This is a genomic window from Rhodococcus zopfii NBRC 100606 = JCM 9919 (genome assembly GCF_001895025.1).
GTDB lineage: Bacteria > Actinomycetota > Actinomycetes > Mycobacteriales > Mycobacteriaceae > Rhodococcus > Rhodococcus zopfii.
In genome coordinates this window covers 113,481-169,940 of record NZ_BCXI01000014.1, presented here as the reverse complement: position 1 = coordinate 169,940, position 56,460 = coordinate 113,481, and the positions used below count along the sequence as shown (strand labels likewise).

The window sequence follows — 56,460 nt, the reverse complement described above, 5'->3', positions numbered from 1 at the left end:
GTCGCGGTTCGCGCGGTGGCTCGAACTGTGGACCGAGGCGGTCGACGACTTGTTCACAGGAGTGAACGCCGACCGAGCCAAGAGCAGAGCCGGAGCGATGGCCCGGTCGCTGGAGCGAGGGGTCCGGCGACCCTTCGCGACCGGGTGAAGGCTCCCGCCACCCGGTCAGACCGAATGCTGGGTCCCATCACCCGAGGGTGGGGTAGCCCAGAGGTCGGCGACCGAGACGCCGACCTCGCAGAGGAGGCGCCGAACGAGCGGCAGGCCGATGCCGATGACCGACGACGGGTCGCCCTCGAGACGTTCGACGAACCAGCCGCCGAGGCTGTCGAGGGTGAACGCACCCGCCACCTGGAGGGGTTCGCCGCTCGCGAGGTAGGCCTCGAGTTCGGCGTCGGTCGGGGTGCCGAAATGGACCGTCGTCCCGCTGTGCGCGGACGCCTCCGCGACCACCTCGCCGTCGCGGATCCGCAGCAGGCTGTGCCCGGTGAGCAGGTCGGCGCTGCGGCCGGCCATCGACTGCCAGCGGGCACGCGCGACCTCGGCGGTGCCCGGCTTGCCCTGCAACCGGCCGTCGATGTGCAGCATCGAATCGCACCCGACCACGACCGCGTCGTGCACGCCGTCGTCGCGTAGCCGCGGCAATACGTCGGCGGCCTTGGCTCGGGCCAGTTCGGTGACCACGACCCCGGGCGGGGTGCCGGGGCCGAGCGACGCGACGATCGCATCCTCGTCGACCCCCGAGACCCGCACGATCGGTTCCACGCCGGCGGCGCGCAGCACGGACAGCCGTGCCGGCGACGCCGACGCGAGCACCAATCGGGTCACGTCAGCCGAGGTTCGGGTACGAGTACGGCGAGAACGGCGCCCACTGGCGATGCATCCGGGTGGGGGCGCCCCACGTCTCCGCAGGACGGCCGTCGCCTTCGGGTGCCGCTCCGGACGAGGCCGCGGCGAGCACCGACACGAGCGCGGCGATGTCCTCGTCGCTCGGGTTACCCTTCACGATGTGCAGTGCAGCCGCGGTCTCCACGACCGCCTCTGCGGTCACGGAGTCCGACACCGCGTCGTCACCGGCCGCTTCGACCACGGCGCCCTCGACAGTGGCGTCGGCTGCTTCGGTCGAATCGATATCGGTGATGATCTTTTCCTCGGTCGTGGCGGTCACAGCGGAATGTTCCCATGCTTCTTCGGAGGAAGCGAAACCATCTTGCGCTCGAGCAGTCGCAGTGCGGACACGATCTGGCCGCGAGTGTGCGACGGCGGGATGACGGCGTCGACGTACCCGCGCTCGGCGGCGACGTACGGATTCACCAGCGTGTCCTCGTACTCGTTCTGCAACTCGAGGCGCAGCGCATCGACGTCCTCACCGTTCTTGGCGGCATCGAGCAGCCGCTTGCGGTAGACGAAACCGACGGCGCCGGAGGCGCCCATGACGGCGATCTGCGCGGTCGGCCACGCCAGGTTCACGTCCGCACCCATGTGCTTGGAACCCATGACGTCGTACGCACCGCCGTACGCCTTGCGAGTGATGACCGTGATCTTGCCGACGGTGGCCTCACCGTAGGCGTACAGCAGCTTGGCGCCACGACGGATGATGCCGTTGTATTCCTGCTCGGTGCCGGGCAGGAAGCCGGGGACGTCGACCAGCGTGATGATCGGAACGTTGAACGCGTCGCAGGTCCGCACGAACCGGGCGGCCTTCTCGGAGGCGTCGATGTCGAGGCAGCCCGCGAACTGGGTGGGCTGGTTTGCGACGATGCCGACGCTGCGGCCGTCGATGCGGCCGAAACCGACGATGACATTGGCGGCGCGCTCGGCCTGCACCTCGAGGAACTCGTCGTCGTCGAGCAGGCGACGGATGACCTCGTGCATGTCGTACGGCTGGTTCGCCGAATCCGGGATGATCGTGTCGAGCTCGAGATCCTCGTCGGTGAGCGAGTCCTCGATGGCTCCGGCGATCGGATCGGTCGGCGCCAGGCGCGGCGCAGCGGCCTGGTTGTTCGACGGAAGGTAGGACAGCAGGTCCTTCACGTAGTCGAGGGCGTCCTGCTCGCCGTCTGCCACGTAATGGGCGACACCCGACTTGACCATGTGGGTGTGCGCGCCGCCCAGGTCCTCCATGGTGACGTCCTCGCCGGTGACCGTCTTGATGACGTCGGGGCCGGTGACGAACATCTGGCTGGTCTGGTCGACCATCACCACGAAATCGGTCAGGGCGGGGGAGTACACGTGACCGCCGGCAGCGGGACCCATGATCAGTGAGATCTGCGGGATCACGCCGGAGGCCTGCACATTGCGGTGGAAGATCTCGCCGTACAGGCCGAGCGAGACGACGCCTTCCTGGATGCGCGCGCCGGCGCCCTCGTTGATGCCGACCAGCGGACGGCCGGTACGCAGGGCCAGGTCCATGACCTTGACGATCTTCTCGCCGTAGACCTCGCCGAGGCTGCCGCCGAAGACCGTCGCGTCCTGGGAGAACACACACACGTCGCGACCGTCGACGGTGCCGTAGCCGGTGACGACACCGTCCCCGACGGGACGATTGTCGGCCAGACCGAAGTTGGTGCTGCGGTGCCGCGCGAGGGCGTCGAGCTCGACGAACGAGCCCTCGTCGAGCAGAGCGTGGATACGCTCGCGGGCGGTCAGCTTGCCCTTGGCGTGGACCTTCTCGATGGCAGCTTCACCGCTGGGCGTGTGAGCCTGGGCCTGACGATTGCGCAGGTCTGCCAGCTTGCCGGCGGTGGTGTGGATATCGGGCGTACTCGCCGCCTCGGGCGCGGACGGCTCCTGGACAGTGGTCATGGCCAGTCAGCTTAGCGAGCGTCATACTGGGAGGGCGCATCGAGTCCCCGTTGTGTTGAATTATTGAACTCGAGCTACCGGCGAGTACGTATTCGCCGCATCGGTGCCGCACGCCCGGCCCCTAGGCTGTGACCATGGCCCCGGATCCGCATTCCCTTCGCTCCGACCCGACCGACCTCGCCGCGCTGCGCGGCCCGCTCGACGCCGAGCACCTGCGCGACGCCCTGGTCGCGGCCACCGGACCAGCCGCGTTCTACCAGCGGATCGACGTCGTCGAGGAAACCGGATCGACCAACGCCGACCTGCTCGCCGTTGCAGGCGAAGGCGACGCGCCGCGCGCACTGCTCGCCGAGTTCCAGACCGGCGGCCGGGGACGCCACTCACGCCGATTCGAGGGCATTCCCAATGCGCAGGTGATCACGTCCGTACTCCTCACCCTGCCCGGCGTGGACCTCGCCGACCTCGGCTGGCTCCCGCTACTGGCCGGAATTGCAACCGTCGACACCGTCCGATCGGTCACGAATGTGCCCGCCGAACTGAAATGGCCCAACGACGTGCTTGTCGACGGCCGCAAGGTCGCCGGGATCCTCGTCGAGATCGCGGCGACCACACCCGTCCCGGCTGTCGTCGTCGGCATCGGCCTCAACGTCACCCTGGCCGAGGACGAACTGCCGGTGCCGAACGCGACGTCGCTGCTGCTGGCCGGAGCCACCGAACTCGACCGCACCCGCCTCGCACAGGTGCTGCTGACGAACCTGGCCGAACGGATGCGCCGGTGGCGCGACCACGGCTGGGACCCCGCGGCACTCGCCGATGCCTACCGCGAGCGGTGCAGCACCGTCGGGCAGCGGGTGCGTGCGGTGCTCCCCGGCGATACCGAACTGCACGGCGTCGCCGTCGACGTCGACGAACAGGGCCGTATCGTCATCCGCCCCGACTCCGCCTCCGAACCGGTGGCGATCGCGGCGGGGGACATCACACACCTGCGGCCCGTGGGCTGACCGGGGAAGCGCCGATGTGTGCGATCCTCGGCGAATGGGTTACCCCGAGGACGCACTCGCCGCCGACGAAGAGCTGCTGCTGCACCGGCATCCGCACTGGAAGATGCTCATCGTCCCCGTGGTGATCTTCCTGCTGACCACCGCGGCCGCGGGTTTCCTGCTCGGTGTCGCCGGGACACGACTCGAAGGCGCCGCGGCCGGTGTCCTGACCGTCGCGGTCCTCGTGTTGTGGGTCGGCCTCGTCGGCTGGCGTTGTGTCGCGCCCCTCGTGCGCTGGCTCACGACGCATTTCATCGTCACCGACCGGCGGGTCCTGGTCCGTCAGGGTGTGATCACCCACACCGGGATCGACATCCCGATGGGCCGCATCAGCAATGTGCAGTTCCGGCACGGCATCGTCGATCGCATGCTGCACACCGGCACGCTCGTCATCGTCTCCGCCGCCGACGACCCACTCGAGTTCGACGACATTCCGGACGTACAGACCGTGCACACGCTGCTCTACCAGCAGGCGTTCGACGGCAGAAGCCACCGGGGCGGCTACGCGACCGGCGACAAGGGCGGCTACCCCACGGGTGAGTACCCCGGCGATCGGGGCGACTCCAGCGGCCGCAAAGCGTGGTAAGCCGGCCGGTGCCCGGAACCGATCCGTACGCTGGATCCGTGACCGCTGTCCTGCTCGCCGAAGACGACGAAGCCATCGCCGCGCCCCTGTCGCGGGCTCTCGGTCGCGAGGGATACGAGGTGACGGTTGCCCAGGAGGGGCCCTCTGCGCTGGAGCAGGCACTGTCCGGCCGGTACGAGCTGCTGATCCTCGATCTGGGGCTGCCCGGCATGGACGGCCTCGAAGTGTGCCGCCAGATCCGGTCCAACCGCTCAGACCTGGCCGTACTCATGCTCACCGCCCGCACCGATGAGGTCGATTTCGTCGTCGGTCTCGACGCGGGCGCGGACGACTACGTCGGTAAACCGTTCCGTCTTGCCGAACTGATGGCCCGCGTTCGGGCATTGCTGCGCCGACGGGGAAGCGGGGAGACCGACGAGGTCATCGAGGTCGCCGGCATCCGACTCGAACGCGCCGCGCGTCGCGTCCTCGTCGACGGTTCCGAGGTCACCCTCGCGAACAAGGAGTTCGAGCTGCTGCGGGTGCTGCTCGAACACGCAGGGCAGGTGGTCTCCAGGGACGCGATCCTGCAGGAGGTGTGGGGAGACGTCGACCTGCGCGGTTCCAAGACCCTCGACATGCACATGTCCTGGCTGCGCCGGAAGATCGGCGACGAGGGCCCCGCTGGGGAACGCCGCATCGCGACCGTCCGTGGTGTCGGTTTCCGCGTGAACACCGACTAGTCGGGACCGCGCGTGCGTCGCCGCATCCTCAACGCGGTTCTCGCCGTCGTCCTGCTCGTCGTGCTGCTGCTCGGGATTCCACTCGCTTACACCGCCTATCTGTTCGTCGAGGACACCGCGCGCCGGGACCTGCAGTCACGACTGGAGCTGATGGCCTCGGAGATCATTGCGCAGGAAGGGGCTGCGGGGGTGATCGTCGGCGGCCTCGACACGAGTTCGATGCGGTTGCTGGTGCCCGACGGCGGCCGTCTGGTGATCGTCTATCCGACGCCTGAGGACGCCGCGGCCCGCGTCGACATCGGCGCCACGGCCGTGTCGGCGCCGATCCTGGAATCACTGTCGCTGGGCACGTCCGGGTCGCTGCGGTTGGAGGTGCCGTCGGCGGGCATGCGCACCCTGCAGCGCCAGGTGCTGGCGGGCGTGACCACGATCGTCGTGCTGACCGTCGTGGCGGGCGCGATCGTCGCCGTCGTGACCGCTCGGCGCCTGTCCGATCCGCTGCGCGACGTCGCGAGCCGCGCGGCGCGGCTCGCCGAGGGCGATTTCCGTCCCGATCCGCGCCGGCATCGCATCCCGGAACTCGATCGGGTTTCCGACGTGCTCGACGCCGCGACGGTGGAGATCGCGGGGCGGCTGCAACGCGAGCACGCGCTGGTCGGTGATGTGTCGCATCAGCTGCGGTCGCGGTTGACTGCGGTGCGGTTGCGGCTCGACGAACTGTCGACGCATCAGGATCCGGCGGTCGTGGAGGAAGCCGAGGCGGCGATGGCGCAGGTGGATCGGCTCACCGACGCGATCGACGATCTGGTGCGGCAGTCCCGCGACAGCGGCTCCGAACTGCGCACCGAGGTGTCGGTGGTGGGGGAGATGTCGGGGATCATCGCCGATTGGCGTGGGCCGTTCCGTGAGGCCGGCCGCGATCTGGTGTTGCGGGGGAACCCGGCGTTGCGCTCGACCGTGACCGGGCCGCGCCTGCGGGAGGCCGTGGCGGTGCTGGTCGACAACGCACTGGTCCACGGTGGCGGAACCTGCACGGTCTCGGTGCGTCGGGCGGGCGACGACACGGTGTGTGTGGAGGTGACCGACGAGGGGGAAGGCGTGAGCGACGAGCTGGCCCCGCACATCTTCGATCGCGGTTTCTCCGGGAGCGGATCGACCGGGGTGGGCTTGGCGCTCGCCCGCGCGCTGGTCGCCGCCGACGGTGGCCGCCTCGAACTGCAACGTCGCCGGCCGGCGTTGTTCGCGCTGTTCCTCGGCACACCGCGTGACCGGTCGTCGGCGCAGTCGGACGTGAGCCGTGAGCCCCGCTGAACCGGTACGGGCGGAGTCTTCTCAGCGTCCGAGTTGTTCCTCGGCGAGATCGTCGAGTTCGGTGTCCGGGCCGGTTTCCTCGGGGAAGACGAACCGCTTGAAGCAGTAGAAGCGGAACGCCATCTGCAGCAGATTGCCGATGATGTAGGCGCTGATGAAGTCGGCGATGTTCTCGACCGTCAGGCTCACGTCGGGCACCCGTAGCCCGAACACGTAGCTCGAGATCCACAGCGGGATGAAGCTGAGCACGACGCCGATACCGCTGACGAAGAAGAACAGGAACGCCTCGTGGGCGCGTTCACGGCCACCGCGGTTCTTGAACGACCATTCGCGGTTGAGTATGTACGAGCAGATCACCGCGACGATGCCACCGATGATCTTGGCCGTCACCGGCTTCTCCTCGAGCACCGTGAGCTTGAGGGTGTAGAAGATGCCCGAATCGATGATGAAGGTCGTGCCGCCGACGATGGCGAACTTGACGAGCTCGCTGTGCCGCAGCAGCAGCGCTCGGAAAGGCTGTGGGACCCGGTTCATGGCCACGTCGACGAAAGACATTCGGGCAAGTCTACGAAACCGGATCGCATTCCTGTGCATCCGCACGCAATTTTTCGGTTTCAACACGGGATTGTGTCCGCTTCCTCACAGACCAGGAGGCCGGGAAGGTGCGGGACGCCGGCTCGCTGCGGGCCTGTGACACCATGGACAGTCGTGACCGGTAGACCTGATTCGCCTCCCAGATCCGACACTCCCCGCGCGCTGACCGGCGGAATGCCCGTCGTGACGATGATCGGCGGTGGGCAGCTCGCTCGGATGACCCATCAGGCCGCGATTGCGCTCGGCCAGACCCTGCGGGTGCTGGCGGGCAGCGCGGACGAACCGGCTGCGCGCGTCAGCCCCGATGTGGTGCTCGGCAGCCACGACGATCTCGACGCACTGCGCAGCGCGGCGATCGGCGCACACGCCCTGACCTTCGACCACGAAGGTGTCCCCACCGAGCACCTCGAGGTGCTGCAGAGCGAGGGCGTCAATGTGCTCCCGCCGCCCCAGGCCCTGATCTATGCGCAGGACAAGATCGCCATGCGCGAGCGGCTCGGGGAGCTGGGCGCCCCGATACCGAAGTTCGCGGTCATCAGGTCCGTCGCCGACGCGCAGTCCGCGCGCGAGAGGCTGGGCTGGCCGTACGTGCTCAAGGCCGCCCGCGGTGGGTACGACGGACGTGGCGTGTGGATCCTCGACGACCCGAAGGAACTCGAGGAGGTCGTCGCGGACCAGCTCGCCGCCGGGGTACCGCTGCTGGCCGAGGAGAAGGTGTCGTGGCGGCGCGAGCTGTCCGCCATGGTCGCCCGGTCCCCGTTCGGGCAGGGCGCGTCGTGGCCGGTCGTCGAGACGGTGCAGCGCGACGGGCAGTGCTCCGTCGTGATCGCGCCCGCCCCCGACCTGTCGGACGAGGTCGAGACCGCAGCCGAGCAGCTTGCGCTGCGCATCGCCGGGGAACTCGGCGTCGTCGGGGTGATGGCCGTCGAGTTGTTCGAGACGCAGGACCGGAAGCTGATCGTCAACGAACTGGCGATGCGTCCGCACAACTCCGGTCACTGGGGTATGGACGGTGCCCGCACCGGGCAGTTCGAACAGCATCTGCGCGCAGTCCTGGATTACCCGCTCGGCGACACCACGCCGCTCGCCCCGGTCACGGTGATGGCGAACGTCCTCGGCGCGCCCGAGGCACCGGCGATGAGCATGGACGAACGGTTGCATCACCTGTTCGCGCGCATGCCCGAGGTGCGCGTGCACCTGTACGGCAAGGGCGAACGCAAGGACCGCAAGATCGGGCACGTCAACGTGCTCGGCGACCCGGCCGGATCCGTCACCGATCCCCAGTACGTGGCGGCGGTCCGCGAACGTGCCGAGCGGGCGGCGCACTGGCTCTCGCACGGCGTATGGACCGACGGTTGGAACGAACACACGGGAGAGCACGGTGAGTGACGTGGCGCAGGGCGCACAGGTCGGCCTGATCATGGGCAGCGACTCGGATTGGCCGACGATGGAGGCCGCAGCGGAGGCGCTGGCCGAATTCGGCATCCGGTTCGAGGTCGGTGTCGTCTCGGCGCACCGCACCCCGCAGCGCATGCTCGACTATGCGAAGTCCGCGGCCGGCCGCGGCATCAAGGTGATCATCGCGGGTGCCGGTGGCGCCGCGCACCTGCCGGGCATGGTGGCCTCGGCGACGGCCCTGCCCGTGATCGGCGTGCCCGTGCCGCTCAAATACCTCGACGGCATGGACTCATTGCTGTCGATCGTGCAGATGCCGGCGGGAGTTCCCGTCGCGACCGTGTCGATCGGCGGGGCTCGCAACGCCGGTCTGCTCGCGGCCCGCATCCTCGGCGCGTCCGATCCGGCGCTGCGTGAGCAGATGGAACGCTTCCAGGCCGGCCTCGAGCAGATGGTGCTGGAGAAGGACGAGGCGCTGCGGCAGAAGCTGCTCGGCTGACGGCCTGCGTTTCGGGCAGACGGCCCCGTCGATCGCTGCGATCGGCGGGGCCGTCGCCGTCGTGCCGGACCCGTGCGGAATCGCCGCGGCGGCACTCGGCGCTTGACCCTCACACGATGTCAGGGAGTCCACTGGTCGCCGAAGGAGGTGGTTGTCGTGAACACAACCCGCAACGGTCGGCCCGATTCCGCTCAGGTGGGGGCCGCTCAGACGGGGGCAGCGCAGGTGGGGGCGGCTCTGGTGGGGGCACTGTCCGCCGCGAACGCATCGGCGCGGCTGAAGGCGGCGCTGCGTGCCGGGACCGATCCGGATCCGCAGCTCGTCGAGATTCTGGTCGGCCGGTGTGCCGTGGAAGGGGACTTCTTCGTCCGCGACATGCTGACCTGGGCGCTGTGCCGGATGCCCGTCGACATCACTGTGCCGCGGCTGCTCGGTGAGCTCCGCTCCGGGGGCGCGCAGGCCCGCAGCCAGGCGTTGCACACCCTGTCGAAAATCGGGGATCTCCGGGCCTGGCCCGACGTCGTGACGCAGCTGCACGACCGGGACGACGACGTGGCGCGCAGCGCGTGGCGTGCGGCCGTCGCGCTCGTACCGCCAGGCGCCGAAGGGGACCTGGCTGCCGACCTCGCGACCGCTCTCGGCCGCGGCGACCGGGAGCTGCAGCGGAGCCTGTCCCGCGCGCTGATCGGGCTGGGTGAGTCGGTGCTGCCGGTACTGGATGCGGCGAAGGCGAGTTCGGATGCGAAGATCCGCGCTCATGCCGAGGCCACCGAAGCGCTCTATCGTGACCCCGACAGCGCCTTCGCATTGTCCGTGGAGACGGCGAAGCGGGTGGCGGTGACCGGACCGGAAGGATCCTGATGGGTGAGGTCGCAACAGGGAAATCGCGCGATGCTGATCGGTGAAGTCTCACGACGTTCCGGGGTCAGTATCCGCATGCTGCGCCACTACGACGCACTCGGACTGGTCGTACCCACCGGTCGCACCACCGGTGGGTACCGTGAATACTCCGCCGCCGACATCCGGCGGCTCTTCCACGTCGAATGCCTGCGCACCCTCGGGTTGTCGCTGACCGACGCCAAGCGGGCGCTCGACGAGCCGGGCTTCACCCCCGCGACGCTGGTCGCGGAACTCATCGGACACACCCGTGCGCGGATCCGCGCCGAGGAGGAACTGCTGACCCGGCTACTGCAGGTCGACGCCTCCGCCCCTGCGGACTGGAGCGATGTGCTGCAGGTCGTCTCCCTGCTGCACGCGCTCGAGTCGGACTCCGGCGGTCATCGGCAGCGGGCGGTCCTGACGCAGGACGAGTCGGCGCCGCTGCCGGTCGGCGCGCTGGTCGAGGCCCTGTTGGCCGAGGACGATCCGAACGTCGCCGGGGCGCTGCAGTGGGCGCTCGTCCGCACGGACGGGCACGGCCTACCCGGATTGGAGAGCGGGCTGGCGTCACCGGACGTCGAGGTGCGGCGCCGCGCGGTCACCGCGATCGCGGCGGTGCCCGGGGCCGACGCGTCGCGGCTGCTGCGCCGGGCACTCGACGATCCGGATACGACGATCCGCGGTCGGGCCGCCCTCGCCCTGGGGTCCCGGGGGAACGCCGATGCGCTCCCGGTGCTCGTCGATCTCGTCGCCGAGGGCAGGCGCGACGTCGAAGCGGCCGAGACGCTCGGGACGCTGGCAGGCGGTCCGGCAGCGGCCGGGGAGATCGTGGCCGCGCTCGAACACCGATTGAGCGACGCCGACAGCGCCGCGCGGTTGCGTCTGGCGCAGGCGCTCGCCGAGATCCCGGGCCGCGCAGCGCTCGATCTCCTCACCCGGCTCGCGCAGGACGGGGACCGGACCGTCGCGCTGACCGCGGCGGCGATCCTGCACGCGCGAGACGACGAGCACTGAACGGATACGCTCCCGGACGTGGGACGAACGGGCAGGATGACGCGGGCGTCGCGGGGCGTGCCGTCCGCGCGGGTCGTGACGGTTCTGGCACTGTGCTGGGCGCGGCTGTGCGGCGGCACGATCGGATTCGACGACCGGTCCGGCCTGTACGTGTGCACCGGCCTGCGGTGGGGCTACGCCCGCGGCGGGACGACGATCGGCGGAGTGTTCCTCACGAACGCGCGGCCGTCGGCCGGGTTGCTGCGCCACGAGGCGGTCCACGCCGATCAGTGGGCACGATTCGGCCTGGGATTCGCCGTGCGTTACCTCCTCGAGGAGATGCGGAACCCGGGTTCGCGCAACCGCTTCGAGATCGAAGCCGGCCTCGCCGACGGCGGATACGGAAGGTCGGGGTGAGGTCGGCGCGATTCTCGCTGCCGGCCTTTTCCGAGCGAACGGTACACCCAGTCGGGTGAAGGAGACGAGCGGTACATTCGCTCGGGAAAATGGGGCAGGGGCAGGGGCAGGGGCAGGGGGTGCCGAGGGTCACTCGAGTCGGACGGTGACCTTCTCGCTCGCGACCCGCCGTTCGGTGGCGTCGTCGTCGGGGTTGGTCACCTGCACCAGCGACGCGCCTGCCGCGAGGACCGCGAGCAGCCCCGCGATCAGGTCGTCGGCGGTGTTCCACTCGCGGCTCGACAGCACCCGGTCGCCGCCGCCGATCCCTGTCGACAAGGCGGATTCGCGTGCAGCGGAAAGGATCTCGGACGACGACCGTCCGTCGAGTGCGGCGCCTCCGTCGCCGGACGACCGGAACTGGTCGCCGTGCATCCGAACGTGCGTGGCGTAGTCGGTCACCCCGACCGGCAGATTCGGCACCGGCATCCCGAACGCGTCGAGGGACAGCGCCGCGACCTCGGCGACCTCGGCGACGTCGTCGAGCCGGTCCGCGGTGACCAGCGCCAGCTCGGCCTCGGGATCGGCGTCGAGCACGACGTCGGCGCCGGCCCACCACGCGCCGAGCAGCACCGCTGCGGTCTGCCAGTGCGCGGGCAGCAGTACCGCCACCCGGCCGCCGGGCAGCACCCCGAACTCGTCGCGGATCATGTTGGCGGTCTTCGCCGCCCAGTTCGCGAGTGTCACCGCCGACAGTTCGATCCGGGCGCCGGTCGCGTCGTCGTACCAGGTGATACGCGGACCTGCCGGATCGGCGGCCAGGATCGGGTCGAGCAGGGCGTCGGTCAGGGTGGTCACGGAAATCTCTTTCGTCGGTGATCGGGATGATCGAGTGCAGGGTGATCAGTTGACGCAGCGCGTCCCGGTGCCGGCGTCGATCGGGGCGGCAGGCGGGGCGGGTGTGGCGGTGCCGCCGGCCGGCGTCAGACCCGAGCCGGTCGTGGTCGTGGTCGAACCGGATGCACCGGAACCCGGGCCGTCGTACCCGGAGGCCAGCACGACCGTCACCGCGCCCTTCGGCAGGGACCTGTCGGTGGCGATGTCGAGTCCCCCGAGCACGGCCGCCACCGCCTTTGCTTCGTCGGAGTCCGGGTCGGCCGCGAACACCGTGGACGTGCTCACCGGCTCGCCGCTGCCGACCACCCCGTAGTTGCCGACCTCGCCCTCGGTGAAGCCCTCCGCGGTCAGTGCCGCCGACACGGTGGAGGCCAGGCCGCCGACGTTGCCGGCGTTCGCCACGTCGACCGTCACCGAAGCGCGGTCGATCTCGGGTGCGACCGCGGTGGTCGCGGCGACTTCCGTGGCCTCCGCGGATTCGACGCCGGTGAGCGACGCCACGAACGACCTCACCTTCACCGGATCGACCTGCACGACCGATTCGCCGTAGTCGGTCATGGCGTTGATGTCCTCGACGGGAATGGTGGAGAACTGCACCGCACCACCGGACAGGTCCTGCATCTGCGTCGCGAGATCGAGGATGTCCCAGTCGTCGTCGAGCACCACCGACCGTTGCACCGCGGCGGTGAGCTGACTCAGCTTCGACGGATTGCTGAGCGTCTTCGCGCTGAGCACCTTCTGTGCCAGCGACGCCATGAACACCTGCTGCCGCACGATGCGGTCGAGGTCGCCGCGCGGCAGATCGTGCCGTTGACGGACGAAACTCAGCGCGTCCGCGCCCTGCAAGGTCTGCTTCCCGGCGGTGAAGTGCGCACCCGACAGCGGCTCGTCGACGGCGTTGTTCAGGCACACGTCCACGCCGCCCACCGCGTCGGTGAGCAGTACGAATCCGAGCAGCCCGACCTCCGCGTAGTGGTCGACGGTGACACCGGTCAGGTTCGCGACCGACTCGATCAAGGCCTCGCGGCCCGCCTGGGCGGACTTCTTCTCCGCGGTCGCATCGGATTCGCCGTCCTCGACGAGCCTTATGCGCTCGAGTTCCTTCGTCGCGCCGTACGCCGCGTTGATCTTCGACATCCCGATTCCCGGCACCTCCACGTACGCGTCGCGGGGGATCGACACCGCCGTCGCGGAACTGCCGTCGTTGGGCACCCGGATCAGGATGATCGTGTCGGTGTTGTTGGCGACCTCCTCGCCGGCCCGCAGCGCGTCGAGTTCGCGCTGCGACAGCGCGTTGCCGTGTGCGTCGGTGCGGCTGTCGGTGCCGACCAGCAGGATGTCGAGGGCGCCGTCCTCCCCGCCGCCGAGCCCGAGTCCGCCGATCGTCGCGAGCGAGGCCCGGAGCGAGTCGATGCCGCGCCACGCGAATCCGGTCACCACCAGTATCAACGCCGCCGCCATCGCCATCACGATGCGCAGGGGACGGCCCTCGAACACTCGCGCGGCGACACTCGGGCCGCGCTGCGCGGGCGCGGTCCGCGGCCTGGTCCTGCGCGGCGCCGGCCTCGCCCGATCGCTGCGGGTGGGCGGCTCTGGCGGCACGTGCAGGTCCTCCTGTCGAGTGGCTCGGGTGTCGTACGGCTGCGTCGCAGCGGCGCGGAACCAAGGCTACTGCGGGCGTCGGCGCATCGTCGGGAGCCGCTCCGGCGTGCCAGACTTTGCCCGTGAACACAGTTCTGGTCACCGGTGCCCGCGGCCAGCTCGGTCGGCATCTGCTCGTGCGCGGCGCAGCCGCAGGCGTGCGGATCCGTGGATACGGCTCCGGCGAGCTGGACATCACGGATCCGCGCTGCGTCGCCGATGCCGTCCGGCCCGGCGACGTGATCCTCAACTGCGCCGCGTACACCGCGGTCGACGCTGCCGAGACCGACGAGGACCGGGCCGCAGCCGTCAACGGCGACGGTCCGGCGGTGCTCGCCCGGGTGTGCGCCGCGGCGGGCGCCCATCTCGTGCACGTCTCCACCGACTACGTGTTTTCCGGTGACGCGACCGAGCCCTACCGGGTGGACGCGCCGACAGGCCCCCGGACCGCGTACGGGCGGACCAAGCTCGCCGGGGAACGAGGTGTCCTCGGCGTGTTGCCGTCCGCGCACGTCGTGCGCACCGCGTGGGTATACACCGGCGCCGACGGCGACTTCGTCGCCACGATGCGACGCCTCGAACGTGAACGCGACACCGTCTCGGTGGTCGACGACCAGCGTGGATCCCCGACATTCGCCCGCGACCTCGCCGACGCGCTGCTCGAACTCGCGGCCCGCGCGGGCGGTCCGGACCCGGTGCCGGGTGGGGTGCTGCACGCCACCAATGCAGGGGAGGCGACGTGGTTCGACCTGGCCCGGGCGGTGTTCGCGGAGATCGGCGCGGACCCCGAGCGGGTGCGTCCGTGCAGCAGTGCCGAGTTCGTCCGGCCCGCGCCGCGCCCGGCGTACTCGGTCCTCGACGGCAGCGCCTGGGCCGCGGCGGGCCTGACTCCGCTGCGTCCGTGGCGCGAGGCACTGCACGCCGCACTGCACCCGGCGGAGGTCCGCGGGTGACGCGCGATCCGGGGAGGGCACGCGAGGTCGGCCTGCGTGATTCGGCGCACTCGGACGCTGCCGCTAAGGTGGCCCGCGTGAGTGCGAAGCTGGCCGTGGTGACGGTGACCTATTCGCCCGGCGAGCACCTGGAGCATTTCCTGGCGACGCTGACGGGCGCGACGGAACTGCCGATACAGGTGATCATGGCGGACAACGGATCCACCGACGGGACGCCGGAGGCCGCCGAGGCGGCGCACCCGAACGTGCGGTTGCTGCGCACCGGCGGCAACATCGGCTACGGCGGTGCTGTGAATCGCGCCGTCGCCGAGGTCGATCCGTCGGCCGAGTTCGTCGTCGTCGCCAATCCGGATGTGCAGTGGGGGCCGGGGTCGCTGGACCGCCTCCTCGAGGCCGCGCAGCGCTGGCCGCGGGCCGGTGCCCTGGGCCCGCTCATCCGTGAACCGGACGGCAGTGTCTACCCGTCGGCGCGCAGCGTGCCGACGCTGGTCTCCGGCGCCGGCCACGCCCTGCTCGGCACCGTGTGGCCGGCGAACCCGTGGACCCTGCGTTATCGCCAGGACAGCGAGGCGGTCACCGAACGCGAGGTGGGCTGGCTGTCCGGATCGTGCCTGCTGCTGCGCCGTGCCGCATTCGACGCGATCGACGGTTTCGATTCGCGCTACTTCATGTACATGGAGGACGTCGACCTCGGGGATCGGCTCGGCCGCGCCGGGTGGCTCAATGTCTACATCCCGGACGCCGAGGTCACCCACGCCAAGGGGCACGCCGCCGGGCGCCACCCCGAACTGATGTTGCCGGCTCATCACGAGAGCGCCTACCGGTTCCAGGCAGATCGGCATCCGCATCCGTGGCAGGCCCCGCTGCGGTGGGCGCTGCGCGCCGGCCTCGCGGTGCGGTCCAGGATGGCGGTCGCGGCTGCGGTCCGCGAACGCAACCGAGAGAATTCCGGCGCTGCGACGGACAGCCGGCAGAGTGGATCAGGGGAGACAAGATGACGAGTGACGCCGCGCCGCACACCGATGCGGTGATCCTGGTCGGTGGCCAGGGCACCCGCCTGCGGCCGCTGACGCTGTCGGCGCCGAAACCGATGCTGCCCACCGCGGGTGTGCCGTTCCTGACGCACCTGCTGGCCCGCATCCGGGAGGCCGGAATCAAGCACGTCGTGCTCGGCACCTCCTTCAAGGCGGAGGTCTTCGAGGATCACTTCGCCGACGGCTCCGATCTCGGTCTGGAAATCGAGTACGTCACCGAGACCGAACCGCTCGGCACCGGCGGCGGTATCCGCAACGTGCTACCCAAGCTGCGCGCGGACAACATCATGGTGTTCAACGGCGACGTCCTCGGTGGCACGGACCTCGGGTCGATCCTCGACACCCACACCCGCACCGACGCCGACGTCACCCTGCACCTGGTTCGGGTCGGGGATCCTCGGGCGTTCGGTTGCGTGCCGACCGACGCCGACGGCCGGGTCACCGCTTTCCTGGAGAAGACGCAGGATCCGCCGACCGATCAGATCAACGCGGGCTGCTACGTGTTCAAGCGCGAGATCATCGAGTCCATCCCCACGGGCCGTCCCGTCTCGGTGGAGCGCGAGGTGTTCCCGGCGCTGCTCGCCGAGGGCAAGCGGGTGTTCGGGCACGTCGACGCCGCGTACTGGCGCGACATGGGCACCCCGGAGGACTTCGTGCGAGGGTCGGCGGACCTGGTCCGAGGTATCGCGCCGTCCCCGGCGCTCGCGGGGCAGCGCGGCGAATCGCTCGTGCACCCGGGCGCGTCGGTGGCCCCCGGTGCGCTGCTGATCGGCGGGACCGTCGTGGGACGTGGCGCCGAGATCGGTGCCGGCGCGCGATTGGACGGGGCTGTGATCTTCGACGGTGCGAAGGTCGAGGCGGGCGCCGTGATCGAACGGTCCATCATCGGATTCGGTGTGCGGGTCGGCCCGCGCGCGCTGATCCGCGACGGGGTGATCGGGGACGGAGCCGACATCGGTGCTCGCTGCGAACTGCTGCGCGGCGCGCGGGTGTGGCCGGGCGTGACCATCCCCGACGGCGGGATCCGGTTCAGTACCGACGTCTGACCGCACGAGAAATCCTCGACCGACTGTGGGTGGTGAGCTGTGAAATTCGAACGGTATGTGGCACTGGGGGACTCGTTCACCGAAGGTGTCGGTGACCCGGACCCGGTGCGCCCCAACGGGTTGCGCGGCTGGGCCGATCGGGTCGCGGACGAGCTCGCCGGTGCCAACCCGGATCTGACGTATGCAAACCTCGCGGTGCGCGGGCGCCTCATGCAGCAGATCCTCGCCGAGCAGGTCGACGCGGCCGTAGCCCTGAACCCGGACCTGGTCACCGTCTACGCCGGCGGCAACGACGTCATGCGGCCGAAGCTGGATCTCGACGCGATGGTTGCCGACTACGACGACGCGATCGGCCGGCTCACCGCCACGGGCGCGACCGTCGTGATGTGGACCGCCTACGACGTCGGCTGGGCGCCGGTGTTCCGGCACCTGCGCGGCCGGATCGCGACCTACAACGAACTCGTCCGAGAGGTCGCGGATCGGCGCGGGGCGACGCTCGTGGACTACTGGCGGTTCGGGGAGTACCGCGACTACCGCATGTGGGACTTCGATCGCTTGCACATGTCGCCGCTCGGGCACCGCAACATGGCCGCGAGGGTGCTCGATGCGCTCGGCGTCGATCACGGGATCGAGCCGGTCGTGCTCGAACGGATTCCGGAGCGCGCAGCCGCCGATCAGCGGCGCGAGGATCTGCGGTGGATGCGGGACTTCCTGGCCCCGTGGGTGGGCCGCCGGGTCCGTGGCACGTCGTCCGGTGACGGGGTCGGCGCCAAGCGACCGGGGCTCGCACCGGTCGAGTCTGTGGACCGGGGCGGCTCGCGGTCGTGAATCTGGACGGCTCGCCCGAGTAGGCTCCGGGGATGGCTCCCGACACGGTCGTCGTCCGCACCGTCGGCCCGGTCACGACGATCGGACTGAACCGCCCGCACGTGCGCAACGCCGTGGACCGGCCCACCGCCGAGGCGCTCGCCGCGGCGTTCCGGGCGTTCGACGCAGATCCCGCCGCGGCCGTCGCGGTCCTCCACGGCGAGGGCGGGACCTTCTGCGCCGGAGCGGATCTCAAGGCCATCGGTGCCGGTGACGGCAACCGGGTCGCGCCGGACGGGGACGGACCGATGGGGGTGAGCCGGCTGCGCCTGTCCAAACCGGTGATCGCGGCGATCTCCGGGCACGCCGTCGCCGGCGGCCTGGAGCTCGCGCTCTGGGCGGACCTTCGGGTCGCCGACGACGACGCGGTGCTCGGTGTGTTCTGCCGTCGATGGGGGGTGCCGCTCATCGACGGCGGCACCGTCCGGCTTCCCCGGCTGATCGGGGAGAGCCGCGCGATGGACCTGATCTTGACCGGCCGGCCGGTCGCCGCAGGCGAGGCGCTGAGCATCGGCCTGGTCAACCGGATGGTCCCGGCAGGGACCGCGCTGGACGCGGCCGTCGAGCTTGCCACCGAGATCGCGGCTTTCCCGCAGGTGTGCCTGCGGCAGGACCGGCTGTCGGTGCTCGAACAGGCGGGTCTGCCCGACGATCAGGCGATGCTCAACGAATTCCGGCGGGGCACGACGTCACTGGCCGACGGCGCGGTGGACGGCGCGGCCCGGTTCGCCGCCGGTTCCGGCCGGCACGGTTCGTTCGACTGACCGGGCCGCCGCCAACGCCACGAGGTGTCCGATCGTGTCGTGTTCGGCGTCGTCGGGCAGCGCATCGACCGGCCACCACCGCAGATCGGTGGATTCGGCGCTGCGCACCGGCACCGCTCCGGGCGGCGCGGTCACCAGGAACCGCAGATCGAGATGCCGGGTGGGGATCCCGAGCGAGCACGTGATCGGGTGGGTGTGCGCCGACAGCAGCCGCGGGTCGATGACGAGACCGTCGATCCCGGACTCCTCGGTGGCCTCGCGCAGTGCCGCATCGACGACGGTGTCGTCGGACTCCTCGCAGTGTCCGCCGAGCTGGATCCACCGGCCCACCTTCGGGTGCAGCGTGAGCAGCACGTTGCGACGCTCGGCGTCGAGGACCAGCGACGACGCCGTGATGTGTCCCGGCGCGTGGGCGCGCAGGCAGCCGTCCGGCGCCGAGCCGAGGAACGCGAGCATCGTGTGCCGCAAGGATTCGGCATCCACGGAATCGGTGTCCCACGCCAGAAGCCGTTCGGTGGCGGACTGGTGCAGCGACCGTGCCGACACGGCTACAGCTCCAGCAGCGCGGCGTCGGCCGGTGCAGGATCACGCGGCTCGGGTGCGGTGACCGGATGTCCGACGGCGATCGCGCCGAGCGGCGACCAGTCGCCGGGCAGCCCCAGTTCTTCCCGCACCACGTCGGCAGCGAAGATCGTCGATCCGATCCAGCAACTGCCCAGCCCGCGAACGGCGAGCGCGACGAGCAGCCCCTGCACGGCGGCCCCGGCCGCGACGGTGAACATCGTGGCCTCGGCCGCGGTCCGGCGCGCGTCGGGATAGCGGTGGGCGCCGTCGGGCACCCAGAACGGGACGAGCACCTCGGGGGCGTCGTAGAGGATCGCGCCCCGGGCGAGGCGGCGTTCGATCGCGTTCGCGTCCAGGCCGTCGCCGGCAAGATCCTCGGCCCAGCGGTCGCGCATCCGGTCGAGCAGCCGCCGTCGCACCTGCTCGGTGCGCACCCATACGAACCGCACCGGATGCGTGTGGTGCGGGGCCGGTGCGGTGAGCGCTTCGGCGACCGCGTCGCGCAGATCCTCCGGATCGACCGGTTCGGACGAGAACGCGCGCACGGACCGGCGCAGCAGCAGTGCCTCGCGACGACCCTGTTCGAGTGCCTCGTCGGCGCCCAGCCAGAACAGGTCCTCCTCGCCGCGCCGGATCAGATCCTGTGCGGTGGAACCGTCGTCGATCGTGTCGAGACCGCGGACGACTGCCACCGGAACCCCGCCGAGCTTGCCCTTGACCAGATCACCCGCGGCGGCGAGTTCGTCGGCGAGAGCGACGGAGGTGACGAACAACTCGTTGCCCTGCGAATCGTGCGAGCCGGCGTAGCCGTGCAGGACCGGCAAGCCCGCCGCGCCGATCGCGGCGTCGGTCTGGCCGACGCGCCACGCGCGGCCCATCGTGTCGGTCACGACGACGGCGACGGTCACCCCGAGCAGCGCGTGCAGTTGCTCACGCAACGCGGCGGCGCTGGCGTCGGGATCCTCGGGGAGCAGCGCGAGTTCGCCGGAGTCGACGTTGGAACCGTCGATCCCGGATGCGGCCTGGACGATGCCGAGCCGGTTCTCCGTGATGAGCGTGCGTCCCTTGCGGGCCAGCACACGGACCGCCTCCTGGGTGACCAGGCGGCGGCGCACGGCGTCGCGTGCGTCGGGGTCGGTGGGGGACTCGACGATTCGCCCTTCGACCTTCGAGACGATCTTGCTGGTGACCACGAGGATGTCGCCGTCGACGAGCCACGGCGCCGCACCCGCGATTGCGTCGGCGAGGTCGTCGCCGGGCCGGAACTCGGGCAGTCCGGTGACCGGGATGATCTCGATCGGCCGGCCGGGCGCATGGTCGCGCACGTCGGTGCTGGCGGTGGCGTCGGGGGACATCACAGGCTGACTCCGGCGAGTTCGAGTGCGGCGCGCGCCATTTCGGCGGTCGCCGCGGGGTCGGTCATGAGCAGGGGGACGCTGCGGACGGCGACGCCGGGAACATCGGCGGTGTCTGTCTCGTGGACGAGCCAGCCGTCGAGGATGCCGGTGCCGCTGCGGGCGCCGTAATGGCGGCCGACGGCCTCCGCGGTCGATTCGACGCCGATCACATCGAGACACGCATCGGCCATGCCGCGCAACGGCTTCCCGCCGACCACGGGGGACAGCCCGACGACCTTTGCGGGGGTGGTGCGCAAGGCTCCGCGGACGCCGGGGATCGCGAGGATCGCGCCGACGCTCACGACCGGGTTGGACGGGGCGATGATCACCACGTCCGCCGACTCGATCGATTCCAGCACTCCCGGTGCAGGTTTCGCTTCCTCGGCCCCGATGTGCGCGAAGGAATGCGTCTCGACGGCCGCGCGATGCCGGACCCACCATTCCTCGAAGTGGATCGCGCGCTGCTCACCGTCTGCGGGGTCGGTGATCACGACGTGGGTTTCGCTGCGGTCGTCGGACACGGGCAGCAGGGTCACCCCGGGCTTCCATCGGGTGCAGAGAGCTTCGGTGATCGCCGAGAGCGGATATCCGGTGCGCAGCATCCGGCTGCGGATCAGATGGGTCGCCAGATCGCGGTCGCCGAGGCCGAACCAGTCGGGACTCGCGCCGTATGCGGCGAGTTCCTCCTTGGCGTTCCACGTTTCGTCGACGCGGCCCCAGCCCCGTTCGGGGTCGATGCCACCGCCGAGCGTGTACATGCATGTGTCGAGGTCCGGGCAGATCCGCAGGCCGTGCATCCAGACGTCGTCACCGATGTTGACGACCGCGGTGATGCGGTGCGGGGCGTCCGCAGCGAGGTCCTGCCCGGGTTCGATGCCGAGCAGTCGGCGCACGCCGGTGAGGAACCGGGCCCCGCCGACGCCGCCGACCAATACAGTCACGTTCACAGGGCAAGCGTAGGGGGTCCCGTCGGTGACCGGTGAGGCACCGCCTGCTGGGGTGAACTGTAAAGAACCCGATAGGGTGAATTGTGCCGAGCGCGGCGAGACCAACTCCGAAGCGCTCGATGGTAAGCGAGATCTTCGGTTCGGCTTGACCGCGACACGCCCAACGTGTCTAATCACATATGTGTCATTCCGGCTTTCGAAAGCGGGATGTGTGCGGACTTTCCGGATACGACCGGCTTCGCGGAATGGCCTGGGGTAGTACCCCGAATGTGAGAGATGCAGCGCTGCAGGTGAGGAGGCGTGTATGGCCGACGAGCGCGAATGGTTCGAGGACACTCGGATCGATACTGCAGTCGAGGGCATCTGTGCCGAAGGCGGCAATGACGGAGAGCCGACATCGTCGGTGTTGAGTCTGATTGCAGGACTTTCGGATCCGTCCGACGTCGAGGAACAGTGGCAGGACCGTGCGCTGTGTGCGCAGACCGACCCGGAGGCGTTCTTCCCCGAGAAGGGCGGATCGACACGGGAGGCCAAGCGGATCTGCATGGGGTGCGAGGTGAAGGACGAATGCCTCGAGTACGCCCTGGCCCATGATGAGCGGTTCGGGATCTGGGGTGGTTTGTCGGAGCGGGAAAGGCGGCGCCTCAAGCGGGGCATCGTCTAGGACCGGGCCGGTCCGGTACGGGGAGTTCGGGCCAGGCGGAATGCCGGTCTGTGTGGGATGAGGGTCGGATACTCGATGGGGGTCGAGTATCCGGCCCTCACTCCTTTCCGGAGCAGGCCGCCGCCGGGTCAGTCCTCGCCGAGATCGCCCAGTTCGGGATCGACGACCTCCGGTTCGACCCCCAGATACGTCGCGACCTGGTGCACGAGCACGTCGTGGACCAGATCGGTCAGGTCGTCGGGATCCTTCGCGCGCAATTCGAGGGGGCGACGGAACAGCACGATGCGTGCCCGCGTGGCCGCGCCGCGACGGTCGATGCCCGCCGGGACGAGCCGCGACAGCGGCACCGGACCGTCCGCGACGACCTCGTCGGGCCAGTTCACGGAGTCCGGATCCAAGGCGCGGATCTTCGGGACCTCGTCGACCGCGATGTCGAGTTTCCTCAGGCGGTCGTGCCACTGGGCGTCGATCGGGGCGAACGCGCCGATCACGAGCAGGTCGAACTTCTCGGCCCGCGACCGCCACACCGGCAGGTCGTGAGGGAACATCGGCCCGCGGATTCCGCGCCCTCGGCGCGCGACGGACCGGGACGTCACGGGACGGGGCCGGCGAACGCGAGACATGTACGCGACACTACGACACGCGATTCGAATTGTGCTGTTCCGGTGTGTCCGGATAGTCGGGACGCGGCGGGCGCGCTACGCTCCCATCCGTGAGAACACTGCGTCGATGCTGCCGGCCTGGGTGCAAGAACCCTGCTGTTGCGACGCTGACCTACGTGTACTCGGATTCCACGGCGGTCGTGGGCCCGCTGGCCACGGTCGCCGAACCGCACTCGTGGGATCTGTGCGAATCGCACGGCTCGAGGATCACCGCGCCGAAGGGCTGGGAGCTGGTCCGGTACGAAGGTGCCTTCTCCTCGGGAACACCCGACGAGGACGATCTGACCGCGCTTGCCGAGGCTGTCCGCGAGGCGGGTCTCGGTGATCGCGGCCACGGCCACGGTGACGCCGCCGAGGACCACGCCGCACCCAGGCCGGCGGTTCAGCCGACGACCCGTACCGGCCGCCGCGGACACCTGCGTGTGCTGCCCGACCCCTCGTCCTGACCACTCCACTAGGCTGATCGCTGCCGCGCTGCGGAGGGTGGCGCGCGTGGGTACGACGATCAGGAGCAACAACAGTGGCGAGATCTGCCGAGTCCGTGGCCGCCGTCGTCAAGGCATACGACGTTCGGGGCGTGGTGGGTGACCAGATCGATGCGGACTTCGTCCGCGAGGTCGGTGCGTCGTTCGCCCGGCTCGTGCGCGGCGGTGAGAACCCCGCGTCGCGGATCGTCATCGGCCACGACATGCGCGAATCCTCGCCCGAGCTGTCGCGGGCGTTCGCCGACGGTGTCACCGCCCAGGGCCTCGATGTCGTCCACATCGGACTCGCCTCGACCGACCAGCTGTACTTCGCCTCCGGGCTCCTCGACGCCCCGGGTGCCATGTTCACCGCGAGCCACAATCCGGCCCGCTACAACGGCATCAAGCTGTGCCGTGCCGGCGCCAAGCCCGTCGGCCAGGAAACCGGTCTCGGCACCATCACCGCCGAGCTGGTGTCCGGGGTGCCCGCCTACGACGGCGCTCCGGGCACGATCACCGAGCGGGACGTCCTCGACGACTACGCCTCGTTCGTCCGCGGCCTGGTCGATCTGAGCACGCTGCGCCGGCTGAAGGTCGCGGTGGATGCCGGGAACGGCATGGGCGGGCACACGGTGCCCGCGGTCTTCGACGCTCTGCCCGTCGACCTCGTGCCGCTGTACTTCGAACTCGACGGCACCTTCCCGAACCACGAGGCCAATCCCCTCGATCCGGCAAACCTCGTCGACCTGCAGCAGCTGGTGCGCGAGTCGGGCGCAGACGTGGGTCTGGCGTTCGACGGGGACGCCGACCGCTGCTTCGTCGTCGACGAGCGGGGCGAACCGGTCACTCCGTCGGCGGTCACGGCCCTCGTCGCGGCCCGCGAACTCGCGAAGCAACCCGGTTCGACGATTATTCACAATCTGATCACCTCGCGGGTGGTGCCCGAACTGGTCACCGAGCTCGGTGGCGAACCGGTCCGCACCCGCGTCGGCCACTCGTTCATCAAGCAGCGGATGGCCGAGACCGGCGCGGTCTTCGGCGGCGAGCATTCCGCGCACTACTACTTCCGCGATTTCTGGGGAGCCGACTCCGGGATGCTCGCGGCCCTGCACGTGCTGGCCGCGCTGGGTGGGCAGGACCGCCCGCTGTCCGAACTCATGAGCTCCTACGAGCGGTACGCCGCGTCGGGAGAGCTGAACTCGACCGTCGCCGACGCCGCGGCACGCACCGACGCGGTTCTCGCCGCGTTCGCGGACCGCGCCGAGTCGGTGGACCGGCTCGACGGCGTGACCGTGAACCTTCCCGGCAATGCGTGGTTCAACCTGCGTGCCTCCAACACCGAACCGCTGCTGCGCCTCAACGTCGAGGCCCGCACGGCGGAGGAGGTCGACTCGCTGGCGACGGAAATCCTGGCCATCGTGCGTTCGTGACGGAAATGTTCGTGTCGGGGATAATCGGCTGTGCCCGGGCTGCTGCGTCGGGCCGGTTCGAGTCGGCTGAAGGAAGGTGGCGCAGTGATGACGGCTCCCTCGCCTCTGTTCGACTTCGATGACGCCGGCGCTCTGATCGCGGCCGACATCGACGGCATCCTGCGGACGTCGGCGCTCGGCGGCGCGCAGATCCGCGCGACGGCGTCGGCGATCGACGAACATGCCCTGGACCGGTTGCACGATCTGCATCCGCGCAGCGTCGTACTCGTCGGTGGGGACGCCCGGTCGGCGCGGGCCGCGGAACTGGTCGTAGCGATGCTGGCCGGGTACGCCACCGTGCCGCTGGTCACCGCTCCGACCACCCCGTCCTGGGTCGGACCGCTCGATGTGGTGGTGGTCGCCGGTGACGACGCCGGCGATCCCGCGCTCGTCGAATCCGTGGCCGCCGGACTGCGGCGCAGCGCCGAGGTCGTCGTCGACGCCCCCGACGAGGGTCCGATCCGGGCCGCGGTCGCCGGGCGGGCCCTGCTGCTGCCTCCGCGCATCCACATCCCGTCCGGATACGCGCTGGCCCGCCACGTGGCGGTGTTCTGCGCGGTGCTGACCGCGATGGCCGCGACCAGGGTGCAGTCCCACGTGCCGGACCTCGCCGGACTCGCCGATGCGGTGGACAACGAGGCCGCCCGCAACCACCCGTCCAACGAGGTCTTCCACAATCCGGCGAAAGCGCTTGCGGTGCGGATGCAGTCACGGCGGGTCGCGCTGGCGGGCGACACCCCGATCACCACCGCGCTCGCGCGGCACAGCGCGGAGATGTTGCTGCTCGGAGCCGGGATGATCGCGACCGCGGCGGCGTTGCCGGATCTGCTCGTGGCCCGGGATCGGCTGCTCGACACGGCCACCGGAAGCGGTGAGCCGTACGACCCGCTCTTCCACGACGAGCAACTCGACGGGCCGATCCCGGAGGCGCCCGTGCGGGTGTTCGTGCTCAGCATGGACGATGATCGACGGGCTGCGCAGCGTCGCGCAGCGGCATTACCGGATATGGAATTGGTGTCTGTAGTGGGGGAAACGGAAGCACGGGCAGTGCCGCCCGTGGTGGAACAGGCCTTGGTTCTCGCAGCCCGCGTCGAGATGGCCGCCGCCTATCTGCGTCTGGCCGGGGGTCGGTAGTGCACCGACTCGAAGGTGCGCTGCGTTCCTACGCCTGGGGCTCGCGCACCGCGATCGCAGAGTTGTGCGGGCGCTCGGTTCCGTCCGCCCATCCGGAGGCCGAGCTGTGGCTCGGCGCCCATCCGGCCGACCCGGCGTGGGTCGTCTCGGAGAACGGGGACGCCCCGGCATCGTTGCTCGACGTCGTCGAGTCCGACCCGCAGAGCCAGCTCGGATCCGGGACCGTCGACCGATTCGGTGCCCGGCTGCCGTTCCTGCTCAAGCTTCTCGCCGCGGAGGAACCACTGTCGCTGCAGGCTCATCCGAGTGCCGTGCAGGCCGCGCAGGGTTACGCCCGCGAGCAGGAGCTGGGTGTGCCGCTCGATTCGCCGATCCGCAACTATCGCGACCCGAACCACAAACCGGAGCTGGTGGTCGCGCTCACCCGGTTCGAGGCCCTCGCCGGATTCCGCGATGCGGCCCGCACCGTGGAACTGCTCGAGTCGTTGCGGGTGCCGGAGCTCGACCCCTATGTGGGGCTGCTTGCCGGCCAGCCCGATTCGGGCGGGCTGCGCGCCCTGTTCACCACCTGGATCACGTTGCCCCAGCCGGTGCTCACCTCGCTGTTGCCTCGGGTGCTCGACGGCTGTGTGACCTATCTCGCGACCAACGGGCGCCCGCGGGTGTTCGCGGAGGAGGTGCGCACCGCTCTCCAACTCGCCGAGTCCTATCCCGGCGACGCCGGTGTGCTCGCGTCGCTGCTGCTCAATCGCATCACGCTGGAGCCGGGGCAGGGCCTGTACCTCGATGCGGGCAACCTGCACGCCTACCTGAGCGGCATGGGCGTCGAGATCATGGCGAACTCCGACAACGTGCTGCGCGGGGGCCTGACACCCAAGCACGTCGATGTTCCCGAGTTGCTCAGGGTCCTGGACTTCCGGTGCCCGGACGTGCCGATTCTCGAAGCCGTGCCGGCGGGTGAGGCCGAGGTCCGCTATCTCACCCCGGCCCCGGAGTTCGCGCTGTCACGTCTGGAGCCCGAGCCGGGTGCCGCGGTGACGCTGGCGCCGTGCGGGCCGCAGATCCTGCTGTGCACGTCGGGCACGGTCCGTCTGGACTGCGGAGGTCCCGGCATCGATCTGACGCCCGGCCGCTCGGTGTGGATCTCGGCGGCGGACCCGGAACTGACCGTCGAGGCGCTCACCTCCGGGACGCAGGTTTTCCGGGCCAGACTCGGCGCGCGATCGGCCGTGTCGCCGGTCGGCTGATCCGCCCGTGCGACGCCCGGGACCCCGTTTGTGTCCTCGGCCACGCGGCACACGCCGCCCACGGCGTTGACGCGGCGTGTCACGGCGTGGCAACGTCGCGGCATGTCGATCGTGCACGAAACACCGTCCGCAGACGACCCCGCCGGGGTCGAAGCCCGCGAGGGACGGCGACGTGTGCAGTTCCACGAGGCCAGCCGCATGCTGCTTCGCACCTCCGTGCTCGATGCGATGCGGGAGCTGCTGACCGTCCGGGACTGGCCTTCGATCACGATGACCGACGTTGCACGCCGCGCCGGGGTGAGCCGGCAGACGCTCTACAACGAGTTCTCGTCCCGTCAGGGGCTCGCCCAGGCGTACGCGTTGCGGCTGGCCGACCAGTTCGTCGATGCCGTCGACGAATCGGTCTACTCGCACGTCGGCGACACCCGCGGGGCGTTGGCGGGCGGCTTCGCCGCGTTCTTCGCGGACAGCAGTTCCGATCCGCTTGTGCAGTCTCTGCTCCGCGGCGATGCCAAACCGGATCTGCTGCGACTGATCACCACCGATTCGGCACCGCTGATCGATCGGGCGTCGGCCCGGCTCGTCGAGACGTTCCGCCGCAGCTGGGTGCAGGCGTCGGAGACCGACGCGACGATCCTGGCGCGGGCGATCGTGCGCATCGCGATGAGCTACATCGCGATGCCGCCGGAATCCGACCGGGACGTGGCCGCGGACATGGCCCACCTCGTCGGGCCGTTCCTCGATCGGGTCACCGGCGGCAACTGACCCTCCGCCGCCGGTGGTACCGGCCAGTACGGCAGCGGCGCTCGTCGGCGTGGTTGTATAGCCTGTTCCACGAACCGACTGTCAACAGGAGAGGCGCTCACACGTGTCCGACAACAAGCTCGTGGCCGACCAGCTGAACGGGATCGACTTCAAGGTCGCCGATCTGTCCCTCGCCGAATTCGGGCGTAAGGAGATCCGGCTGGCCGAGCACGAGATGCCCGGCCTGATGGCGCTGCGCCGCGAGTACGCCGAGGTGCTGCCGCTGAAGGGTGCGCGCATCTCGGGGTCGCTGCACATGACCGTGCAGACCGCCGTGCTCATCGAGACCCTGGTCTCGCTCGGTGCGCAGGTGCGCTGGGCGTCGTGCAACATCTTCTCCACCCAGGACCACGCGGCCGCCGCGGTCGTCGTCGGCCCGCACGGCACCATCGAGGAGCCCAAGGGCGTTCCGGTGTTCGCGTGGAAGGGCGAGACGCTCGAGGAGTACTGGTGGGCGGCCGAGCAGATGCTGACCTGGCCGGGCGATCCCGCGAACATGATTCTCGACGACGGCGGCGACGCCACGATGCTCGTCCTCAAGGGCGCACAGTTCGAGAAGGCCGGTGTCGTCCCGCCGACCGACGAGGAGCACGACTCCACCGAGTACCAGGTCTTCCTGCAGCTGCTGCGCGAGTCGCTGGCCGCGGATTCGAAGAAGTGGACCACGGTCGCCCAGTCGGTGCGCGGCGTCACCGAGGAGACCACCACCGGGGTGCTGCGCCTCTACCAGCTCGCCGCCGCCGGTGAGCTCGTGTTCCCGGCGATCAACGTCAACGACTCGGTCACCAAGAGCAAGTTCGACAACAAGTACGGCACCCGCCACTCGCTGCTCGACGGGATCAACCGCGGCACCGACGTCCTCATCGGCGGCAAGACCGCGCTGGTCTGCGGCTACGGCGACGTCGGCAAGGGCTGCGCGGAGGCGCTCCGCGGTCAGGGTGCGCGCGTGTCGGTCACCGAGATCGACCCCATCAACGCGCTGCAGGCGATGATGGACGGATACGACGTCGTCACCGTCGAGGATTTCATCGCCAAGGCCGACATCGTGATCACCTCGACCGGCAACAAGGACATCATCACCTTCGATCACATGAAGCAGATGAAGCACCAGTCGATCCTGGGCAACATCGGTCACTTCGACAACGAGATCGACATGGCGCGTCTCGAGCGCGCCGCCGACGTCACGCGGATCAACATCAAGCCGCAGGTCGACGAGTTCGTCTTCGCCGACGGCCATTCGATCATCGTGCTGTCCGAGGGTCGGCTCCTCAACCTCGGCAACGCGACCGGCCACCCGTCGTTCGTGATGAGCAACTCGTTCGCGAACCAGGTCATCGCCCAGATCGAGTTGTGGACCAAGCCGGACGAGTACGACAACGAGGTGTACCGGCTGCCCAAGCACCTCGACGAGAAGGTCGCGAAGATCCACGTCGAGGCGCTCGGCGGCACGCTCACCAAGCTGACCAAGGAGCAGGCCGAATACATCGGCGTCGACGTCGAGGGCCCCTACAAGCCCGAGCACTACCGCTACTGATCGGGTTCGGGAACCGAAGCAGCATGGGCGTTCTCATCGTCGTCGAGGGACTCGACGGGGCCGGTAAGCGGACATTGTCCGCCGGTCTCGTCGGGTCCTGGCGCGCCGCAGGTTTCCGCGTCGCCACGCTCGCGTTCCCGCGCTACGGGCAGTCCGTGCACGCCGATCTCGGAGCCGAGGCACTCCGCGGCCGTCACGGGGACACCGCGTCGAGCGTCGACGGGATGGCCCTGCTGTGGGCACTCGACCGGCGCGACGCGGCGGACGAGTTGCGGAAACTCCTGGCCGACAACGACATCGTGCTGCTGGATCGTTATGTGGCGTCGAACGTCGCGTACACGGCGGCCCGGAAGCACCAGGGAGCATCGGGACCTGCAGCCGAGTGGGTGCGCGAGATCGAGTTCGGCCGGTTCGGATTGCCGGTGCCCGATCTCCAGTTGTTGCTGAAGGTCCCCGTCGAACTCGCGGCCCGGCGGGCACGCGACCGGGAGGCCGCGGACGTCGCCCGGGACCGGGACGCATACGAACGCGACGGCGATCTCCAGACCCGCACCGGCGAGGTGTACGACGAGTTGGTGCAACAGAAGTGGATGTCGCCGTGGATGGTCGCCGGACCCGACACCGATCCGGAACAACTCGCCGCGCAGATCTCAAATCAGCTTCGGCACGGTGAAGGAGTGACACGATAGACGGTATGAAGCCGAGGATTCTCGTCGTCGACGACGACACCGCGCTGGCCGAGATGCTCACGATCGTCCTGCGGGGCGAAGGTTTCGAACCCTATGTGGTCGGAGACGGCACGCAGGCACTCGGTGCCGTGCGCGAGATCCGGCCCGACCTGGTTCTGCTCGATCTCATGCTGCCCGGCATGAACGGCATCGACGTGTGCCGCGTGCTGCGCGCCGATTCGGGTGTTCCGATCGTCATGCTCACCGCCAAGTCGGACACGGTGGACGTGGTGCTCGGGCTCGAATCGGGCGCCGACGACTACATCGTCAAGCCGTTCAAGCCGAAGGAACTCGTCGCCCGGGTGCGGGCACGGTTGCGTCGCACGGAGCAGGAACCCGCCGAGATGCTCTCGATCGGGGAGATCTCCATCGACGTGCCCGCCCACAAGGTCAGCCGCGGCGAGGAACTCGTCTCCCTCACCCCCCTCGAGTTCGATCTGCTGGTGGCACTGGCCCGCAAGCCGCGGCAGGTGTTCACTCGTGAGGTTCTGCTCGAGCAGGTCTGGGGTTACCGGCACGCCGCCGACACGCGACTCGTCAACGTGCACGTGCAGCGGCTGCGCGCGAAGGTCGAGAAGGATCCCGAGAACCCCGAAGTCGTGCTGACGGTGCGTGGCGTCGGCTACAAGGCCGGACCGCCGTGATCCGTGCTTACCGACTGCGGCGGCGGATCACTCGCAGGACTCTGCCGCTGCTGAGGTGGTCCCGTTCGCTGAGCAGCTGGCTCACCCACACGTGGCGCCGGTCGCTTCAGCTGCGGGTCGTGGTGTCGACCCTGACGCTGTCTCTGGTCGTGATGCTGGTTCTCGGCGTGGTGCTGACGAGCCAGATCACCGACCGTCTGCTCGAAGTGAAGATCAACGCGGCGACCGAGGAGATGGAGCGTTCCCGGACCCTCGTCGAAGGCCAGCTGGCCGGCGCCGACGACTCCGGATCGCTGAGCGTCCGGCTCGACAGTGCCCGGGCCACTCTCACCAACCGCGGAAGCGACGCGGGCCAGGACACCGGTGTCGCCGGTACGTTCGATCCGGTGCTCATCGTCCCCGGTGACGGGCCACGCGCACCGACGTCGAGCGGTCCCGCCGACCAGATCCCGCAGAACCTGCGCGCGTTCGTGCAGAACGGTCAGATCGCCTACCAGTTCGCGACCGTCGACGATCCCGACGGCTACTCCGGCCCGGCGCTGATCGTCGGGAGCCCCACCTCGTCGAACATCAGCACCCTCGAGTTGTACTTGGTGTTCCCACTGGCCGGAGAGGAAAGCACCCTCGCGCTCGTGCGCGGCACCCTGCTGGTCGGCGCATTGGTCCTGCTGGTGCTGCTCGCCGCGATCTCGATGATCGTCGCGCGCCAGGTAGTCCTGCCGATCCGGTCCGCGTCGCGGATCGCGGTGCGCTTCGCAGACGGCCGGCTCAAGGAACGCATGCCGGTGCGCGGCGAGGACGACATGGCACGGCTGGCGATGTCGTTCAACGAGATGGCCGAGAGCCTGTCACGGCAGATCACCCAGTTCGAGGAGTACGGCAACCTGCAGAAGCGGTTCACCTCGGACGTCAGCCACGAATTGCGTACCCCGCTGACGACGGTGCGAATGGCCGCGGATCTCATCCACGACGGGAGCGACGAACTCGACCCGTCGCTCAAACGTGCCTCCGAACTGCTCGTCGCCGAACTCGACCGTTTCGAGAGCCTGCTCGGCGACCTGCTCGAGATCAGCCGGCACGATGCCGGGGTCGCCGAACTCGCCGCCGAGCAGCTGGACCTGCGCATGTGCGCGCGGGCGGCGGTGTCCACGGTCCGGCATCTGGCCCGCGAGACCGCCACCGAACTCATCGTGGACCTGCCGAACGAACCCGTCGGTGCGGAGGTCGATCCGCGCCGCGTCGAACGCATCCTGCGGAACCTGCTCGCCAACGCGATCGACCACGGTGAAGGCAAGCCGATCCTGCTGCGGCTGCGCGCCGACGACGCCGCCGCCGCATTCGTCGTGCGTGACCAAGGTGTCGGGCTGCGACCCGGCGAGGAGAAGCTCGTGTTCAACCGGTTCTGGCGGTCCGATCCGTCCCGGGTGCGACGGTCCGGCGGAACCGGCCTGGGATTGGCTATCAGCGTGGAGGACGCGAACCTGCACAACGGCAAGCTCGAGGCGTGGGGCGAGCCAGGCAAGGGCGCGTGCTTCCGGCTGACGTTGCCGCGCGAGCGAGGACGCAAGGTGGGACGCAGTCCGCTGCCGCTCGTCCCGACGAGCGCGCACGCCGTGCAGGGCAAGACGCCCCCGGCGGCCGGGGACACCGCACCTTTTGTGGGCGGTGACATCGCACCTATTGCGGGCGGTGACATCGCGCCTCCGGCGGGCGGCGACACCGCGGCGCCGTCGGTCGTCGAACCCGCTCCGCCCGAAGGAGCCGCCACATGACGCGGACCGCGATACCCGTTCTCCTGGTGGCGTTCCTGCTCGCGCTCTCGGGCTGCGCGAACCTGCCGGACTCGTCGTCCCCACAGGCCATCGGCACCATCTCCCGTGCCCCCGCCTCCACGGAGGTCGCAGCGCCGGCACCCGGCCGCGAGCCGGATCTGCTGCTGCGCGACTTCCTGCTGGCCAGCACGGACCCCACCAACAGGCACCAGGCCGCGCGCCAGTACCTCACCCCGGAGATGACGCGTCGCTGGGACGACGCGGCCAGCGCCACGATCGTCGAGAAGGTCGACGTGCTGCCGGAATCGCGCAGCGGCGACCGCGCCACCTACGTCATCCGCGCGACCCGCGCCGGCCACCTCGAGGAAGGCGGCCTCTATCGCGCGGACCAGGGGCCCTTCGAAGCGAAGATCACCCTCGTCCGGTCCGACGGAGAATGGCGGATCGACGATCTGCCTCCCGGCGTTGTGATGGACCGGCCGCAGTTCCTCAACACCTACCAACGGCGCTCACTGTTCTTCGTCGACCCGTCCGGACGGACGGTGGTTCCGGACCCCCGCTGGATCGCCGGCACCCAGGAGCAGGTGGCCTCCCAGCTCGTCGGACTGTTGGTCGAAGGCCCGAAACCGTCGCTGCAACCGGCCGTGCGCAACCTGCTCGACGATGTCGACGTCATCGGTCCCATCACCAAGGCAGACGGACGTACCGCACAGGTCGGGGTCGGTCTCGGTGGTATCAAGGTGGACTTCCAGGGGGCGGGCGGGCTCGCGAAACAAGACCGCGAACTCCTCGCGGCCCAAGTGATCTGGACACTCGCGAACGCCGAGATCTCCGGGCCGTACGTGCTGCTCGCGGACGGGCAGCCGCTCGACGAACGGTTCCCGAACGGGTGGACCACCGCGGACGTGGCGTCGACGAATCCGCTCGCCACGTCCAGCGCGACCATCGGCCTCCACGCAGTGCGCGGCGGCGGCCTGGTCAGCGTCGCGGAAACGGGCGTCACGCCCGTGCCCGGATTCTTCGGTGACAGCACCGGTCTGCAGTCCGTCGCGATCTCGCACGACGGACAGCTCGTGGCCGGAGTGGTCGGAACCGGGCGACCGGAGCCGGAACCGGCGGTCGAGCTCATGATCGGTGGGTACGGGGACGGGGTTGCCGTGCGCGCGGCCGAGGGCAGTTCGATCAGCAGGCCGTCGTGGTCGATCGACGACAGCTCGGTGTGGGCCGTCGTGGGTGGCACCGCGGTCGTGCGGGTGGTCCGCGAACCCGGAACCGGGCGGGTGACGGTGATTCCGGTCCAGGCCGGTGACATCCTGGCGCTCGGCGGCCGGATCACCGAATTGCGCCTGTCGCGCGACGGGGTCCGCGCGGCCCTGATCGTCGACGGCCGCGTATACGCGGCGATCGTCGTCCAGCTCCCCAACGGTGAGTTCGCGCTGACCGGTCCTCGCGAGATCGCCATCGGACTGGGCAGTCCCGCGCTCTCGCTCGACTGGAGTTCCTCGGACACGGTGGTCGTGGCGCGGGCAGGGTCCGACATCCCGGTCGTCCAGGTCGCTGTCGACGGTTCCCGGATGGATGCGCTGCCCAGCCGGAATCTCACGCCGCCGGTGAGCGCGGTGGAGGCGTCGACCACGACCGAGTTCGTGGCGGATTCCCGCGCGGTGTTCCAGCTCAACAACAGCGACCCCGCCGGCGACCGCTACTGGCGTGAGGTTCCCGGCCTGGCAGGGCTGACCGCGATTCCGGTGCTGCCCGGCTGAGCGCCGCCCGCAGATCCGCGCGCAGGCCGAATTTCGTGCCGCAGCACTGTGCCGTCGCTCGCTGCGGCGCGGTTGCTGTCGGTGCCCTGCGGCACAGTGCGCTGCATGCTGGACGCCCTGCTGGACCTCGTGCTGCCCGTCGAGTGCGGCGGCTGCGGCAGGCCCGGGATCCGGTGGTGCCGGCCCTGCGCCCGCGACCTCGACGATGCGCCCGCGCCCGTGCGACCCCGTGTCGATCCGGGTGTTCCCGCGTGGGCGCTAGGGCCGTACCGAGGTACGCACCGGCGTGCGGTGGTCGCCGCGAAGGAACACGGCCGCCGCGACCTGGCGCAGCCGCTGGGGGTCGCTCTGGGTGCGGCGATCGTACGGTTGCGGCGCTGGGGGGAGCTTCCGGCCGGGCTGTTGAGCGTCGTGCCCGCCCCGACCCGGGCGCGTGCGGCGCGGACCCGTGGCGGCGACCCGGTAACGCGGGCCGTGCGAGCCGCTGCGATGCACGATCGCGCACTGCGCGTGGTCCCGATCCTCGAGACCGCTCGCGGTGTCCGGGACTCGGTCGGACTGTCCGCCGCGCAGCGGCACCGCAACCTTGCCGGGCGCGTGCACCTCACCCGGGCCACGGGCGTGCCGCGGCAGGTCCCGGTGCTCGTCGTCGACGACGTGATGACCACCGGCACGACCGCGGCGGAGGCAGTGAGGGTGCTCACCGCGGCCGGGTTCCGTCCGTGCGGTGTGCTTGTGATTGCTGCCGCGTAAGTGGACACGAGTGAAATTCAGCGGAACGGTGGCACTCGCTGAGGTTACGTACTACCGTCGCCCTCAGACCCGGAAAACACTGGTAGACGGGCGGAAACGTTCGATCTGCCCGATCCGGGCGGAGCGCTCACGCGCTCATCGAACATGCCGGTGCGCGGGCTGCACCGGCCGTACTCGGGAGGTACGAGTGACGACCCCTTCGAAGTCCAAGGTTTCCGCTGCCGACATCGACGGTGAAGCCGGTCCCAGCGCGGACATCGTTGTCAAGGGACGCAACGTCGAGGTTCCGGACCACTTCCGGATCTACGTGTCCGAGAAACTCGGCCGATTGGAGCGATTCGATCCGACCATTTTCCTGTTCGATGTCGAACTGCAGCACGAGCGCAATCGCCGGCAGATGAAGAGCTGCCAGCGGGTCGAGATCACCGCCCGCGGCAAGGGCCCGATCGCACGCGCCGAGGCGTCCGCCGACAGTTTCTATGCGGCGTTCGAGTCGGTCACCGCCAAGCTCGAATCCCGCCTGCGGCGCTCCAAGGATCGTCGCAAGGTCTCCTACGGTGACAAGACCCCCGTGTCGGTTGCCGCCGCCACTGCGGCGCTTGCCCAGGACGATTCGCTCGGCATCTCGCCGGATCTGGCGCACGACCTCGAAGCGGACAAGGAGAGCGGTCCCGGCCGGATCGTCCGGACGAAGACACACAAGGCCGAGCCGATGACCGTCGACGACGCCCTGTACGAGATGGAACTGGTCGGCCACGACTTCTACCTGTTCCACGACAAGGAATCGGACAAGCCGTCGGTCGTCTATCGCCGGCACGCGTTCGACTACGGCCTGATCAGCCTGGTCTGAATGCCCGGTCGGAGCGGTCGCGATCGCGGCCGCTCCGACCGAACGCCTACCATGGAATCCGGCCGGGGACCGACGAGGCCCTCGGCCGGATTTTCTTGTCCGTGCACGAACCCGAGATTGAGGACGAACACCCAGTGCTGTCGCTGACGAAGCTGCTCCGAATCGGTGAAGGTCGCATGGTCAAGCGACTCAAGCACATCGCCGAGCACGTCGAATCCCTGTCGCCGGAATTCGAGGCGCTCACCGACGCGGAACTGCGCGCTAAGACGGACGAGTTCCGCAATCGCTACGCGGATGGGGAAACCCTCGACGACCTGCTCCCGGAGGCGTTCGCAGTGGCGCGTGAAGCGTCCTGGCGGGTTCTCGGTCAGAAGCACTACACGGTGCAGATCATGGGCGGCGCTGCGCTGCACTTCGGCAACATCGCCGAGATGAAGACCGGTGAGGGCAAGACCCTCACCTGTGTGCTGCCGGCCTACCTCAACGCGCTGTCCGGCGACGGTGTGCACGTCGTGACCGTGAACGACTACCTCGCCAAGCGCGACTCCGAGTGGATGGGCCGCGTGCACCGTTCCCTCGGCCTGAGCACCGACGTGATCCTGTCCGGGCTCACCCCGGCGCAGCGCCGCGCAGCCTACGCCGCGGACATCACGTACGGGACGAACAACGAGTTCGGCTTCGACTACCTGCGCGACAACATGACGCACTCGCTCGACGACCTGGTGCAGCGCGGCCACAACTTCGCGGTCGTCGACGAGGTCGACTCCATCCTCATCGACGAGGCCCGCACACCGCTGATCATCTCCGGTCCCGCGGATGCGTCGAGCAAGTGGTACTCCGAGTTCGCGCGAATCGTGAACATGCTCGAGCCGGAAACCCATTACGAGATCGACATCCGCAAGCGGACCGTCGGCGTCCACGAGGCGGGCGTCGAGTTCGTCGAAGACCAGCTGGGCATCGACAACCTGTACGAGGCGGCGAACTCCCCGCTGGTGAGCTACCTGAACAACGCCATCAAGGCCAAGGAGCTCTACAACAAGGACAAGGACTACATCGTTCGTGACGGCGAGGTCGTCATTGTCGACGAGTTCACCGGCCGTGTGCTGACCGGTCGCCGCTACAACGAGGGCATGCACCAGGCGATCGAGGCCAAGGAGAAGGTCGAGATCAAGGCCGAGAACCAGACCCTCGCGACGATCACCTTGCAGAACTACTTCCGGCTCTACGACAAGCTCTCCGGCATGACGGGCACCGCCGAGACGGAAGCTGCCGAGCTGCATCAGATCTACGGCCTCGGCGTCATCCCGATCCCGACGAACCGCTCGATGATCCGCGTCGACCAGGGCGACCTGATCTACAAGACGGAGGAAGCGAAGTTCGCGGCCGTCGTCGACGATGTGGTCGAGCGGCACCAGAAGGGCCAGCCGGTCCTCATCGGTACCACCAGTGTCGAGCGTTCCGAGTACCTGTCGCGGCAGTTCACCAAGCGCGGCATCGTCCACAGCGTGCTCAATGCGAAGTTCCACGAGCAGGAAGCGCAGATCATCGCCGAGGCCGGACGATCCGGTGCGGTGACCGTCGCGACGAACATGGCCGGTCGCGGTACCGACATCGTGCTCGGCGGCAACCCGGACATTCTCGCCGACATCGCGCTGCGTCGCCGCGGCCTGGACCCGGTGCACACGCCCGAGGATTACGAGGCCGCGTGGGACGACACCCTCGAGAAGATCAAGACCGAGGTCAAGGCGGATGCCGAGAAAGTCAAGGCAGCCGGCGGCCTGTACGTGCTCGGGACCGAACGGCACGAGTCCCGGCGCATCGACAATCAGCTCCGCGGACGGTCCGGACGTCAGGGCGATCCCGGCGAGTCCCGGTTCTACCTGTCCCTCGGCGACGAGCTGATGCGGCGGTTCAACGGTGCCGCACTCGAATCGATCATGACGCGGCTGAACTTGCCCGACGATGTGCCGATCGAGGCGAAGATGGTTTCCAAGGCCATCAAGAGCGCCCAGACGCAGGTCGAGCAGCAGAACTTCGAGATCCGCAAGAACGTCCTCAAGTACGACGAGGTGATGAACCAGCAGCGCACCGTCATCTACGACGAGCGCCGCCGGATCCTGCGCGGCGAGGACCTCGAGGGCCAGGTCGAGTCGATGATCCACGACGTGGTCACCGCGTACGCCGACGGCGCCACTTCCGAGGGATACGTCGAGGACTGGGATCTCGAGCAGTTGTGGACCGCCCTCCGGACGCTCTACCCGGTCGGGGTCGACCACAAGGCGCTCGTCGACGCGAACGAGGATCTCGATCGGGACGAGTTGCGTCAGATCCTCCTGGACGATGCGCAGCAGGCGTACACCCGGCGTGAGGCCGAGATCGAGCAGATCGCGGGCGAGGGTGCGATGCGCGAACTCGAGCGTCGCGTCCTGCTGTCGGTGCTCGACCGCAAGTGGCGCGAGCACCTCTACGAGATGGACTACCTCAAGGAAGGCATCGGGCTGCGCGCGATGGCGCAGCGCGACCCGCTGGTCGAGTACCAGCGCGAGGGCTTCGACATGTTCACCGGCATGCTCGACGGACTCAAGGAGGAGTCGGTCGGGTTCCTGTTCAACCTGCAGGTGGAAGCGGCCCAGCCGCAGGCATCGGCGGCGGGTGGGGTCAGCGTGACCGCGGCCTCCGCTGCCGCGGTCGCGCAGAACGCGCCGTCACTGGCCAAGCCTGCACCTGCACCTGCACCGGCGCCGGCCCCGGCTGCGCTGCGGGCGAAGGGACTCGACGACGCCGGCCGGCAGCAGCGCCTCACCTACTCGGGTCCCGCCGAGGACGGCAGCGCTCAGGTCAGCCGCAGCAGCGGTGCCGCCGCGCCCGCCGCGACCGGCAGCCGCAAGGAGCGGCGCGCCGCGGCGCGCAAGGACGCGAAGGGTGGCTCGCGCCGCCGCTGAGGCCCGGCCGCCCGGGGGCGCCGGATCACCCCAGCCACAGCGAGGTGATGAGCCACCCGTGCGGGGCACGGCGCGTCGGCGCGGTCCGGCCGACGCGACCGGCCACCGCGAGGACACGATGGCCACGCGTGTAGGAACCGAACAGTTCGGCGGTGTCGGCATCGACGGCGCGTAACCGGGTACGCAGCAGGATCGCGCTGCCTGCATCCGGGTGCGCAGACCGCGTCGGCGCCAGCGCATCGTGCAGGACGGGATCGAGTACCGCCTCCAGTTGCGTGTCCGGTCGACGTCGGTCGAGGACTTCGAGCACCACCCGCACCGCGCGCTCGGCGAAGGCGGCCGCCGCCGGATCGACGGTCGGCGCGAGAGGGGTGGCGACCGGAGCGGTCCGCGTCGGACGGGGCGACCTCCCGTCGTGCGCGGTCGCACGTCGTGTCGCGTACCGGCGCGGCCGATCGCAGTTGTGCCGGACGGGTGGTTCGTACAGAGGAATCCGCAGGACGTGGCGGATACCGGGGTTATCGGGCATGCGTCTCCCTGGTGACGTTCGAGGCGGGGCGCCCGTGACAGAAGTGCATCGGTCGCGACCCGCGACAGCATGGTCGACCCCGGGAGAGGACGGAGCCGCCGTCATCGTGCCACACCCGCGGCGCGAGTGCCTGCCGAAACGCTTCCTGTCGCCGAGGGTGGCGCCCGACTCTAGGGTGAGTGTGTGCGGGGATTGGTACTGGATTTCGGTGGTGTGCTCTCGGGTCCCGGAACGGACGCGCATGCACTCGTGGAGGTGGTCGCCGCGCTTCGCGAGCGGGGTGTGCGAACGGCGATCCTGAGCAACGATCCGGGGGGTCCCGGTGCGGACCGGCTCCGAGAGCTCGGCGGTGGGCGCTTGGTCGACGAGGTGGTGCTCTCCGGCGACGTGGGATTGGCCAAACCCGACCCGCGGAGCTACCGGCTCGTGGCGCAGCGGCTGGGACTGGAACCCGCGCAGTGTGTCTTCGTCGACGACCTCGTCTCGAACGTGCGCGCCGCGGCCGCCGTGGGCATGGTCGGGGTCCACCACGAGCGTCCGGATGTCGTTGTGGCAGAACTGGCCGTACTCTTCGAGCTGAGCGCCGACGACGAGGTGCCCGCGACCCCCGTTCCCGCGACCTCCGCGGCCGTGGACGGGGTCACGGACAGGGGTGAGGGGGACACTCGCAGATGACGACCCGCATGACCGCGCAGGATGCGTCGTTCTACTTTCTGGAGACGACGAACACACCGATGCACATCGGGTCGCTCGCGATCCTGGCCGAGCCGGAGGGCGGCCTCGATTTGGAGACGCTCCTGCAGTTGGTGGAGCGCCGCATCTCGGAGGTGCCGCGCTACCGCCAGAAGGTGCGGGAGGTCGCCTTCGGTCTGGCGCGTCCGGTGTGGGTGGACGACCGCGACTTCGATATCGCGTACCACGTGCGACGCTCGGCGTTGCCGCGTCCGGGTTCGGACGATCAGTTGCATGATCTACTGGCGCGGCTGATCTCGCGTCCCCTGGACCGGACCCGCCCGTTGTGGGAGATGTATCTCGTCGAGGGTCTCGCCGGGAACCGGTGTGCGCTGTTCACGAAGTCGCATTCGGCGCTCGTCGACGGGGAGGATGCGTTGGACATCGGGCAGGTGCTGTTCGATTCCGAAGTCGAACCACGGCAGGTGCCCGAAGAGCTGTGGATGCCGGAACAGGAGCCGTCGGACACCGCGCTGCTGATCGGCGCGCTCGCCGATCTGGTCGCCCGTCCGGGGGAGGGTGTCGCGTTGATGCGTGCTGCGGTGGGCAACCTCGCCGCCACCGCGACCGAGGCCGTCGACGTGGTCGGGCGCCTGGCGCGGACCGCCGCGCAATCGGCGCCGGAGAGCCCGCTCAACGAGTCGATTTCGCGCAGCCGTCGGTTCGCGGTGGTCCGGTCCGATCTGGAGCTGTACCGCAAGATCCATTCCAGGTACGGCTGCACCATCAACGACGTCGTGCTCGCGGTGATCGCCGGTGCGCTGCGCTACTGGTTGCTCTCCCGCGGGGAACCGGTGACCGAGGCGTCGGTGGTGCGCGCGATGGTGCCGATCTCGGTGTACACGCAGGACCCGGCGGACGCGGAGGACGCGGACGGCGCCGAGACGATCCAGGTGCATCCGCAAGGTGAGGTGTCGACCTTCCTCGTCGACCTGCCTGTGGGGGAACCGAATGCCGTGGTGCGGTTGTCGCACATAGCGCATGCGGGCGAGGCCTACGCGCGGCAGCGGCGCCGGATCGCGGCCCAGGCCATGATCCGGTTGTCGGGCTTCGCGCCGGCGACGATGCACGCCGTGGGGGTGCGGGTGGCGAGCGGCTTCTCGCAGCGCGTGTTCAATCTGATGATCACCAACGCACCGGGCCCGCAGCATCCGCTCTACCTGGCCGGGGTCCCTGTCCTGGAGACGTACCCGATCTCGCCGCTGCTGAAGAATCAGGCGTTGAGCATCGCGTTGACGTCCTACGACGGGTCCGTCTACTACGGTTTGAACGCGGACCGCGATGCGATGCCCGATGTGGGGGTGCTGACGTCGCTGCTGCAGGAAGCACTCGAGGAGTTGTTGGATGCCAGTAGGTAGGGAAAAGACGCGGGTCTATGTGCCGGCGACGATCGACATGCTGCAGCGACTCGTCGCCGACGGTGAGGTCGAGGCGATGAGCCGCACCGCGTTCGCGGTGACGGCCGCCTTGCGCGAGGCCTACACGTCCGGCGACGACGAGGAACTCGCCGAGGTCGCCATGGCCGAGGCCGCGCGGGCGTCGCTGCGGTTGCTGGCCGCGCGCGCGGACGACGAGTCGGCCGCGGATCTGCCGGTGCGTCGAGTGGTGGTGGCGGCGGATGTCGAGGAGGCCACCCCGCGTCCGGATCTCGACGATGCCGTCGTTCGGCTCTCGGCGCCCGTCGCGCTGAAGTCGGTGGCCTCGGTACACGTGGATCTCGAGGGGGCGGAGGCCGACGTGGCGCGGGCCGTGGAAGTGGTCGACGCAGCGGACATGGGCGACGAGGAGGCCGAGTTCGTGCTCGGCGACGCGGAGGACCATCAGCTGGCGTGGTACGCGACGCAGGAGCTGCCGTTCCTGCTGGAACTGTTGTAAGACGGGCCGAGCGGGTTCTCGACTACTTGTCCGTAACCTACGGTGCCGTAGCTTCTGGTAACCTACGGAACCGTAGCCGCACTGGGTGAGGAGAAGTGGTCGATGGGTTTGAAGGAGTGGATCGAGCGTCCCGCAGCGAACGTTGCGGCGTCCGAGCGGTCCGTGTCGAATCTCGTTCGCGGCGCGGTTGCGCGGTTCACCACGCCGCTGTTGCCCGACGACTACCTGCACTTGGTGAACCCGCTGTGGTCGGCGCGTGAACTGCGCGGCCGCATCGTCGAGGTTCGCCCCGAGACGGCGGATTCGGCGACCCTCGTCATCAGGCCCGGCTGGGGTTTCGACTTCGGGTACGCCTCCGGCCAGTACATCGGCATCGGTCTGCACATCGACGGTCGGTGGCATTGGCGGTCCTACTCGCTGACGTCGTCGGCCACCTGGAACGACAAGCTCATCTCGATCGCGGTCAAGGCGATGCCGGAAGGCTTCCTGTCGAGCCACCTCGTCACCGGTGTGCCCGCCGGCACGATCGTGCGGCTCGCGGCCCCGAAGGGTGACTTCGTGCTGCCGGACCCGCCGCCGGAGCGGATCCTGATGCTCACCGCAGGCAGCGGTATCACCCCGATCATGTCGATGCTGCGCACGCTCGATCGGCGCGCGGTGGACCGAGACGTCGATCTGCCCGACGTCGTGCACGTGCACTCGGCGCCGACCGCGGACGACGTGATGTTCCGTGCCGAGCTCGAGCGGTTCGACGCCACGCACGACCGGTTCCACTCGCACGTCCAGCTCACCCGTTCGCAGGGGCAATTCCCGCTGGACCGGCTCGACGAGGTCTGCCCCGACTGGCGTGAACGCCAGACCTGGGCATGCGGACCGCAGCAGATGCTCGACGAGATCGAGGCGTTCTGGAAGAAGGCCGGAATCGAGGATCGCCTGCACCTGGAGCGGTTCGCGGTCACCCGGGCCGACACTTCGGGTTCCGGCGGTACCGTGACCTTCGCGAAGTCGGGCAAGACCGTCACCGTCGACGGCGCGACGACGCTGCTCGAGGCCGGCGAGAGCGTCGGCGCGCTGATGCCGTTCGGCTGCCGGATGGGCATCTGTCAGACTTGTGTGGTCCCGCTCGAGAAGGGGCACATCGTCGATCTGCGGTCCGGCAAGGAACACGCCGAGGGAGAGCGTGTCCAGACCTGTATTTCCGCGGCTGCCGGTGATTGCACTCTCGACGCCTGACTCTCCACCGCCCGTTCCATAGCAAGGACCCTGAGTGGCCATCACCGACATCCGCGCGTTCGCGCATCTCAGCGATTCGGACATCGAAGCGCTGGGCCGTGAGTTCGATGCGATCCGACGCGACGTGGAGGAATCGCGCGGGGTTCGAGACGCCCGCTACATCCGCAACACGATCCGCCTGCAGCGGCTGCTCGAACTGGGTGGGCGGGTGGCGCTGCTCGGGTCCCGTAGACGGCCGATGTGGGCGCTGGGCACCGCGATGCTCTCGCTGTCGAAGATCATCGAGAACATGGAGCTCGGGCACAATGTCATGCACGGGCAGTGGGACTGGATGAACGACCCGGAGATCCACTCCACGTCGTGGGAGTGGGACCAGACCGGGCCGTCGGCGCACTGGAAGCGCGCCCACAACTACGTGCACCACACCTACACGAACATCGTCGGCATGGACGAGGACGTGGGATTCGGCATCCTGCGGATGACGCGCGACGAGGTGTGGCGCCCGATCAACCTCCTGCAGCCGGTCGCGAACGTGATCCTCGCCGCGACCTTCGAGTGGGGCATCGCCCTGCACGACCTGGCGGCGCAGAAGGAGGCCGATCAGGTTTCGCCCGCGCAGTGGAACTCGCAGGCCAACAAGGATTTTGCGCGCAAGGCGACGCGTCAGGTCGTCAAGGACGTGGTGTTGTTCCCGGCCTTGACCGGCCCGGCCTGGCGCACCACGCTGTACGCGAATCTCACCGCGAACCTGATCCGGAACGTGTGGGCGTACGCGGTGATCTTCTGCGGGCATTTCCCGGACGGCGCGGAGAAGTTCACCGTCGACCAGTTCGAGAACGAGACGCACGCGCAGTGGTATCTGCGGCAGCTGCTCGGCAGCGCGAACATCTCCGGCGGCCCGGTCATGGGTTTCATGACCGGGAACCTGAGCTACCAGATCGAGCATCACCTGTTCCCCGATCTGCCGAGCAACCGGTATCCGGAGATCGCCGCTCGGGTGCGGGCGCTGTGTGCCAAGTACGACCTGCCGTACACGACGGGTTCGCTCGGCAGGCAGTATCTGCTCGCGCTGCGCACGATCCACAAGCTCGCGGTGCCGGACCGATTCCTGTGGGCCACCTCGGACGATGCGCCGGAGACCTCCTCCGAGCGCAAGTTCTCGCCGGCGGGCGTCCTCGGGGCGACGGCGCCCTCGGTCGATCCGGTGACCGGTCGGCGCCGGGGTCTGCTCACGGCCCTACGCGCCCACGCGGAGGCGAAATTCGTTGCGCGCCGCAAGAAATGATCTTGATTTGTGATTCGCCCCACAGTACGGATTCCGCTAACCTACGGAGCCGTAACCTACGGTAGGGTAGCCGCATGGCCATTTCGGACATCAAGGAGTACGCGCACCTGACGGAGGCCGACGTCGAGGCCATCGGCCACGAACTCGACGCCATCCGTCGCGACATCGAGGATGCGCGCGGCGAGCGGGACGCCCGCTACGTCCGCAACACGATCCGCCTGCAGCGTGGACTCGAAATCGGTGGGCGCGCAGTGCTCTTCGGTTCGCGCAAGCGCTCGCTGTGGCTGCTGGGCACCGGCATGCTCTCGCTGTCGAAGATCATCGAGAACATGGAGCTCGGGCACAACGTCATGCACGGGCAGTGGGACTGGATGAACGACCCCGAGGTGCACTCGGCGAACTGGGAATGGGACAACGCCGATCCGTCGGCGCACTGGAAACAGACCCACAACTACCTGCACCACAAGTACACGAACATCCTCGGCATGGACGACGACGTGGGATACGGGCTGCTGCGCGTGACCCGCGACCAGCGCTGGAAGCCGTTCTACCTCGGCAACATCGCCTACAACGCGATCCTTGCGTCGCTGTTCCAGTACGGAATCGCGATCCAGCTGCTCGAGCTCGGCAAGGTCATCCAGGGCCGCGACGATCGCGAGCGCACCAAGGAACTCGGCAGCGAGGTCCTCGCCAAGATCGGCAAGCAGACGCTCAAGGACTACGTCGTGCACCCGGCACTGACCGGCAAGGCGTGGAAGTCGACGCTGACCGCGAACGCCACCGCGAACTTCGTGCGCAACCTCTGGACCAACGCCGTCATCTTCTGCGGGCACTTCCCGGACGGTGCCGAGAAGTTCACGAAGGCCGACGTCGAGAACGAGACGCACGCCGAATGGTATCTGCGGCAGATGCTCGGTTCCGCCAACATCTCCGGCGGCCGCGTCATGGACTTCATGACCGGCAACCTCAGCTACCAGATCGAGCACCACATCTTCCCGGATCTGCCGTCGAACCGCTACCACGAGATCTCGCTCAGGGTGAAGGCGCTGTGCGAGAAGTACGACCTGCCGTACACCACGGGTCCGTTCGCGGTGCAGTACTGGAAGTCGTGGCGCACCATCGCGAAGCTGTCGCTGCCCGACAAGTACCTCACCGACACCCGTGACGCCGCTCCCGAGACCGCCTCCGAGCGCGGCTTCGGCGGCGAGGCCGCGGTCGATCCGCTCACCGGCCGCCGCGTCGGTCTGGCCACCGCGATCGAGAAGAGCCGCAAGCGCGGATTCGTCCGCCGCGTCCTCGGCATGCGCTGAACGAGCGAGGATCGTGCCGAGCGGCCCCGACTCCCTAGGGAGTCGGGGCCGCTCTTGTTCACCAGGCTTCGTGCTCTGTGAGCGCTGCGAGCAGTCCCCGGACCGCATGCGCGCGGCGCTGTGACTTTCCGTCCAGGCCGTCGAGCGCGCACTCGGGGTCGGCCGGTGGACCGAGATGGGTGCATCCACGCGGACAGTCCTCGACGGCCGCGGACAGGTCGGAGAACGCGGCGACCACGTCCTCCGCGGAGATATGTGCGAGCCCGAACGAGCGGATGCCGGGAGTGTCGACGACCCAGCCGCCGCCGGGCAACGGCAGAGCAACCGACTGGGTCGAGGTGTGCCGGCCCTTCCCGACGCCGGAGACCTCGCCGGTCGCGCGGTCCGCGTCCGGTACCAGCCGGTTGACCAGCGTCGACTTGCCGACGCCGGAATGTCCGATCAACGCCGTCACCGAATCGGTGATGAGTTCGGTGAGTTCGGTGAGATCGTCGTCTCGGCCGACCAGCATCACCGGCAGATCCAGATCGGTGAACTGCGCCGTGAACTCGTCGGGGTCGGCGAGATCGGACTTTGTCAGGCACAGCACCGGCGACAGGCCGCCGGCGTATGCCGCGACTAGGGCGCGTTCGACCAGACCCGTTCGCGGCGGCGGATCGGCGAGAGCGACGACGATGAGCAGCAGCTGCGCGTTCGCGACAACGATCCGCTCGAACGGGTCCGTGTCGTCGGCGGTGCGCCGCAGCACCGTTTCGCGGTCGTGGACCCGCACGATCCGCGCGAGCGTGTCCGGACGGCCCGACAGGTCGCCGACGACCCCGACGCGATCACCGACCACGATCGGGGTGCGTCCGAGTTCGCGGGCGCGCATCGCGACGATCGGACGGTGCGGGTCGGCGCCGAGCACCACACCCCAGCGACCGCGGTCCACCGAGACGACCATGCCGTCGACGGCGTCGAGGTGGGCGGGGCGGTCCTTGGTGCGCGGCCGCGAGCCCTTGCCCGGGCGGACCCGGACATCGGACTCGTCGTACTGGCGCCGCCGGCTCAGGAGCGCGTTCCTGTCAGCATCGCCGCCCACAGCGACTCGAAACCGGGCAGCGTCTTGGCGGTCGTGCCGATGTCGTGGACGTCGACGTCGTCGATGACGAGACCGATGATCGCCCCGGCGGTGGCCATGCGGTGATCGGCGTAGGACTGCCACTGTCCGCCGTGCAGGCCGGCCGGTTCGATGCGCAGCCCGTCGTCGGTTTCGATCGCCGAACCGCCGAGCCGGGTGATCTCGGTCACCAGCGCCGCGAGCCGATCGGTTTCGTGGCCGCGCAGGTGCGCGATGCCGCGAAGCTGCGACGGGGTGGTCGCGAGCGCGGCGAGGGCCGCGACGGTCGGGGCGAGCTCGCCGACGTCGCGCAGATCGATGTCGATGCCGGTGAGCCGCTCGGGGCCGCGCACCGTCAGGGTGCCCTCCGACCAGGTGACGGTCGCGCCCATCCGCTCGAGAATGCCGCGGATCGCGTCGCCGGCCTGCGTCGTCGACTTCGGCCACATCGGCACCGACACCGTGCCGCCGGTGACGGCTGCGGCGGCGAGGAACGGGGTCGCGTTCGACAGGTCCGGTTCGACGTCGACGTCGATCGCCCGGATCGTCCCCGGCGCCACGCGCCACGTGTTCGCGTCGGCGGTGTCGACCTCGACGCCGGCGGCACGCAGCATCTCGACGGTCATCTCGATGTGCGGCATCGAGGGTACCGGCTTGCCGTCGTGGTGGATGGTGACGCCCTCGTCGTAGCGGGCAGCCGACAGCAGCAGGCCGCTGACGAATTGCGACGATCCGGACGCGTCGATGGTGACGGTGCCGCCGCGCAGCCCGCCGGCGCCGTGCACCGTGAACGGCAGGCCCTCGCCGTCGACGTCGGCACCGAGGGAACGCAGGGCATCCAGGACGGTGCCCATCGGCCGGGTCTTGGCCTGCTCGTCGCCGTCGAAGAACACGTCCCCGTCGGCGAGCGACGCGAGCGGCGGCACGAACCGCATGACGGTGCCGGCGAGCCCGCACGCGACCTCGCCGCCGCGCAGGTCGCCGGGGACGACGTCGAGAGTCGTGCCCCCGTCGCGTTCGGTGATCGTCGTGCCCAGTGCGCGCAGGGCGCCGATCATCAGGTCCGTGTCACGGCTGCGCAGCGCCCCGGCGATCGTCGAGGGGCCGTCGGCGACGGCGGCGAGGATCAGCGCGCGGTTGGTGATCGACTTGGATCCGGGCACCGTCACGGTCGCGTCGACGGGGGAATCGGCTCGGGGGGCTCTCCACAGGCTCACCGGACCATCTTCTCCCATCGCCGGACCCCGGTGTGCACCCGGCGCGGCCGACGCGGGGAATCCGGCCGTCGGAGCCGGCTGCCACACTCGACGTATGTGCGGCAGGTATGCGACGACTGCGGACCCGGCGACTCTCGCGGCGGAACTCGACGCGCTCGACGAGACGGGCGGGGGAGCGGATGGCAACGCCGGTGCTGCCAACTTCAATGTCGCCCCGACGACGCAGGTGTTCGCTGTCGTCGCCCGGCACGACCGGGAGAATCCGGACGATCCGGTGACGCGGCGGATCCGGCGCATGCGGTGGGGTCTGGTACCGCCGTTCGCGAAGGAGGTCGGCAAGAGCTCGCCGCTGTTCAACGCCCGCTCGGAGTCGGTGGCGACGAAGCCGTCGTTCGCGCAGTCACTGCGTTACCAGCGCTGCCTGGTGCCGATGGACGGCTGGTACGAGTGGCAGGTCGAACCGACACCGGACGGCAAGATCGCGAAGGTGCCGTACTACATGTCCCCGGAGGACGGGTCGCGGATCTGCATGGCCGGATTGTGGGCGGTGTGGCGCGACCCGAAGAACCCGGATGCGGCGCCGCTGGTCAGTACCACGATCCTCACGGCGGATTCGGTCGCGCAGCTGCGCAACGTCCACGAGCGGATGCCGCTGATCCTCCCGCCGGAGCGGTGGGACGCCTGGCTCGATCCGGACAGCCTCGGCCACCCCGACCTGATCCGCCCGAGCCTCGATGCGGTCTCGTCGATCGCCGTCCGCCGGGTGTCCCCGAAGGTCAACAGCGTTCGCAACAACGGCCCCGAACTGCTCGTCCCCGACGACGGCAGCGGCGAACAGATGGCGCTGCTGTAGCCGCCGTACCGGGAATCGGTGCTGTCACGACTGCCGTAGCAGATCCGGGTACTTCTCGCGGCGGTCGGCGGGAATGATCGAATTCAGCACGAACCGGATCTGCCGGGTGGTGTATTCGTCGAGCGTGTACAGCGGGCCGAAATGCCAGTGTTTCAATGCCCACCCGTGGGCGAGGAGCATGAAGTCGAAGACGATGAGGTCGACGTCGACCGGGCTGAACTCCCCGGAGGCGATGCCGGTCTCGAGCGTGGCGCGCAGCGGCGCCGAGGTCGCGACCTCCAGTTCCTTGATGCGTTCGCGCCCGGTCTTGTCGAGCGTGCGGCTCTCCCGGTAGGTGAGGACCACCGCGTCGAGGTTGTCGTCGACGACCTCGAGGTAGCGCCGCATGCCCGCGGCCAGCCGCTCCACCGGATCCTCGCCGGCGGCGTCCATCGCCGGTTCCAGCTGGTCGCGGAACGCGTCGAGGATCGCGGTGACGGTCGCGAGCAGGACGTCTTCCTTACCGCCGAAGTACTTGTAGATCAGGCCGACGCTGACGCCCGCCTCGTCGGCGAGGGCCTGCATCGACATCTGGTGGAATCCGGTCTGCTCCATCAGGCGCACCGCGGCCTCGAGCACCTGCTTGCGCCGCGAGTGGGTGCGCACGGCGCGCACGGCCTCGTCGACGGTCAGCGCGTCGTGTCGGGTGGTCATGGTGGTGCTCCTCGTCGCCGATGGGTGGATTCACAGTACCGATCGCCGGATGTGCCCGGTCATCGCGCGGCAGTCAGGAACCGCTCGAGCAGGCGGGCCCGTCTCGCCGGTCGCGTTCGCGGCGGGACGGTCGAGGGTGATGATGCCGTCGTGGTCTTCTCGTCCGACGCCGACGCTCATGGCTCCTCCAGGTTTGGGTAGTGGAGCATGTTGTGCCGGAACGAAATTCGCTCCGGTGCCTCAGATGCCCAGGTCCTTGGCGACGATCGTCTTCATGATCTCGGTGGTGCCGCCGTAGATCGTCTGGATGCGGGCGTCGACGAACGCGCGGGACACCGCGTATTCGCGCATGTAGCCGTAGCCGCCGTGCAACTGCAGGCAGCGGTCCGCCACGCGCACCTGCAGTTCGGTCGTCCACCATTTGAGCCGCGCGGCGCGGGCCGCCGACAGCTCGCCGGCGACGTGCTCGGCGATGCAGTCGTCGAGGAAGGTGCGGGCCAGATCCAGTTCGGTCGCCAGTTCCGCGAGCACGAACTGGGTGTTCTGGAAACCCGACACCGGCTTGCCGAACGCCGTCCGCTCCTTGACGTAGTCGAGGGTCTGCGCGAACACGCCCTCCGCGGCGGCGACCGCGCCGATCGACAGCGACAACCGCTCCTGCGGCAGGTTGTGCACGAGCTGGTAGAAACCGCGACCCTCGTCGCCGAGCCGGTTCGCGACCGGCACCCGCATCCCGGTGAAGGTCAGCTCGCTGGTGTCCTGGGCGTGCAGGCCGATCTTCTCGAGATTGCGTCCGCGGGAGAATCCGGGGGTGCCGGCCTCGACGACCAGCAGGGTAAGCCCCTTGTGCGGGTCGTCGGAGGTGCGGGTCGCAACGACGAACAGATCCCCGTTCTGCCCGTTGGAGATGAATGTCTTGGCACCGTCGACCACGTAGTGGTCGCCGTCGCGGACGGCGGTGGTGCGGATGCCGGTGAGGTCGCTGCCGGTGCCGGGCTCGGTCATCGCAATGCCCAGCACCGTCTCACCGGTCACGACACCGGGCAGCCAGCGGGCCTTCTGTTCGTCGTCGGTCATGTCCGTGAGGTACGGCAGGACCACGTCGTTCTGCAGGGAGAACGCGATCCCCGCGGCGGCGTTGCCGGCGCGGTTGACCTCCTCGATCAGGATCGCGTTGTAGCGGAAGTCGTCGACGCCGGGACCGCCGAACTTCTCGTCGACGGAGAACCCGAGCAGGCCGAGCTTGCCTGCTTCGGTGAACAGGGACCGGTCCAGGCACGAGGCCCGCTCCCAGTCCTCGTGCACGGGCGTGATCGTGTTCCGGACGAAGCCGCGTGCCACCTCACGGAACTGCCGGTGTTCGGAGTCGTATTCCAGTCGTGTGTTCATGGTTGTCCGTCCTGTGCCTGTCACGGCGGTGCTCACTGGGAGATTCTCGAAACGGTCGGGGCGGTGAACCGGCCGGCCGCGAACTCGGCGGCGGCGGCGTCGGTGGCCCTGTAGTGAAGCTTCTTGCCCGTCGCGCTGACCGGCAACGACTCGACGAAACGGTAGGCCCGGGGCCGTTTGAACGAGGACAGCATCGGATGGGAACGGCAGTGCGTGTCGAGGTCGTCGACCGTCGGCGTGGAACCCTCGGGGACGATATAGGCGACGACGATGCGTCCCCAGGTGTCGTGCGGAACGCCGACCACGAGGGAATCCTGCACCTGTGGATGGGCATTGAGCGCCTCTTCGACCTGCACCGGGTGCACGTTCTCGCCGCCGCAGACGAGCATGTCGTCCTTGCGCCCGACGATGGTGACGAATTCGTCGGCGTCCCAGGTCGCGAGGTCGCCGATGTGCAGCCAGCCCTGCTGGAACTTCGCCTTCTCCTGATCGGGGGAGTCGAAGTACGCATTGGCGCACTTGGGTGAGCGGATGATGACTTCGCCCACGTCCGAGCCGTCCTTGGCGACCACGTCGTCCGGATGGGCGAGCCGGTCCTCGTACACGTGGACCACGCGGACGTCGTCGTCGGTGCAGGCGCGGCCGGCGCTGCCCGCCCGATCCGGCAGATCCCCCGGCCGCAGGAAGGTGTTCCAGAAGCCCTCGGTGCTGCCGTAGCCGTTGAAGATCCGCGGATTGAGCACCTGCTGGTAGTGCAGCGCCGCTTCCCGTTCGAGCGGGGCACCCATGGTCACGATGCCGCGCAGGCTGGACAGGTCGCGCGGGCGTGCCTCCTGCGCGGCGGCGAGCATCGCGAGGTTGGTGGGGGCACCGATGAGGAACGTCAGCCGACGCTCGGCGACGAGGTCGAGTACCCGGTCCGCGTCGAACGTTCGCAGTGGCACGACCTCACCGCCGACGTAGAACGTCGGGTTCGGGCCGCCGGAGTACAGGCCGCCGCGGTGGAACCACGGCGTCATGTTCAAGGTCCGGTCCTCGGGGCTCAGCGGGAAGTGCATGATCACGTCGTGCGCGCTGAAGACCTCGATCATGCTGTTGAGCGGCACGCCTTTCGGCATGCCGGTGGTGCCGGAGGTGTAGAGGCGGGTGGTCTCGTCCCACACTGTGCGGTGCAGCGGCGGCAGGGTGATGCGATCGGCGGCCAGATGTCGATACCGGATCACCGTGGCGCCGGCGACGTCGACCGGTTCACCGTCGCCGACGGCCACGATCACCGCCGGGGTGTGCAGCGCGAGCCGCAACGCCTCACGGACCGTGTCGGTGAGTTCGGTGTCGTAGACGAAGACCGTCGGCGCGCTCTTGTCCAGGACGAACGCCGTCTCACCGGCGGCGAGGCGAAAGTTGACCGGGGAGCCGACCGCGCCAACGGCCTGAGTGGCGAGATAGAGCTCGGCGAATTCGACACCGTTGAACAACTGGTAGGCGACGACGTCCCCGGCGCGTACCCCGGCATCCGCGAGGCCGGTGGCGATGCGGTCGACCCGTTCCCCGAGCTGGGCGTAGGTCCACTGCCGTCCGCTGTCCGGATCGCTCACGGCAACCCGGTTCCCGAAACGTCCGATGTTGCGCCGGAAGCCGTTGAGATACGTGAAATCGTTCTCGAAGTACTCGCGGTAAGCCCGGGCGTTGTACGACGCGGTCATGTGTCCGTCCTTCCGGATTCCGGCTCAGCCGGCCATCGTGAGACCGCCGCTGACGCTGATCACCTGGCCGGTGATGAACGACGCGGACTCCGAGGCGAAGAACAGCACGGGCGCCGCGACCTCGTCGGGTCGGGCGAGCCGGCGGAACGGAATCGCCTTGATCAGTGCGGCCTTGAGCCTCTCGTCCTGGGCCTGGAACAGCGGGGTGTCGGTCGGGCCGGGGCAGACGCAGTTGACGGAGATGCCGTAGCGGGCCATCTCACGGGCCAGCGACTTGGTGAGGGCGATGACGCCGCCCTTCGCCCCGGCGTAGATGGACTCGCCCGAACTGCCGACGCGTCCCGCGTCCGACGCGAGGTTGATCACGCGGCCCCCGTTGCCGGCCTCGATCATGCCGGGCAGGAAGGCACTGCAGACGTGCACCGGGCCGAGATAGTTGATGGCGACGACCTTCTCGGCGAATTCTGTTGTCGCATTGAGGAATTGATCGGTCCGGTCCCAGCCGGCCGCGTTGACGACGATGTTCGGGACACCGACCTCGGCGACCGTGCGGTCGCGCAGTACGTCGACCCGGTTGCGGTCGGCGACGTCCACGGGGAGTGCCGTGATGAGATCCGGAAATTCCTTGGCGGTGGTCTCCGCGGCGACGAGGTCGAGGTCGGCGGCGACGACGCGGTCGCCCTGTGCGGCGAAGGCGAGGGCGATGGCCTTTCCGATGCCGGAGCCGGCGCCGGTGACCAGTGCGATGGTGGTGCTCATGGTGTCGATGCTCTTTCGGGTTCGGTCGGGAGTGGTCAGGCCTTGACGAACTTGCCGAACTCGGCGGGCCGCTTCTCTGCGAATGCCTGCGCGCCTTCCAGGCCCTCCTCGGACTTGCCGAACAGGTCGAGGGCGGACATCGCGAGGTTGCTCAGCCCGGCCTGATGGTCGGTGTCGGCGTTGAAGGACTGCTTGAGGAACTTGATCGCAGTGGGGCTCTTCTCGGCGATCTCGGCGGCGACGGACTTGGCTTCGTCGAGCAGTCTGTCCTGCGGCACAACCCAATTCACCAGACCCCAGCGTTCGGCGGTGGCAGCGTCGTACTGGCGGCACAGGTACCAGATCTCGCGGGCGCGCTTCTCGCCGACGACACGGGCGAGGAACGCGGAACCGAACCCGGCGTCGAACGAACCGACGCGCGGTCCGGCCTGCCCGAACTTGGCGGTCTCGGCGGCGATGGTCAGATCGCACAGCACGTGCAGGACGTGGCCGCCGCCGACCGCGATGCCGTTGACCGCCGCGATGACGGGCTTGGGGATGTCACGAATCACCTTGTGCAGGTAGCCGATCTCGAACATGCCGGATTCGGTGGGGCCGTAGTCGCTGGTCTCGGCGCGCTGCTTGACGTCGCCACCCGTGCAGAACGCCTTCTCGCCCGCGCCGGTGAGGATCACGGCGGAGACGCGGCTGTCGGCCCAGGCGTGACGGAAGGCCTTGATGAGTTCTTCGACGGTCTTGCCGCGGAAGGCGTTGTAGCGCTCGGGGCGGTTGATCGTGATGATCGCGGCGCGGTCTTCGATTTCGTAGGTGATGTCTTCGAATCCGGACATGGGTGACTCCTCGTCGGCTCGGATACCGGAAGGTGTGAGACTTCGCTCAGATCGAGTGAATGCTCCTTCACTGCGTATGAACGTATATTCACTCCGTGGGGGTGTCAAGGGTCACAGATCCCGCCCGGTGAGGTGTCGGCGAAGGCTGTAGGCGGGTGTGGACTACTGACCGGCGGTGATCGGGGCGACGACCGCGCCGGTCAGCCGGATCAGATCGGCGGGTGCCAGTTCGATCTCCAATCCGCGGCGGCCCGCGCTGCACAGCACCTGCCCCCAGTCCTGCGCGGATGCGTCGACGACCGTGCGCAACCGGCTTCGCTGGCCGAGCGGGGAGATCCCGCCGAGCACGTAGCCGGTGGCGCGTTCGGCGTCGGCCCGGTCGGCCATCACCGACTTGCCGCCGCCCAGTGCACCCGCGACGGCCTTGAGCGAGAGTTTCGCGGGCACAGGGATCACCGCGACCGCGAGTTTGCCGTCGGACAGCTTCACCACCAGCGTCTTGAAGATCTGCCCCGCCTCGACACCGAGCCGCGCACCGAGCACGTCGACCGCCTCGGTGCCGTACGACGCGGCGCGGGCGTCGTGATCGTATTCATGGACCCGGTGCGACACCTTCTCCCGGGTCAGGAGCTTCGTCGCGGGGGTCGAGGTCGAGGCCATGCCGGACACTCTAGGAAAGCGGCGAGCGGGGGGAACAACTCGCCCGGATGCGTTGTTGATCCGAAATGGCCGCCCCCGCCGGGGTGGACGAAACCGGGTCGACGAACACCGATCGGAGTACCGCGTGCCTGTGCTGTGCCCACCTCGGCCGGTAGCCTTCACGGATACGGCAAGTGAAGGGATCGGTGTGGTCGAAGAGTCAGGTGCGGAACTGGCCGAGCGGTTCGAGCGCGACGCGCTGCCGATGCTCGACCAGCTCTACGGCGCGGCTGTGCGGATGACCCGCAACCCGGCGGACGCGGAGGATCTGGTCCAGGAGACGTTCATCAAGGCGTTCTCGGCGTTCGCGTCGTTCAAGGAAGGCACCAACCTCAAGGCGTGGTTGTACCGCATCCTGACGAACACCTACATCAACTCGTACCGCAAGAAGCAGCGCCAGCCGGCGCAGTATCCGACGGACGAGATCACCGACTGGCAGCTCGCCGCGACCGCCGAGCACACCTCTACCGGCCTGAGATCGGCCGAGGTCGAGGCCCTCGACTCGCTGCCGGACGACGCGATCAAACACGCGTTGCAGGAACTTCCCGAGGAATTCCGGATGGCGGTGTACTACGCCGACGTCGAGGGATTCCCCTACAAGGAGATCGCCGAGATCATGGGCACGCCCATCGGCACGGTGATGTCGCGTCTGCACCGCGGACGCAAGCAGTTGCGGGGTCTTCTCGCCGACGTCGCGCGGGAACGGGGATTCAACCGGAGCGGCGCGGTGGACGCCGCCGTCGCGACCGCAACGGATGCGGACACGGTGAACGAGAAGGGAGTAGTCCGGTGAGCGAGCCGACCGAATTCGAACAGATCGACTGCTCCGCGGTGATTGCGGACGTGTACCTGCTGCTCGACTCCGAGTGCGACGACACATCCCGCGCGCGGCTGCAACGCCACCTTCACGAATGCGGCGCATGCCTCGAGGCGTACGGCATCGAGGAGAAGATCAAATCGCTGCTCAGCCGTAAGTGCGGCGGCGAGCACGCCCCCGAAGGGCTGCGGGAACGCCTGATGGTCGAGATCCGCCGGACCGTCGTGGTGACCCGGACCGAGACCGAAGGCTGATCGACCGGCCGAATACCGATCGAGGGGCCGGAAAGCGTGTGCTTTCCGGCCCCTCGACGTCTTTGCGCACGCCTCAGGCGTTGGGACGCTTACCGTGGTTGGCGGCGTTACCCTTGCGGCTGCGCTTCTTGCGGCCTCGCTTACCCATGGTCTGGACTCCTTTCTCGTTCATTACAGTGTTTCACGTGTGGTTGGGTGGTCCTGTCGGCAGGTCCGCCGTCACGTCCACGGATTGGGGTTTCGATGGCTGAAGACGTACGCGCGGAGATGGTGTCCACCGTTTTCGAAGTGGTGGTGAACAAGGGGGACGTCGTCGACGTCGGCGACACCCTCGTCGTCCTCGAGTCGATGAAGATGGAGATTCCCGTCATCGCCGAGACCGCCGGGACGGTCACCGCGCTCGACGTCGCCGTGGGCGATGTC

Annotated in this window: 60 protein-coding genes (2 of these 60 running past the window's edge); 39 read left to right on the top strand and 21 right to left on the bottom strand. The window is 69.0% G+C overall.

Translation table 11 applies throughout. The annotated features are described in order from the left end of the window. A protein-coding gene (locus RZ1_RS10775) for a group III truncated hemoglobin (RefSeq protein WP_072811644.1) crosses the window boundary here: on the top strand, positions 1-148 show its 3' end. It extends 257 nt beyond the left edge of the window; only the last 148 of its 405 coding nucleotides appear in the window; the start codon falls outside the window, past its left edge; its stop codon occupies positions 146-148. A gap of 17 nt (positions 149-165) precedes the next feature. Here RZ1_RS10775 and RZ1_RS10770 read toward each other — a convergent pair whose 3' ends face one another. The 3 genes from RZ1_RS10770 to RZ1_RS10760 are packed head-to-tail and all read right to left on the bottom strand — an operon-like array spanning position 166 to position 2,805. After that, positions 166-828, bottom strand: coding sequence for a Maf family protein (locus RZ1_RS10770; protein ID WP_072811642.1), 663 nt, complete (start codon positions 826-828; stop codon positions 166-168). A gap of 1 nt (position 829) precedes the next feature. Continuing rightward, positions 830-1,168 carry an acyl-CoA carboxylase subunit epsilon gene (locus tag RZ1_RS10765; RefSeq protein WP_072811640.1) on the bottom strand — a complete coding sequence of 113 codons (339 nt, stop codon included), beginning with the start codon at positions 1,166-1,168 and terminating at the stop codon, positions 830-832. Further along, on the bottom strand, positions 1,165-2,805 hold the full coding sequence (locus RZ1_RS10760; RefSeq protein ID WP_072811638.1) for an acyl-CoA carboxylase subunit beta: 1,641 nt from the start codon (positions 2,803-2,805) through the stop codon (positions 1,165-1,167). The genes RZ1_RS10765 and RZ1_RS10760 overlap by 4 nt, the downstream gene beginning before the upstream one ends. Before the next feature lie 134 nt (positions 2,806-2,939). Between RZ1_RS10760 and RZ1_RS10755 the strand changes: the two genes are divergently transcribed. From RZ1_RS10755 to RZ1_RS10740, 4 genes are read left to right on the top strand one after another with little or no spacing between them, the layout of a single operon-like run. Continuing rightward, positions 2,940-3,806 carry a biotin--[acetyl-CoA-carboxylase] ligase gene (locus RZ1_RS10755; protein ID WP_072811637.1) on the top strand — a complete coding sequence of 289 codons (867 nt, stop codon included), beginning with the start codon at positions 2,940-2,942 and terminating at the stop codon, positions 3,804-3,806. A 34-nt stretch (positions 3,807-3,840) separates the two neighbouring features. Then, positions 3,841-4,431 carry a PH domain-containing protein gene (locus tag RZ1_RS10750; protein ID WP_083583628.1) on the top strand — a complete coding sequence of 197 codons (591 nt, stop codon included), beginning with the start codon at positions 3,841-3,843 and terminating at the stop codon, positions 4,429-4,431. A 38-nt stretch (positions 4,432-4,469) separates the two neighbouring features. Continuing rightward, positions 4,470-5,153: a response regulator transcription factor gene (locus RZ1_RS10745; protein ID WP_072811635.1), complete on the top strand. Its 684-nt coding sequence runs from the start codon at positions 4,470-4,472 to the stop codon at positions 5,151-5,153. 12 nt (positions 5,154-5,165) lie between these two features. Further along, positions 5,166-6,464, top strand: a complete 1,299-nt coding sequence (locus RZ1_RS10740; RefSeq protein WP_072811634.1) for a sensor histidine kinase — start codon at positions 5,166-5,168, stop codon at positions 6,462-6,464. Between the two features lie 21 nt (positions 6,465-6,485). Here the strand turns inward: RZ1_RS10740 and RZ1_RS10735 are convergent, their stop codons facing one another. Beyond that, on the bottom strand, positions 6,486-7,019 hold the full coding sequence (locus RZ1_RS10735; protein WP_072811632.1) for a GtrA family protein: 534 nt from the start codon (positions 7,017-7,019) through the stop codon (positions 6,486-6,488). 153 nt (positions 7,020-7,172) lie between these two features. Between RZ1_RS10735 and RZ1_RS10730 the strand changes: the two genes are divergently transcribed. The 5 genes from RZ1_RS10730 to RZ1_RS10710 all read left to right on the top strand — a co-directional run bounded on the left by RZ1_RS10730 (position 7,173) and on the right by RZ1_RS10710 (position 11,241). Further along, positions 7,173-8,447 carry a 5-(carboxyamino)imidazole ribonucleotide synthase gene (locus RZ1_RS10730; protein WP_072811630.1) on the top strand — a complete coding sequence of 425 codons (1,275 nt, stop codon included), beginning with the start codon at positions 7,173-7,175 and terminating at the stop codon, positions 8,445-8,447. Then, on the top strand, positions 8,440-8,952 hold the full coding sequence (gene purE / locus RZ1_RS10725) for a 5-(carboxyamino)imidazole ribonucleotide mutase (protein WP_083583626.1): 513 nt from the start codon (positions 8,440-8,442) through the stop codon (positions 8,950-8,952). The genes RZ1_RS10730 and purE overlap by 8 nt, the downstream gene beginning before the upstream one ends. 147 nt (positions 8,953-9,099) lie before the next feature. Continuing rightward, positions 9,100-9,813 carry a HEAT repeat domain-containing protein gene (locus tag RZ1_RS10720; RefSeq protein ID WP_373863696.1) on the top strand — a complete coding sequence of 238 codons (714 nt, stop codon included), beginning with the start codon at positions 9,100-9,102 and terminating at the stop codon, positions 9,811-9,813. Between the two features lie 30 nt (positions 9,814-9,843). Then, positions 9,844-10,845, top strand: coding sequence for a HEAT repeat domain-containing protein (locus tag RZ1_RS10715; protein WP_072811628.1), 1,002 nt, complete (start codon positions 9,844-9,846; stop codon positions 10,843-10,845). Between the two features lie 36 nt (positions 10,846-10,881). Further along, on the top strand, positions 10,882-11,241 hold the full coding sequence (locus RZ1_RS10710) for a hypothetical protein (protein ID WP_072811626.1): 360 nt from the start codon (positions 10,882-10,884) through the stop codon (positions 11,239-11,241). A gap of 129 nt (positions 11,242-11,370) precedes the next feature. Here the strand turns inward: RZ1_RS10710 and RZ1_RS10705 are convergent, their stop codons facing one another. Continuing rightward, positions 11,371-12,078, bottom strand: a complete 708-nt coding sequence (locus tag RZ1_RS10705; RefSeq protein WP_072811625.1) for a TIGR03089 family protein — start codon at positions 12,076-12,078, stop codon at positions 11,371-11,373. 45 nt (positions 12,079-12,123) lie between these two features. Next, positions 12,124-13,719: an LCP family protein gene (locus tag RZ1_RS10700; RefSeq protein ID WP_442638296.1), complete on the bottom strand. Its 1,596-nt coding sequence runs from the start codon at positions 13,717-13,719 to the stop codon at positions 12,124-12,126. A gap of 122 nt (positions 13,720-13,841) precedes the next feature. Here RZ1_RS10700 and rfbD point away from each other — a divergent pair, with 122 nt between their 5' ends. The 5 genes from rfbD (at position 13,842) to RZ1_RS10675 (ending at position 18,422) form a co-directional block, all read left to right on the top strand. After that, on the top strand, positions 13,842-14,711 hold the full coding sequence (rfbD, locus tag RZ1_RS10695) for a dTDP-4-dehydrorhamnose reductase (protein ID WP_072811623.1): 870 nt from the start codon (positions 13,842-13,844) through the stop codon (positions 14,709-14,711). Between the two features lie 77 nt (positions 14,712-14,788). Then, entirely contained in the window at positions 14,789-15,709 is a 921-nt protein-coding gene (locus RZ1_RS10690; RefSeq protein ID WP_072811738.1) for a glycosyltransferase family 2 protein, read from the top strand. Then, complete coding sequence (manB, locus tag RZ1_RS10685; RefSeq protein ID WP_072811621.1) at positions 15,706-16,791, top strand: mannose-1-phosphate guanylyltransferase; 1,086 nt, start codon at positions 15,706-15,708, stop codon at positions 16,789-16,791. Before RZ1_RS10690 ends, manB begins: the two co-directional genes overlap by 4 nt. A gap of 39 nt (positions 16,792-16,830) precedes the next feature. Further along, the gene (locus tag RZ1_RS10680; RefSeq protein WP_072811619.1) at positions 16,831-17,619 is read left to right on the top strand and encodes an SGNH/GDSL hydrolase family protein; all 789 of its coding nucleotides are present in this window, start codon (positions 16,831-16,833) and stop codon (positions 17,617-17,619) included. 32 nt (positions 17,620-17,651) lie between these two features. Continuing rightward, the gene (locus RZ1_RS10675; RefSeq protein WP_072811617.1) at positions 17,652-18,422 is read left to right on the top strand and encodes a crotonase/enoyl-CoA hydratase family protein; all 771 of its coding nucleotides are present in this window, start codon (positions 17,652-17,654) and stop codon (positions 18,420-18,422) included. Here RZ1_RS10675 and RZ1_RS10670 read toward each other — a convergent pair. The 3 genes from RZ1_RS10670 to cofD are packed head-to-tail and all read right to left on the bottom strand — an operon-like array spanning position 18,348 to position 21,330. Then, positions 18,348-18,968 carry an NUDIX hydrolase gene (locus tag RZ1_RS10670; RefSeq protein ID WP_072811615.1) on the bottom strand — a complete coding sequence of 207 codons (621 nt, stop codon included), beginning with the start codon at positions 18,966-18,968 and terminating at the stop codon, positions 18,348-18,350. The genes RZ1_RS10675 and RZ1_RS10670 overlap by 75 nt on opposite strands. Positions 18,969-18,970: 2 nt before the next feature. Then, entirely contained in the window at positions 18,971-20,341 is a 1,371-nt protein-coding gene (locus RZ1_RS10665; RefSeq protein ID WP_072811614.1) for a coenzyme F420-0:L-glutamate ligase, read from the bottom strand. Next, positions 20,341-21,330 carry a 2-phospho-L-lactate transferase gene (gene cofD / locus RZ1_RS10660; RefSeq protein ID WP_072811612.1) on the bottom strand — a complete coding sequence of 330 codons (990 nt, stop codon included), beginning with the start codon at positions 21,328-21,330 and terminating at the stop codon, positions 20,341-20,343. The genes RZ1_RS10665 and cofD overlap by 1 nt, the downstream gene beginning before the upstream one ends. 403 nt (positions 21,331-21,733) lie before the next feature. Here cofD and RZ1_RS10655 point away from each other — a divergent pair, with 403 nt between their 5' ends. Further along, positions 21,734-21,994 (top strand): WhiB family transcriptional regulator, encoded by a 261-nt coding sequence (locus RZ1_RS10655; RefSeq protein WP_169917902.1) that lies wholly within the window; start codon positions 21,734-21,736, stop codon positions 21,992-21,994. A 128-nt stretch (positions 21,995-22,122) separates the two neighbouring features. On the opposite strand, the gene RZ1_RS10650 is transcribed toward RZ1_RS10655, so the two are convergent. Further along, positions 22,123-22,617: a metallopeptidase family protein gene (locus tag RZ1_RS10650; RefSeq protein ID WP_072811608.1), complete on the bottom strand. Its 495-nt coding sequence runs from the start codon at positions 22,615-22,617 to the stop codon at positions 22,123-22,125. Between the two features lie 89 nt (positions 22,618-22,706). Between RZ1_RS10650 and RZ1_RS10645 the strand changes: the two genes are divergently transcribed. The 13 genes from RZ1_RS10645 (at position 22,707) to secA (ending at position 38,760) form a co-directional block, all read left to right on the top strand. Then, positions 22,707-23,102: a DUF3499 domain-containing protein gene (locus RZ1_RS10645; protein WP_072811606.1), complete on the top strand. Its 396-nt coding sequence runs from the start codon at positions 22,707-22,709 to the stop codon at positions 23,100-23,102. Positions 23,103-23,176: 74 nt separating this feature from the next. After that, positions 23,177-24,550, top strand: a complete 1,374-nt coding sequence (locus tag RZ1_RS10640; RefSeq protein ID WP_072811605.1) for a phosphomannomutase/phosphoglucomutase — start codon at positions 23,177-23,179, stop codon at positions 24,548-24,550. Between the two features lie 87 nt (positions 24,551-24,637). Next, on the top strand, positions 24,638-25,723 hold the full coding sequence (locus RZ1_RS10635; protein WP_072811603.1) for a tobH protein: 1,086 nt from the start codon (positions 24,638-24,640) through the stop codon (positions 25,721-25,723). Further along, the gene (manA, locus tag RZ1_RS10630) at positions 25,723-26,970 is read left to right on the top strand and encodes a mannose-6-phosphate isomerase, class I (RefSeq protein WP_072811601.1); all 1,248 of its coding nucleotides are present in this window, start codon (positions 25,723-25,725) and stop codon (positions 26,968-26,970) included. The genes RZ1_RS10635 and manA overlap by 1 nt, the downstream gene beginning before the upstream one ends. 102 nt (positions 26,971-27,072) lie before the next feature. Further along, the gene (locus tag RZ1_RS10625) at positions 27,073-27,735 is read left to right on the top strand and encodes a TetR/AcrR family transcriptional regulator (protein ID WP_072811599.1); all 663 of its coding nucleotides are present in this window, start codon (positions 27,073-27,075) and stop codon (positions 27,733-27,735) included. A 103-nt stretch (positions 27,736-27,838) separates the two neighbouring features. Then, on the top strand, positions 27,839-29,308 hold the full coding sequence (gene ahcY / locus RZ1_RS10620; RefSeq protein WP_072811597.1) for an adenosylhomocysteinase: 1,470 nt from the start codon (positions 27,839-27,841) through the stop codon (positions 29,306-29,308). 23 nt (positions 29,309-29,331) lie between these two features. Beyond that, on the top strand, positions 29,332-29,997 hold the full coding sequence (locus tag RZ1_RS10615; RefSeq protein ID WP_072811596.1) for a dTMP kinase: 666 nt from the start codon (positions 29,332-29,334) through the stop codon (positions 29,995-29,997). Continuing rightward, a complete protein-coding gene (gene mtrA, locus RZ1_RS10610) occupies positions 29,994-30,680 on the top strand; it encodes an MtrAB system response regulator MtrA (protein ID WP_171061540.1) in 687 nt (228 codons plus the stop codon). Before RZ1_RS10615 ends, mtrA begins: the two co-directional genes overlap by 4 nt. Next, positions 30,677-32,452, top strand: coding sequence for an MtrAB system histidine kinase MtrB (gene mtrB / locus RZ1_RS10605; protein ID WP_280522820.1), 1,776 nt, complete (start codon positions 30,677-30,679; stop codon positions 32,450-32,452). Before mtrA ends, mtrB begins: the two co-directional genes overlap by 4 nt. Further along, entirely contained in the window at positions 32,449-34,215 is a 1,767-nt protein-coding gene (gene lpqB / locus RZ1_RS10600) for an MtrAB system accessory lipoprotein LpqB (RefSeq protein ID WP_072811592.1), read from the top strand. Before mtrB ends, lpqB begins: the two co-directional genes overlap by 4 nt. Positions 34,216-34,320: 105 nt before the next feature. Then, positions 34,321-34,968, top strand: coding sequence for a ComF family protein (locus tag RZ1_RS10595; RefSeq protein ID WP_072811735.1), 648 nt, complete (start codon positions 34,321-34,323; stop codon positions 34,966-34,968). 187 nt (positions 34,969-35,155) lie between these two features. Continuing rightward, complete coding sequence (hpf, locus tag RZ1_RS10590; protein ID WP_072811590.1) at positions 35,156-35,818, top strand: ribosome hibernation-promoting factor, HPF/YfiA family; 663 nt, start codon at positions 35,156-35,158, stop codon at positions 35,816-35,818. Between the two features lie 176 nt (positions 35,819-35,994). Further along, on the top strand, positions 35,995-38,760 hold the full coding sequence (secA, locus tag RZ1_RS10585) for a preprotein translocase subunit SecA (RefSeq protein WP_244899324.1): 2,766 nt from the start codon (positions 35,995-35,997) through the stop codon (positions 38,758-38,760). Between the two features lie 25 nt (positions 38,761-38,785). Here the strand turns inward: secA and RZ1_RS10580 are convergent, their stop codons facing one another. Then, positions 38,786-39,289, bottom strand: coding sequence for an Rv3235 family protein (locus RZ1_RS10580; protein WP_072811588.1), 504 nt, complete (start codon positions 39,287-39,289; stop codon positions 38,786-38,788). Positions 39,290-39,472: 183 nt separating this feature from the next. On the opposite strand from RZ1_RS10580, the gene RZ1_RS10575 reads away from it, so the two are divergent. The 6 genes from RZ1_RS10575 to RZ1_RS10550 all read left to right on the top strand — a co-directional run bounded on the left by RZ1_RS10575 (position 39,473) and on the right by RZ1_RS10550 (position 45,724). Beyond that, positions 39,473-39,964 carry an HAD-IA family hydrolase gene (locus tag RZ1_RS10575; protein WP_083583625.1) on the top strand — a complete coding sequence of 164 codons (492 nt, stop codon included), beginning with the start codon at positions 39,473-39,475 and terminating at the stop codon, positions 39,962-39,964. Further along, the gene (locus RZ1_RS10570; RefSeq protein ID WP_072811586.1) at positions 39,961-41,379 is read left to right on the top strand and encodes a WS/DGAT/MGAT family O-acyltransferase; all 1,419 of its coding nucleotides are present in this window, start codon (positions 39,961-39,963) and stop codon (positions 41,377-41,379) included. Before RZ1_RS10575 ends, RZ1_RS10570 begins: the two co-directional genes overlap by 4 nt. Next, the gene (locus RZ1_RS10565) at positions 41,366-41,896 is read left to right on the top strand and encodes a DUF6912 family protein (protein WP_072811584.1); all 531 of its coding nucleotides are present in this window, start codon (positions 41,366-41,368) and stop codon (positions 41,894-41,896) included. The genes RZ1_RS10570 and RZ1_RS10565 overlap by 14 nt, the downstream gene beginning before the upstream one ends. Positions 41,897-41,998: 102 nt before the next feature. Then, a complete protein-coding gene (locus RZ1_RS10560; RefSeq protein WP_072811582.1) occupies positions 41,999-43,129 on the top strand; it encodes a ferredoxin reductase in 1,131 nt (376 codons plus the stop codon). Positions 43,130-43,163: 34 nt separating this feature from the next. Further along, on the top strand, positions 43,164-44,414 hold the full coding sequence (locus RZ1_RS10555) for a fatty acid desaturase family protein (RefSeq protein WP_072811580.1): 1,251 nt from the start codon (positions 43,164-43,166) through the stop codon (positions 44,412-44,414). A gap of 74 nt (positions 44,415-44,488) precedes the next feature. Further along, positions 44,489-45,724, top strand: a complete 1,236-nt coding sequence (locus RZ1_RS10550) for a fatty acid desaturase family protein (protein WP_072811578.1) — start codon at positions 44,489-44,491, stop codon at positions 45,722-45,724. 58 nt (positions 45,725-45,782) lie between these two features. Here the strand turns inward: RZ1_RS10550 and rsgA are convergent, their stop codons facing one another. Continuing rightward, entirely contained in the window at positions 45,783-46,805 is a 1,023-nt protein-coding gene (rsgA, locus tag RZ1_RS10545; RefSeq protein ID WP_072811577.1) for a ribosome small subunit-dependent GTPase A, read from the bottom strand. Then, positions 46,772-48,058, bottom strand: a complete 1,287-nt coding sequence (gene aroA, locus RZ1_RS10540; RefSeq protein ID WP_083583635.1) for a 3-phosphoshikimate 1-carboxyvinyltransferase — start codon at positions 48,056-48,058, stop codon at positions 46,772-46,774. The genes rsgA and aroA overlap by 34 nt, the downstream gene beginning before the upstream one ends. A 76-nt stretch (positions 48,059-48,134) precedes the next feature. Here aroA and RZ1_RS10535 point away from each other — a divergent pair, with 76 nt between their 5' ends. Further along, positions 48,135-48,893 carry an SOS response-associated peptidase gene (locus RZ1_RS10535; RefSeq protein ID WP_072811575.1) on the top strand — a complete coding sequence of 253 codons (759 nt, stop codon included), beginning with the start codon at positions 48,135-48,137 and terminating at the stop codon, positions 48,891-48,893. A 24-nt stretch (positions 48,894-48,917) separates the two neighbouring features. On the opposite strand, the gene RZ1_RS10530 is transcribed toward RZ1_RS10535, so the two are convergent. The 7 genes from RZ1_RS10530 to ybaK form a co-directional block, all read right to left on the bottom strand. Continuing rightward, positions 48,918-49,586, bottom strand: coding sequence for a TetR/AcrR family transcriptional regulator (locus tag RZ1_RS10530; RefSeq protein ID WP_072811573.1), 669 nt, complete (start codon positions 49,584-49,586; stop codon positions 48,918-48,920). 30 nt (positions 49,587-49,616) lie between these two features. Continuing rightward, the gene (locus RZ1_RS30470) at positions 49,617-49,766 is read right to left on the bottom strand and encodes a hypothetical protein (RefSeq protein WP_169917896.1); all 150 of its coding nucleotides are present in this window, start codon (positions 49,764-49,766) and stop codon (positions 49,617-49,619) included. A gap of 60 nt (positions 49,767-49,826) precedes the next feature. Then, positions 49,827-50,975 carry an acyl-CoA dehydrogenase family protein gene (locus RZ1_RS10525; RefSeq protein WP_072811729.1) on the bottom strand — a complete coding sequence of 383 codons (1,149 nt, stop codon included), beginning with the start codon at positions 50,973-50,975 and terminating at the stop codon, positions 49,827-49,829. A 32-nt stretch (positions 50,976-51,007) separates the two neighbouring features. Continuing rightward, the gene (locus RZ1_RS10520) at positions 51,008-52,678 is read right to left on the bottom strand and encodes a class I adenylate-forming enzyme family protein (protein ID WP_072811571.1); all 1,671 of its coding nucleotides are present in this window, start codon (positions 52,676-52,678) and stop codon (positions 51,008-51,010) included. Between the two features lie 24 nt (positions 52,679-52,702). Beyond that, a complete protein-coding gene (locus RZ1_RS10515; RefSeq protein ID WP_072811569.1) occupies positions 52,703-53,437 on the bottom strand; it encodes an SDR family NAD(P)-dependent oxidoreductase in 735 nt (244 codons plus the stop codon). 35 nt (positions 53,438-53,472) lie between these two features. After that, positions 53,473-54,267 (bottom strand): enoyl-CoA hydratase-related protein, encoded by a 795-nt coding sequence (locus RZ1_RS10510; protein WP_072811567.1) that lies wholly within the window; start codon positions 54,265-54,267, stop codon positions 53,473-53,475. A gap of 162 nt (positions 54,268-54,429) precedes the next feature. Further along, on the bottom strand, positions 54,430-54,927 hold the full coding sequence (ybaK, locus tag RZ1_RS10505; RefSeq protein WP_072811565.1) for a Cys-tRNA(Pro) deacylase: 498 nt from the start codon (positions 54,925-54,927) through the stop codon (positions 54,430-54,432). Between the two features lie 181 nt (positions 54,928-55,108). Here ybaK and RZ1_RS10500 point away from each other — a divergent pair, with 181 nt between their 5' ends. Together RZ1_RS10500 and rsrA are read left to right on the top strand one after the other, a co-directional pair. Next, entirely contained in the window at positions 55,109-55,759 is a 651-nt protein-coding gene (locus RZ1_RS10500; RefSeq protein ID WP_238071932.1) for a sigma-70 family RNA polymerase sigma factor, read from the top strand. Next, positions 55,756-56,037 (top strand): mycothiol system anti-sigma-R factor, encoded by a 282-nt coding sequence (rsrA, locus tag RZ1_RS10495; protein WP_072811562.1) that lies wholly within the window; start codon positions 55,756-55,758, stop codon positions 56,035-56,037. Before RZ1_RS10500 ends, rsrA begins: the two co-directional genes overlap by 4 nt. A 73-nt stretch (positions 56,038-56,110) precedes the next feature. On the opposite strand, the gene RZ1_RS31825 is transcribed toward rsrA, so the two are convergent. Then, positions 56,111-56,185 (bottom strand): 50S ribosomal protein bL37, encoded by a 75-nt coding sequence (locus tag RZ1_RS31825; protein ID WP_022597109.1) that lies wholly within the window; start codon positions 56,183-56,185, stop codon positions 56,111-56,113. A gap of 95 nt (positions 56,186-56,280) precedes the next feature. On the opposite strand from RZ1_RS31825, the gene RZ1_RS10490 reads away from it, so the two are divergent. Further along, on the top strand, positions 56,281-56,460 hold the 5' portion of the coding sequence (locus RZ1_RS10490) for a biotin/lipoyl-binding carrier protein (protein WP_068157911.1). It continues 36 nt past the right edge of the window; only the first 180 of its 216 coding nucleotides appear in the window; it begins with the start codon at positions 56,281-56,283; its stop codon lies off the right edge, out of view.

Bases quoted from the DNA above. Each gene is read 5' to 3' on its own strand.
- secA (WP_244899324.1), top strand. From the start codon at position 35,995: ATGGTCAAGCGACTCAAGCACATCGCCGAGCACGTCGAATCCCTGTCG.
- RZ1_RS10635 (WP_072811603.1), top strand. From the start codon at position 24,638: ATGACGGCTCCCTCGCCTCTGTTCGACTTCGATGACGCCGGCGCTCTG.
- RZ1_RS10515 (WP_072811569.1), bottom strand. From the start codon at position 53,437: ATGAGCACCACCATCGCACTGGTCACCGGCGCCGGCTCCGGCATCGGA.
- RZ1_RS10710 (WP_072811626.1), top strand. From the start codon at position 10,882: ATGACGCGGGCGTCGCGGGGCGTGCCGTCCGCGCGGGTCGTGACGGTT.
- RZ1_RS10560 (WP_072811582.1), top strand. From the start codon at position 41,999: ATGGGTTTGAAGGAGTGGATCGAGCGTCCCGCAGCGAACGTTGCGGCG.
- aroA (WP_083583635.1), bottom strand. From the start codon at position 48,058: ATGGGAGAAGATGGTCCGGTGAGCCTGTGGAGAGCCCCCCGAGCCGAT.
- RZ1_RS10570 (WP_072811586.1), top strand. From the start codon at position 39,961: ATGACGACCCGCATGACCGCGCAGGATGCGTCGTTCTACTTTCTGGAG.
- RZ1_RS10625 (WP_072811599.1), top strand. From the start codon at position 27,073: ATGTCGATCGTGCACGAAACACCGTCCGCAGACGACCCCGCCGGGGTC.
- RZ1_RS10580 (WP_072811588.1), bottom strand. From the start codon at position 39,289: ATGCCCGATAACCCCGGTATCCGCCACGTCCTGCGGATTCCTCTGTAC.
- RZ1_RS10755 (WP_072811637.1), top strand. From the start codon at position 2,940: ATGGCCCCGGATCCGCATTCCCTTCGCTCCGACCCGACCGACCTCGCC.
- manB (WP_072811621.1), top strand. From the start codon at position 15,706: ATGACGAGTGACGCCGCGCCGCACACCGATGCGGTGATCCTGGTCGGT.
- RZ1_RS10530 (WP_072811573.1), bottom strand. From the start codon at position 49,586: ATGACCACCCGACACGACGCGCTGACCGTCGACGAGGCCGTGCGCGCC.
- RZ1_RS10735 (WP_072811632.1), bottom strand. From the start codon at position 7,019: ATGTCTTTCGTCGACGTGGCCATGAACCGGGTCCCACAGCCTTTCCGA.
- ybaK (WP_072811565.1), bottom strand. From the start codon at position 54,927: ATGGCCTCGACCTCGACCCCCGCGACGAAGCTCCTGACCCGGGAGAAG.
- RZ1_RS10750 (WP_083583628.1), top strand. From the start codon at position 3,841: ATGGGTTACCCCGAGGACGCACTCGCCGCCGACGAAGAGCTGCTGCTG.
- RZ1_RS10760 (WP_072811638.1), bottom strand. From the start codon at position 2,805: ATGACCACTGTCCAGGAGCCGTCCGCGCCCGAGGCGGCGAGTACGCCC.
- RZ1_RS10535 (WP_072811575.1), top strand. From the start codon at position 48,135: ATGTGCGGCAGGTATGCGACGACTGCGGACCCGGCGACTCTCGCGGCG.
- RZ1_RS10665 (WP_072811614.1), bottom strand. From the start codon at position 20,341: ATGTCCCCCGACGCCACCGCCAGCACCGACGTGCGCGACCATGCGCCC.
- RZ1_RS10675 (WP_072811617.1), top strand. From the start codon at position 17,652: ATGGCTCCCGACACGGTCGTCGTCCGCACCGTCGGCCCGGTCACGACG.
- RZ1_RS10510 (WP_072811567.1), bottom strand. From the start codon at position 54,267: ATGTCCGGATTCGAAGACATCACCTACGAAATCGAAGACCGCGCCGCG.
- RZ1_RS10550 (WP_072811578.1), top strand. From the start codon at position 44,489: ATGGCCATTTCGGACATCAAGGAGTACGCGCACCTGACGGAGGCCGAC.
- RZ1_RS10615 (WP_072811596.1), top strand. From the start codon at position 29,332: ATGGGCGTTCTCATCGTCGTCGAGGGACTCGACGGGGCCGGTAAGCGG.
- RZ1_RS30470 (WP_169917896.1), bottom strand. From the start codon at position 49,766: ATGAGCGTCGGCGTCGGACGAGAAGACCACGACGGCATCATCACCCTC.
- RZ1_RS10650 (WP_072811608.1), bottom strand. From the start codon at position 22,617: ATGTCTCGCGTTCGCCGGCCCCGTCCCGTGACGTCCCGGTCCGTCGCG.
- RZ1_RS10715 (WP_072811628.1), top strand. From the start codon at position 9,844: ATGCTGATCGGTGAAGTCTCACGACGTTCCGGGGTCAGTATCCGCATG.
- RZ1_RS10525 (WP_072811729.1), bottom strand. From the start codon at position 50,975: ATGAACACACGACTGGAATACGACTCCGAACACCGGCAGTTCCGTGAG.
- RZ1_RS10565 (WP_072811584.1), top strand. From the start codon at position 41,366: ATGCCAGTAGGTAGGGAAAAGACGCGGGTCTATGTGCCGGCGACGATC.
- RZ1_RS10520 (WP_072811571.1), bottom strand. From the start codon at position 52,678: ATGACCGCGTCGTACAACGCCCGGGCTTACCGCGAGTACTTCGAGAAC.
- RZ1_RS10595 (WP_072811735.1), top strand. From the start codon at position 34,321: ATGCTGGACGCCCTGCTGGACCTCGTGCTGCCCGTCGAGTGCGGCGGC.
- lpqB (WP_072811592.1), top strand. From the start codon at position 32,449: ATGACGCGGACCGCGATACCCGTTCTCCTGGTGGCGTTCCTGCTCGCG.